Raw genomic sequence first — 57266 nt, 5'->3', positions numbered from 1 at the left:
GTCTTGGGTCGCCACGCCGGTCGGGCACTTGTTGGTGTGGCAGCTCTGCGACTGAATACAACCAATGGCAAACATGAAACCGCGTGCCGAATTGACCCAGTCAGCGCCGATGGCCAATACGCTGGCAATGTCGAAGGCGCTGACGATCTTGCCCGCCGCACCAATGCGGATGCTGGAGCGCAGGTTCAGGCCGACCAACGTGTTGTGCACGAACATCAGGCCTTCGCGCATTGGCACGCCCATGTTGTCGCTGAACTCGCGAGGTGCCGCGCCGGTGCCGCCTTCCTTGCCATCGACAACGATGAAGTCAGGGGTGATGCCGGTGGCGAGCATGGCCTTGGCAATGCCCATGAATTCCCAAGGGTGGCCCAGGCAGAACTTGAAGCCCACGGGTTTGCCGCCCGAAAGCTCGCGCAGGCCGGCTACGAACTGCAGCAGCTCGACCGGCGTGCGGAAGGCGCTGTGCGCCGCCGGCGAGATGCAGTCCTCGCCTACACGTACGCCACGGGTCTCGGCAATTTCGGGGCTGACCTTGTGCCCCGGTAAAATGCCGCCGTGGCCAGGCTTGGCGCCCTGGCTGAGCTTGATCTCGATCATCTTCACCTGTGCCGAGCGGGCCTGTTCGGCGAAGCGCTGTGGGTCGAAACGACCGTCCTCGGTGCGGCAGCCGAAGTAGCCGCTGCCAATTTCCCAGATCAGGTCGCCGCCGTGTTCACGGTGGTACGGGCTGATACTGCCTTCGCCGGTGTCATGGGCAAACCGGCCCATGCGCGCGCCGCGGTTGAGCGCAGCGATGGCGTTGGCGCTGAGGGCGCCGAAACTCATCGCCGAGATGTTGAAGATCGAGGCCGAGTAGGGCACTCGGCATTGCGGCCCGCCGATGGCAATGCGGAACGACGCAGGGTCTGGCGTGGCCACCGGTAGCATGGAATGGCTGATGAATTCGAAACCAGGTTTGTAGGCGTCGTTGAGTGTGCCGAACGCTTTCTCGGCGCTTTCGTTCTTGGCGCGGGCGTAGACCAGCGAGCGTTGCGAGCGGGAGAACGGCAGCTTGTCGTCGTCACCTTCGATCAGGTACTGGCGGATTTCCGGGCGGATGGTTTCGATCAGGTAACGGATATTGCCCAGGATCGGGTAGTTGCGTCGCACCGCATGGTGGCTTTGGCGCAGGTCATTCAGGCCGACCAGGCTGAGCAGCGCGGTGATCAGCGTTACCGGCCACAGCCAGGCATGCTGGGCCAGCAGGGGCAGGCTGGCGAAGGTGAAGGCAAGGCAGAGTACGAAGCAGGCGTAGCGGCTGGGAAGAGAGTGTTTCATGGGTCCATCGCAGGCAGGATGACCGGGCCTAGGATAGGCAAACGCAGGGGACGGAAAACCTGGGTAATCGGTAAAAGACTGTTACCTGATTGCGAACTCCCAGGTCTGCGCAGCCCTATTTTGTGGGAGCGGCCTTGTGTCGCGATGGGCTGCGCAGCAGCCCCAGATATTGGTGTCACGGCACTAATCGTCGGGGCTGCTGCGCAGCCCATCGCGACACAAGGCCGCTTCCACAGAAGATCGCGTTAGCCTGGCAGCAGTATGCTGACCCGCAACCCACCGCTCTCACGGTTCGACAGCATCAGCTCACCCCCATGGCTGGTGGCGATCCGCTGGGCAATGCTCAACCCCAACCCATATCCGCCGGACGCCTGGTTACGCGACCCGTCACCGCGCACGAAGGGGTCGGTAATGGTCGCCAGCAGGCCCGGGGCAATCCCTGGCCCGCAGTCGTCGATATGGATCAATACACCTGTGGTGGCCCGTTCCAACGTGACCGAAATGTTCTTGGCGTAGCGCAACGCGTTGACCAACAAGTTTTGCAGGCAGCGCTGCAACAGCAAGGCATCTACCCGCAAGTTGCCCGCCTTGCCGTGCACCGGAAGTGGTTCTGCGGCAGTGGCCAGGTCCGCACACTGGCGCGCGACCAATCGGTCCAGGTCCACCTGCTGCAGATTCCGCTGCTCCCCCGCACGCAGGTAGTCCAGAACCTGACCGATCATATCGTCCATCTGCGTGATGTTCTGCCGCAAGCGCTGGCGGTGTTCGTCATCGGGTAAGCGCTCCAGACGCAGGCGCATGCGGGTGAGTGGGGTGCGCAGGTCATGAGACACGGCTGCCAGGAAGTAGGCCTTGTCGTTGACCATGGCAATCAGCCGCTGCTGCATCGCGTTGAACGCCTGCGCCGCCTGGCGCACTTCCTCCGGGCCATCCAGTGCCAGGGGTGGCTGCTCGAGGTTGCTGCCCAGGCCGCGTGCGGCATCGGCCAGGCGCCGCAACGGGCGCAGGCACAGGCGCACGGCAACCAGGCATACCAGCAACACCGCGACGATGCGCAGCGCATACACCCGCAGCAGGTAATCGCTGATCAGCACCCAGGCCGACTCGCCGCTCCAGCCCTGCAGTTCCTGGCCCGCAACGGTCAGCCAGTGGCCATCGGCCAGCGGCACCGCGAACTGGATATGCGCCTGGGCTGTGCGCAGGCCGAACAGGCTGCGCCAGACGATCGGCTGGCCCAGTTCGTCGGTGAGTTGCACGTTCATCAGGCGCACGTCCTGGGCATGCCCCAGCTCGTACTTCAGGGCCTGCTGCAACAACAGCTCGACCCGCCTGTGTCCGCGGCGCTCGTCATGCTCTTGCGCAGGCAGGCTTTCGACGCAGTGAAGCTGGTAGTGGGCTGGCGCCTGCAGCGTACCGCCGTGGCAGTCGGCCTGGGCAATCAGGGGGGCGCTGCGTGCAGCAACCAGTCGCACGGGCACCTCTAGCGCCTGAGCGAAACGCACATCGAACCAGATGCTGCTCGACATCAACTGGATCACCAGCGTGCCACTGACCATGATCAGCAGCAGTTGACCAAACAAGGTGCGGGGCCATAGCCGGTGAAACCAGCGCATGTCAGACACCAGCCGCGAGGGGGGCGAGACTCAGCAGGTAGCCTTCGTTACGGATGGTCAGGATTTGCGCGGTCCCCGCCGGCGCCCGGCGCAGCTGCTGGCGCAGGCGGCTGACACACATGTCCACGGAACGGTCGTCGGGCAGGTGGTCGCGGCCGAACGCGCTGCGGGTCAGTTGGTCACGGGAGACCACACGGTTGTTGGCTTCCAGCAGTTCGCGCAGCACGCGGTAGTCGGAGCGCGGCAGGGTCAGGGTCTCGCCATCCGGGCGGGTGAGCAGGCGCTTGACGTGTTCCAGGCGAAAGCCTGCGAACAGCTGGGCGTCCACCATAGGTTCTTCGGCAGAGGTGCCCAGGCGTTGCGGACGACGCAGTACGGCTTTGATCCGGGCGATCAGTTCGCGTGGTTCGAAGGGCTTGGCCAGATAGTCGTCGGCGCCTACTTCCAGGCCGATGATGCGGTCCAGCGTGCTGCCCTTGGCTGACAGCATGATCACTGCCAACCCAGGTGTGGCCTGCAACTGCCTGCACAGGCTAAGGCCGTCCTCGCCCGGCAGCATCAGGTCGAGCACCACCAGCTCCACTTTGTGCCGGGCCAGCTGGTCACGCATCTGTTGACCGTCGGCTGCCGCCAGCACGCTGTAGCCGGCATCGGTCAGGTAATCACAAAGAAGTTCGCGGATCTCGTCGTCATCATCGACAACCAGCAGGGTCGTGCTCATGCAGAAAAACACCTGTTAGGTGAGGGCCGGCGGCGCTCGTTACGTTCAATTACATCCCCGTACATGTCGGGTCTGGAGCCCGGAGGGCTGATCCCTAGAATCCTAACAAAAAATCATCTGCAAATACGAAGCCTTCCCAAATGAATCCCCAAAGCATCACGCCAGTGTTCACCCCCTTCAGTCAAAGCGGCAATTGCCTCAAGCCGCTGGCCTTCTGCGTCGCCGTCGCCATCAGCGGTGGTGCAGTGGCTGCCGACGGCAAACCCCTTGAACTCGACGCCACACAGATCGAAGACAGCGCAGTACTGCCTGCCGACGATGCCGGCCAGTTGGGCTACACGGTCGAGAGCACCCGCAGCTCCACTGGCCTGGCACTGACGCCACGGCAGACACCGCAATCGGTTACCACCATCACCCGCCAGCAGATGGATGACCGCGACATCCATACCATCGAGCAGGCATTGGAAACCGCCCCAGGCGTAACGGCCAACAAGTCCGAGGTGGGTGGGCGCACCGACTACCGCGCGCGTGGTTACTCGATCAGCAACTGGAAGGTTGATGGCCTGCAGACCCAGGGCGGCTCCGATTTCAGTGGCAGCGGCAATGCGCTGAACATGGACCTGTACGAACGCATCGACATCGTGCGCGGCGCCAACGGCCTGCTGGGCGGCACCGGCGACCCCTCGGCCACCGTCAACCTGATCCGCAAGGCACCGACCAAAACCTTCGGCGGCAGCGCTTATGCCACTTATGGCAGCTGGGACAAGCGTCGTCTGGGGGCGGACTTGAACCTGCCGCTGTCCGAAGATGGCCGCCTGCGTTCGCGCTTCGTGATGACCCAGCAGGATGCCAACTCCTTCCGCGACAACCAGTCCGAACGTTCCCGCGCCGCGTTGGCCAATTTCGAGTTCGACCTGGACGACGCCACTACCTTGGGCGCCGGTTACCAGTATGAATACAACAAGGTCGTGGGTGGCGGCTGGGGCGCGAACATCCCGATCTGGTACCGCGACGGCAGCAAGACCGACTTGCCGCGCAGCACCAACGTGGTGCCCAGCTGGAGCTTTGGCGAGTACACCACCCGCACTGCGTTCGGTTCGCTTGAGCACCGCTTCGACAACGACTGGACCCTGGACCTGAAAGCCGCCCAAGCCACCACCGAAGCCCTGAACCATCGCGGCCTTGCCAAGGTGAACTCAGCTGGGCGCGGCAGCTACGGTGGCTATTGGGACCAGGACGGCAGCGGCGCCGTGCTGAACGGTTTGCACAGCTCCAGCGACACCACCCAGCAGTCGGCGCAGATCGACCTCTCCGGCCCGTTCCAGCTGTTTGGCCGCACCCACCAGGCCATGGTCGGCTACAACGACAGCCGCACCGTCGGCTGGTCGCCTCAGTACACCTGCACCATGGTCGGCGACGGCATGACCAGCGCGCCTGCACTGGGTTGCCAGTTCCGCGCCAACAACGGCTTCCCGGTGACCGACTGGCACAATGGCGTGGATGACGACTACGACCTCATCGCCTCGCGCACCGGCCTTCACAGCAAGACCACCACCCGTCTGCAGGGCATGTACGCCGCCACCCGCCTGAGCATCACCGACCCGCTATCGGTAATCGTGGGCGTGCGCACCAGCAACTATTCCTCGGTCACCCGCAGCGTGGCTGGCGAGCGCAGCAGCCAGGAAGAAAACGGCATCGTCACCCCCTACCTGGGCGCGGTGTATGACCTCAACGACAACTACTCGGTGTATGCCAGCTACACCGATATCTTCACGCCGCAAACGTCTGAAACCAGCAGCGGCAGCAAGGTCGAGCCGATTCGTGGGCAAAGCTACGAGACAGGTATCAAGGGTGAGTGGTTCGATGGCCGCCTGAACGCCTCGGCGGCGTACTTCCGCACCAAGCAGGAAAACAAGGCCGTGTTGGACGGCGACCTGACCACCCCGACTGGCGGCAGCGCCTACAAGGCCGGCTCCGGGCAGGAAACCGACGGTATCGACCTGGAAGTCGCAGGCGCCCTGACCCCCAACTGGAACGTCTACGCCGGCTACACCTATCTGCACTTCCGCCGCGTCGACAGCGACGGCCGCAGCGACCCGTCGCACCTGTTCAAGGCCTCCACCACCTACCGCCTGAGCGGCCCGCTCGACCGCCTGACCCTGGGCGCCGGCGTGACTGCGCAGACCAACATCCGCGCCATCTCCAGCCCGGCTGGCCAGCCTACGAACGGTGTGAGCAATGGTGCCACTGACGTGAACTGGTCCGGTTATGCCATCTGGAATGCCATGGCCAAGTATCAGCTCACCGACAACACCAGTGTCAGCCTCAACGCCAACAACCTGTTCGACAAGCACTACTACAGCCAGTACGGGTTCTATGCCGGGGCGATCTACGGCGACCCGCGTAACCTGTCGTTGACGGTAAGCACCGCGTTCTGATCAAGCCCTTCCACAAGGCCTGGCGCTGTACCTGTAGGAGCGGGTTCACCCGCGAACACCGGCGAAGCCGGTGCCTGCACGCGCATCGCCCGCTCCCACAGAACCAGCGCTGGGTTAAAGGCCTGCGCTGGGCCGCCAAGCGGCCCTTTCTTACCTGGGCTCTACCGCTTGCCCTGGATCAACCGGCTTCTCCAACTGGCCCTCGAAGCTATCCCAATCCTCGCCAAACAGCTCCACCGGATGCATGGTCCGGTCTGCGCCATTGCCACAGGCTAGCGCCTTGGCAGGGCAGTACAGGTCGCAACCCCAGCAGATACGCTCGGGGTGGCGAGGGTTTGTGGGGAATCTCTTGGCCATGCTCATCCTCCCTCAGGGCTGCCTGTTCTGAACGTAAACCCCTCGCCCAGCCCGCCGTTTGACCGCCATCAATCCATTGGCGATCCACTGAGGTGAATGTCTTACAATCTAGCGAGCCTCGCCTTGGCGGGGTATCGCAGGGTCGATGATGCACCTTGCTGTATCGCAAAAGGAGTTGCTCTGGTGCACCATTCAACCGGCAAGCGCGGCGTGAGTTACGATCCGTCGCAACGGCGGCAACGCAGGGACATTCCATCCATCGTGCGCCGGGTGACGCTGGGCGTTGTGGTCGTCTGGTTGGCACTTGTGGCAAGCCTGAGCGGGTGGGTAGCGCAGCGCCTTACGGCAGAAGAACTCGACAACCTGGCGGCAGGCGCCGAATACGAAGCCCAGATCACGGGGCGAGTCGTAGACCGCCTGTTCACCGAGATGGCCAGCGTGGCCAACATGGTGGCCCGTCAAAGCGAGGTGATCCAACTCGCTGCCCGATATCGCCATGATCCGCCTGGCTTCGCGGCACTCACGCGTGAGGAGCGCGCTTCGAAATTCACCCGTGACCCGCTGGTGCGAAGCGTGGGTGATTTCATGGATAGATTGGCCAGTGATCTTCACTATGCCCGTATCTACATGAACAACCTCTCAGACGATACGGTGACGGCCAGCAACTGGGCGGAGTCATTCAGCATCGTTGGCCAGATCTATACGGGCAGGGCCTACCTCCTCGACGCATTGCGCACCGGCAGTGGTGAAATGTTCGGCATTGCCCGCCTGAACAAAACCCCCTCCTATTTCGTAGCCAGCCGCATCGACGATGCTGACGGCAAGCCACTCGGCTCTGTCACGGTCAAGTTCGATGCCCCGGACATCGCCCTTTACCTGACAGGGCGTCACATTGCCTTGATTGTGAACCGTCAGGGGCGCGTGACCACCGCGTCCAGCGAACCCTTCATGCTGCGTAACGTGGCGGCACTGCTCCCGCCCGATATTCGCAGGCCTCTGGATGGCGACGAAGAGCCGGGCGAGCCCATGGATATCCGCGCAGTGGCAGCCGCGGCTCAGGCCGATCAATGGCTGATTGGCGGGCACCCTTATCTGGTGCATCGCCAGCCCCTGAACGACGCGCAATATCAGCTGCTGACGCTGGCAAAGCTTGATCACCTGCAGCCGATGCGTCAGCAGTACTACTGGACCGGAGCCTCTGTGGCAGCGCTCGGGTTGATCTTGATCTTGCTCTCCAGCCGTGTGGCCGGGCAGATGCTATTGCGCCGCCAGGAAGAACGCTATGCAGCCAACTATGACGCGCTGACCGGGTTGAAGAACCGGCGTGCGATCCTGGCTGCCTTGCATCGGCATTTCGCGTTGGCGAAGCGAACGGGGCAGGGGGTGCTGGTGGCATTTATCGACCTCGACGAATTCAAGGCGATCAACGACACCTACGGGCACGAGGTGGCGGACAAGTTCCTGATCGAAGGCAGCCGGCGCTTGCAGGGCGGGTTGCGGGCAACAGATGAACTTGGGCGCTGGGGTGGTGACGAGTTCGTTGTGATCGGCTTGACCGCTTCGGTCAACCCGGACGAAATGGCCAAAACTGCCGCAGCGATGCGCAGACGGCTGGTGCCGCTGCTGATTGGTAGCTACGAATTTGACGACTGTCGGTTTGATTATGCGGGTGCGAGTTTTGGTATTACGAGTGTTGATCCCGCTGCGACTTCGCTGCAGGCCGCGCTTAAAGCGGCGGATCAGTTGATGTATGCCGATAAAGAGGTGCGGCGGGGGTTGCGGAGGGTTTGAGAGGGGGAGGGCGGGCATAACGGCACTGAAAACAAAAAAGCTCATCTTTCGGTGAGCATTTTTGATACTGCGTATGGTGGCACCAGGAGTCAAATAAGTATTTAACTATATGATTTTCATGAGTTTTATAGTTCGACTCAAGATTTTGTATCTCTAAAAATACCCTTTAGAATTCGCGCCTTCACTCCTTTGTGTGCGGAAGCACGTATCGAACGGGTAGAGAGGGGTACTGCTGGAGCTTTACTCTAGGCGATAGCTAGTCAATCAAGCCTTGGACTGTCCACAGGCTCCTATCGGCTGGGAGTAGGTCATCAAAAAACGAGATAATCGAGCATCCTTCACTTTCCTGGTAGGCCTTAAGCTAAGAGGAAAGTGAAGGAGTCAAGACCGGAGAACTCACGAGGATTCAACGAGGCAAAGCTTTCGTGCATAGAACAACCTTGCCGTGATGCTGGTGTGTGCGACCGCAAACGGTCTTCTATGTGCGTGAAGCATCGGAATCAGTATACTTCCTGACTGACCTTAGCGTCTAGCTCCTTAGAGAAATCAAAATCGCCCCATTTTGTGAACCAGTACTCGCTATATTTTTGGATTCTTAGCAGATAATTTTTTGGCAAGCAATAGTGTTCCAAGACTTTGATTTTAGTTTCATTACTCACGAAAGGACACGCTATAAGGTCCAGCGCCATATGAACCATTTCAGAATCCCCGATCAACGAATCTTGCTTCAATCTGAATCTCTCTAGTATATGCTTTTCCAAAGCAGTCCTTAACAGCAAGTAACGGGTCTTTCTTTCTATGTAGAAAAAGAGAGTGACTATAGAGAAATAGTCAAGGCTGGATTTTGTTTGAAACTGCCCATTTGAAAAGTCAAAACCAAAGCTGTGTCCAAGAACTTTTTCATCTATGCGATAATTTTTTCCAAGTTGACGCATTAACACCAGCAAATACATTGTCTCGATTTTTGCGCTTTTTCCATCGGAGTTGTGATCCATTATGCTTCGGCATCTCTCATAAATTACCTGTGAGATTGATGCCTCATAACTTAAGCCGATTGGGTCAGACTTATAAAACGACAAAATACGTTGACAGATACGGCAAAGTTTAATGGTTGTGTTTACTTTTGGCGACACGGCATAGATAAAAAAGACAAAGCCTAGGAGGGCTTCTATTGACTTTGAAAAGCTCTTGTCGGTTCCGCTAAGATTTTCTATCTTCTTATAACCTTCAATTAAGGAGCCTACTTTGCGCTCTACCACGGAAAGAGAATAATTTAATATTTCCCCGTAATTAACACCTGAGGTCGTCAGAATTGACTTAAAGTCCGTGATTAATGAAGATCTTCCAATGTAAATTTCTCCCCTTGGAAGTTTCTCCCCATCCTTGATTTCTGAAGAAATTTCATAAGCTAACGTACGATCAAAAAGATCAGAGATACGCTTCTTTGCGATGGATATAGGCGTAATTATAGGGCGCTGTAGTGTTTCTTCTTTGCCCTTGTTTAATGATAGCTTGTATAGCTTCAGGCTTTCTTGCAATATCATTTTTATCTGATGGCAGACTTCTTCGTTATTGTAAAAGACAAAATAGTCATCTACATATCGATAAATCTTGAAGTCTGAATTGTGTACATATCCTTTTTCAAGTAGTTTTCCAGAGATTTCAGTATCAACAGCTTGGAGTATTATTTCCGCGAAAATCCTTGAAACTTCAGGGCCGATCAAAATTCCGTTTGTTTCGTTATGATTCAACTTTTGCATCAGCGAGTCAAATTTCCCCGCAAATGAGCCTAGTATGGTTTTAAGGTTTTGCTTTGCGAAGTCCTTTCCATATATTGCCCACGCTAGGGAGTGCGTGTAAATGCTATCAAAACAACCTGACACGTCAAACTTTGTAAGGTTCTTGAAGTCGCGCTCGCTACGCAGGTGTTCCCTCGATTCGTAAAACTTAAAAACATTGCTAAATCGTTCATATACAAAAAACGATTTTAAATTCTCATAGTTTTCGCCGTCTACTTCTACCAAAGCATCAGATTTATCTTGCCTCTCTATTTGCGAGCGATAATCTATATACGTACATCCAGCAACTCTCTTGGGTGATCGCAGGCTGAACTCACTTTTGCCAGTGTAATAAATCATCAGGTCTTTATATTGATCATAGAAATCTACTACGAGCACTTGACCTTTGGGGTGCATTAGCGACAATTGTCTTAACTGGTCCTGCTTATGTGTCGTCGAAAAAATGAAAGGGACAGTGTGGACGAAATCCGTTTTTTCCAGAATAATTAGAGATTTAGATTCGCTGTCCTCGGCGACATGCTTGATAACTTTACTTGGTTGAATGCCAAGAATCATTCTTACAAGATTGTCTAGCACTTCATCTTTTGTAGTCCATGAGATTGTATTTCCATTGATTTTTATGTTGTGTTCGCATAAGAATCTGTAGAAGTATCTATTTGAGAAAACTATAGGCACTTCGTATGGAAGTACATCTGATAATACAACTCGCTCTATTGGGAAATTTATGGATAGTGCTTTTTTTCTAGACATGCTTCCAACCTCGCGAAAGCTCTGAAAGCTGTTTTGGGTCAAAATTTCTAAACAATTTGTCTTTGAAACCTTGCGCGAAAGATAGTTTCGAGAGCTTTCTCGATAGTGATGGGCTGGTAATGCTCTTGATTTTATTGATGTAATAGTTATCAAGCCCAGAAAGCTGAGTGGTCTCAGTTATGAACTTGTTACTAAAGTAGACTCCAATGAATGCGTTGCTTTTTCTATTGAATAAGCGCATGTTTCCGGTTAAGAACAGACATCTGAGCATTAGTTCTTGCTCAGATTTCTTGGGGATAAATAAAGATTTTGAAGCATAGTCGGAAAATGCTTTGTCGATACGTGATTTATATTTGTCAAATTTTCTTTGGCTCAGTCTTACGCCTGGACTGCTCTTAGAAACATCAAATGTATATCCGAGGTAGTCAAATTTACCTTTTTGCTCAACCAGTAAATCAATAACTTTTGTTTTGGCGTTAAATTTCAGTCCCTTTGCATCAAGTATCTTACTGAGAGTAGGTAGGTACTGATCTGCGAGTTCTTTTCGCTGGGGGGCATACATGAGAACCATATCGTCAACGTATCTTGCATAATAAAATATATCTTCTTGTCGTTTGATTTCGGCATCAATGCTTGAGAGATATATCTCGGATAGATACGCACTTATACCTATGCCGCGCGGTAGTCCGTTCACGTCCCCAGATACAACGACATAATCTTTCATGAGTCGTGTTAGAATTCTTTTAATTAGCACCGATAGCTCAGGAGCTTGGTGAATTCCATCGAGCAGCTCCTTATGCCTTACAGACTCATAAAATGATTCTACATCTGATCTAATGATGTACTTGGGTACGCCATCTAAAGCCAGTGATTTTATTTGGCTGACTAGAATGTCACGCGGAGGCATACGAAGCTCATATAAAGTCTTTAGCGCTTGTTGAACAAACCTCATCGCGAGTATTTGATCTAAGCAATTCCCTGCGCCGTAAACATTTTTACCTCCAACCGGGGCCGGTAGAAGCGTGATGTTTATTCTGAAGTCTTTGCTGCTAACTGCTTTGCTAACCCTCTCCAACTCAGACTCAATCAAAGCTACATGCTGAGACTTGCGTTTTTCTATAACAGTAGTCAATCGTGACATGCGTTTTTCGTAGAATGCGAGAGTAGTTTTCCCCGTGCGTAAGCGGTAGCGTGCAAATGATCTTAGCTTGTTCAGCTTGTAGAGTTTTACTCTTATAGCGAAAGCGCTTGGGATATACCGCTCTTCTAAATCCCCACCCTTTTCTCTATCAGCCTTTAGTAGCTTATTAAGATTTTTTATCGAGAAGGACTGATCCATAGTTAAGGTTAACCTTCCATATTTTTCTATGGTGTGTGCTAAGTATGGCTAATAAGCGATTTTACCCGATTTTCGAGCAAGGCTACGCTCCAGTGACAGATTTTGCGTAAAGATGTTTTTTCTATTTCTACGAACGTTTTGTAATTCTTTATTGATCCAATGGCCGTTTTTAGTCGATCACTGTTCGTCCAGACCACTAGGACCATATCCCATTCAGCGCTTGAATGCCCATGACGTTTCTAAGCGCCGCGTGATCAGTCGGATTGTTAACACGTAATAGTACCGTGTCGCCTCACTCCGCCGGCTAATGCAATGTTCGAGAAACCAGTCCACGTGCTTTTTCTGCCAACCCCACGGTGTTTCTCTCTGCCAGCGTTCTGCAATTTCAGCTTGAATGATTTTGGCCTGGCGAAGGTGGCGTTGCCGCGTTGCGTGTGAGCCGGTCAGAACGCCAGCTAAAAACAGCTCCATATCGAATGGTTTACTCATCCCCGACCACCAATGTAGGCGGCGACCACGTCGATCCGCCCGTGCCCCAGTTCGCAGCTGATTTGCCACCGGGCATCAAGATCAAGGTTCCTATCTACCTGGCAACATTGGCCGCCGTTGATTGGCGCGGGGTATTGGGTGATCTGCTCATAGCGCTCACATGCGTACGCCGCTCGTAGCTCATGGAAGCCCTTGAGGTTGTGTGCATGAAGGATGACCCGCGCAGGGTGGATGATTTCTTGCAGAAATGTCAGGTAGCTTTCGTGTCGCGCAATCAGATTGCGGCTACCCATAGGCGATACCTGCCGTGCAAACTCAAGCGCCTCGCGAACATGATCGTCCACTGTAATCCATCGCGGCGCCGAGGCTCCGGAGCGACCGCCTTTGGTGCCATCCTGAATGTTGATCCTGCCAAATTCGTTAGCCTCACGGCTCAGCCGTGGCAGGTCAGCCAAGATGGTCTCACGCAAGCGCATGCCGGTGGCTTGCGCCAACAGAACGATCGCGGCGGCCCGCTGCTGATCATGGCGGCAAAGCGCATCAACGATTTTCTCAACCTGTTCGCGGTCCTGGCCTTGTGGGGCCAATTGACGAACCCCGCTACGCTGCATACCCAATGCCATGCTCGGACTAGGCAATTTCACGTACTGATCACCGCGAAGCGCTGCCATAGTTCTGTTAACGCTGGATAGGCGGTTTTGTGCGGTGCTGACGGCGAGATCACCGCGCCTAACCGTGTCGCGCAGATACGCCGCGTAGTCGGCCAACACCTTTCGATTAATCTGCCGCGCATCATTGATACCGGGCCCCTGTTCGGAGCGGCACCATTTCACGAATGCCTGCCACCGATCACAGTGTGCCTTGACCGTGCCGTAGTGGCCGCCGCCGAACATGTCTTTCAGCGCTTGCGGACCTGCGTAGCTCAGTTGCCTGCCGTAGCCGAAATTACGGCCATCGCGTTTACCCACCAATGCCATGTCGGTCACCTCATCGTCCGCTCTTCGATCCTCGCCCCACGTCATCCCGCCAAGAATGTTGAGTGTTATCAGGGATCAAGGCCCCTGCGACCTGTGGGGATGTCCTCTTACGCGGGACTGGCGGCTCCTTACGTCCGGGAGCAAGGGCATCTCATGATCTGGCCTCCTGAGCACCGTTACCGGTGGGCGGGTAGAGGCTGCATTGGCTGACGAGACCAGTGCCGCGAGATCCTGAGCCGGGTGAACGCAGCGATACGATGACCGGGGCATGCCTGACTGTCAGTCAGGTGCAGTCCATTCCTTGGTCTGCGGCACCATCATCTACATCGCTGTTGCTGGTGACATCGGCGTTTGTCACGCCGATTGTCACGAGTGAAGTTGCCGCAAAGCCAAATGCGATGAGGGCTGCAGCAGTGTTAGACGCGCCCGTCTCTTTCCAGTGAAAGAGACGGGCGCAGGTTGGCGCACGCGAAATGGCCAAGCGGATAGGTTGCTGCTGAGCAGATGGGTAGGGTGGTTGCCGCAGGGGCAACGATATTGAGTTGGCATCCATCACATGGGTAGTGACCGTACGAGCTGCCGGACGCGAATCGTACTTGCGGGTGAACCACCGCGGGAGCGGCGTGACCTCCAAGGTTCGGGTCACCTGGGGTGCTGTCATCGACAGCTCTTGCGACTCCCGGTCTACGCTTGTGGACAATATTCGTCAAGCAGCGCGATATCAGGGATTTAGCGCCTGTGGATAAAACTATCCCCCGGTGGACATCAGTGGTTTTCCACAGACGTCAGCTGTGCCAGCAGTTTTTTTCTTAGGTATGGTCCTTTCAAACGGGGCGGCTTTGCAGCCCCGTTTGAAAGGACCCGCGAGGAGGAGCTTCATGCGGTGCTGTGGGTAACTTCACAGGGAGTTGAGGTGGTGGTGCGGCGGGTTACTCGGTCCTCTTGGCACTGCGAAGCCGCGTGACGTTCTCGCCCGTTTGCTTGGCAAACTCATGCGGCGTCACATGGTCCTCGCGGTTCGCCTCCAGAAACCGGCTCCACCAGGTCATGATCATCCGGCGCTCTTCGAGGAACTCGGCCTTATGGGTATAAGCGGCCCGCACGTTGTTGCGTTCCTTGTGGCTCATCTGCCGCTCGATAGCCGTCTCCGACCAAAGCCCGGACTCGACCAGCGCACTACACGCCATGGCTCGGAATCCGTGGCCGCAGATATCCACCTTGGTGTCGTAGCCCATCGTCCTGAGTGCGGCATTCACCGTGTTCTCGGACATCGGTTTCCATGGCTTGGCATCTCCCGCGAACACCAGGTCGAACTTGCCGGTGATCGCGTGGATCTGCTCAAGCAAGGCCACTGCTTGCGGCGATAAGGGTACAACGTGAATGTCTCCGGCCATTTTCGTACCCCTTGTGGAAAACGGTACGCCGTCGAGCGCCGGGCGAGTGTCGGGGATCTCCCATATGCCGCGATTGAGGTCGAACTCGTTCCAGCGAGCGAAGCGCAGCTCACTAGAGCGTACGAACACATGCAGCGACAGCATCACGGTAAGGCGTGTGAGTGGACGACCTTTGTAGTCGTCGATGCGTGCTTGCAGCTCTGGCAGCCGCGATAAGGGTAGTGCGGGTCGATGTGTAACCCGTGGTGCTCTGATTGAGCCGTCGAGGTCGTGAGCCGGGTTCGCGGTAATCAGCCGCAGCCGTTTGGCTTCGCGCATGATGCTTTGAAGGTAGTTCTTGATCCTAAGCGCCACGTCGATGGTGCCGCGTTTCGTCACGGCTTCTAGAGGCTGCATGAGGTCGTGGGTATCGAGCTCGACGATTGCCCTGGCACCGAGCAAAGGGAATACATGAGTCTTCAACCGGCTGAGTACAGTCTTGGCGTGGCCCGGCGCCCACTTGGGCACCATCCCGGCATACCAATCGAGCGCAACGCTTTCGAAGGTACGGCCATTGATTACGGCTTGCACCTTGGCCTGCTGCTTGGATTGGATGGGGTCAATGCCGTTGGCGAGCTGCTGTTTGAGCTCGAAGCGCTTGTGGCGAGCGTCAGCCAGCCCGACCACCGGGTAATTGCCGAGCGAGGTCAGGCCCTCGCGACCATCGGGCTTCACGTACCTTAGCCGCCAGCCTTTGCGACCGTTGGGCTTCACGAGCAGGTAAAGGCCATCGCCGTCAAAAAGCTTGTACTCACGTTCGCGAGCCTTTGCAGTGCGGCAGGCGTTGTCGGTAAGGGGAGCCGTTGTGCGAGCCATAAGGGTACTTTCCAATGTCGAATTGGTAGGTATCCTTAAAAGTACCCTTATTAGCGCTGGCTACCCTCGGAATCCGACGGAACGCCAAAACGAAAAAACCCGCCAGAAGGCGGGTTTTTCGGGGGTTCCAGAGATTTTGAAAGCTTTCTATGGAACCTTGAATGGTGCCGGCACCAGGAATCGAACCCGGGACCTACTGATTACAAGTCAGTTGCTCTACCATCTGAGCTATACCGGCAATGGGGCGTCATTATAGCGATCGTTTGGCGCCTGTAAACCACTTCCTTGCGAATGTTCGCAAAAGACCTAAGTCACCGGCCCAAAAGAAGAATTTTCCTACCAGCCGCGGTGCATGGTGGTGACGCTAGGCTCGTTTTTACCCGGGTTGAAAAACAGCTTGTCGTTGTCGCAGCCGCGCTTGCGACATGGGGCTTCTGTGCGCAGGGGCAGGCCGTTGTCGCCGCCCAGCTGCATGCCGGGGTGGTTCCAGCCCAAGTTGCTGTTGGGTTGGGGCGGGGTGCCGCCGGCACAGCCGGTCAGGGCCAGGGCGAAGGTCAGCAGGGCGAGGGGGTTGGCTCGGGTCACGATGCTCAGGTCCGGTGGTCCATTGTCGGTTCTGGCGCAACGCCAGAAGGTCGCGGGGCTGGCGGGCAGCGCGCGACGTCACTTTTTAATGATTTGGGGGGCGGATGATACACCGTTGCGGGGGTGGAGCATTAGCCTTGTGTTGTCTGGTATGGCCTCTTCGCGGGTGAACCCGCTCCTACAAGGGGGCGGGTAAGCCGGGTTATCTGTGTAAGGGAATTCTGAACCATGGGGTCAAAAGCTTCAGGGTTTGGATGCTTCGGAAGTATCCTACGCGCGCCGCCGAAGTAACGCTGTTGTCGGGGAAGTGGCTCACGGATACCGTTTTCGGGTCGCTCTGGCGACTGGGTGTGAGAACCCGACTTGAATAAGCGCTACTCGCCATGGTGGTCGTACGTGGGCAGACCTCGGTCTGGCCGGGCTTCCTTATTCACTCGGTTTCTCACCCTGCGTACGGCTGCCGCCCCAAATCCGTGAGAAAGATTTTTGGCAGTCTCCTTCCGTGAATAAGGATTTGCCATGAAAAAAGATGTTTCTGAGCCAATCACAACCGCAGGCGTGGAAACCTTCCTCGCAGCCGGTAACCCATCCCTCAATCTGCTACGCGTAGAGCCCGGCGTCCCCGTCGACGCGGCCTACGAGCATGTCTCGATCCTGATGGGCTACATCAAGCACCTGGTGCGCGAGGGGGATATGGAGGACGACCATAAATTCCTGGGGGCAGCCGATTACCTGTGCGACATGGCCAAGGCGCTGATGAACGATATCGAGATTGCCAAGGGTAAGGCGCATTAGGCATTGACGCGGTCATTTGTGGGAGCGGCCTTGCGTCGCGAAAGGGCCGCAAAGCGGCCCCCGTTTTCGGCACAATCTCTGAAATCGCCGGGGCTGCTTTGCGGCCCTTTCGCGACGCAAGGCCGCTCCCACAAAAGCCGCTTGCGCTAACCACAAGAAATGTTTATGCACAAGTGGCATCGGCGACCTGAGCGAAAGGCATGCCGGATCGCTACGCCGCTGGTCTTTGCGCAAACGCCTGTTTTTACTGGGCTGCAGCCGCAAGCAGGAATAAGCCAAGCGCTTGAAATAGCGCTTGGATCCAACAGGTAATCACAAGCTTGTTCACAGACTTATCCACAGGTTGTGCTGCGGCTAACCGTCGCGTTCCGCGAGAATGAGCAGGTTGCGCGGGGTCAGTGGGTAATCGCAAAACAGGCCCAGGCGCACGTCATAGCCTTGTTCTTCGAGGAACAGAGCGCGATCGAGTACCAGCCACAGCTCCAGTGGCCGACGGAACAGGTTGCGTACGCGCTCCAGGTTCCGAACCTCGGCCAGGCGTTGCCAGCCCGCAGCTTCCAGCATTGCCCAGTCCGGGTCGCCGCTCACTGGCAATTGCTTCAGTTCAGCCAAGTCGCGGCAGTATTGCTCGAAGGGCTTCTCCAGCCAGGCCACCGGCAGGGAAGGCGTCGGCAGGTATTCATCGCTCTGGCGCTGCTGGCGTTGCAGCAGGTCGAAGCCCAGGCGCCGGGCCATCGAGGTGTCGCGCTGGCGCCGCACGCGGGCGCCGGCAGTGACGGTTTCGCTCAAGGGCAGGCCCAGGTCGTCCAGCGACAGCTGCAGGCTCGACGCCTGCGCGGCTGTGGACAACGCCTGGTACTGCTGCGCGGCGATGCGGTTGTAGCAGCACGGGGCTATGGCCAGTTGCCGGCAACCTTGCTGGCTGGCCAGTTGCATCAGGCGTACATGCAGATCGCCACAGGCATGCAGGGCAACCACGCTTTTATCGTCAGCCAGGTGGCGAGCGCTGTCGCTGGCCATCACATCCTGATGTACGTGCTGTGCTTGCAAGTGGTGGTGTGCACTCAGGGCCTGACCGGCAGCGACCAGGTCGGCGTCGTACTCCAGGCAGGTCAGGTGTTGCCCGGGTTGCAGCAGGCGACGGCCGAGGTGGCCTTTGCCAGAACACCAGTCCAGCCAGTGCCGGGGCTGCTCGCGGAAGGCCAGGTGGCTGGCGAAGGCTTCGATCTGTTGCCATTTGCGACCGGGGACGGCGACGTCCAGGCGGTGGGCGGCAGGCGGTAGATTGGTTTGCGCAAGGCTGCCGAGCGTGGCGAGCTGTCGGGCTTGTTCGGCCAGTTGCGGGAATGGGGCAGGCAAGCGGTCAGCGGCGCTGTCGGCTTCGGCGTCTGCCAGGGAACATTGGCGCAGGTGGGCGGCAAGCTCTGGGTGGGTGGTTTCCCAAGGCAGATGCAGGGTGGTGAAGGGGCGGGGTTTCCACAGCTGTTGGTGCTCGATCAGGAACTGGTCGAGGGCCTGGAAGCGGGTGCTTAGGTGGTGGCTGTGGAGGGGGCTGGGCATGGGGATGTGTGTTGGGGTTGAGGGCCTATTCGCGGGTAAACCCGCTCCTACGAAGGTTCAGCATAGGCCTGTTGTAGGAGCGGGCGTGCCCGCGAAGAAGGCTAGGAGATGTCAGCGGCCTTGGCAGGCATCCACGCGCAACCAGCGCTCCAGCAGCTTGAAGCCTTGCACCAGCATGAACGAGATCACCAGGTAGAACACGCCTGCGGCGAAGAAGATCTCCACCGGCAGGTAGGTGCGGGCGATGATGGTACGGGCCATGCCGGTCAGCTCCAGCAGGGTCACGGTACTGGCCAGGGCACTGGCCTTGAGCATCAGGATCACTTCGTTGCTGTACGCCGGCAGGCCGATGCGCGCAGCGCGTGGCAGCATGATGTAGAACAGCGCTTTGCCACGCGACATGCCCAGCGCCCGTGCCGCTTCGATCTCACCTTTAGGAATCGCCTGCAGCGCGCCACGCAGGATCTCGGCAATGTACGCGGCGGTGTGCAGGGTCATGGTCAGCACCGTGCACCAGAACGGATCGCGCAGGTACGGCCACAGCGAACTGGAGCGCACCGCATCGAACTGCGCCAGGCCGTAATAGACCAGGAACAACTGCACCAGCAGCGGCGTGCCACGGAAGAAGAAGATGTAGCTGAACGGCACCGCGCGCACGTACCAGTGGCGCGAGGAACGGGCGATGCCCAGCGGGATGGCCAGGATCAACCCTGCAACCACGGCAATGGCCACCAGCTCCAGGGTCAGGACCGCACCCTCGGCCAGGCGTGGCAGCCATTTGAAGATGACTTCCCAATTCATTATTCAGCCCTCGCAAAGCCGCGAGCGGCGCGTTTTTCCATGAAATGCATACCGGTCATGGCAAGCACGGTCAGGCCCAGGTAGATGCAGGCCGCGACCATGTAGAAGGTGAACGGCTCTTTGGTCACGGTCACGCCAATTTGCGAGTGGCGCATGATTTCTTCAAGGCCGATTACCGATACCAGGGCGGTGTCCTTCATCAGGATCATGAACAGGTTGCCAAGGCCGGGCAGGGCGATGCGCCACATCTGCGGCAGGATGATCCGCGAGAGGATGCGGCCCTTGGACAAGCCCAGCGCCAGGCCAGCTTCGCGGTGGCCTTTGGGGATCGCCAGGATAGCGCCACGGAACACTTCGGTGGCGTAGGCGCCAAAGCACAGGCCCAGGGCGATCACGCCCGCGGCGAAGGCGCTTAGCTCAAGGCCCGGCATGTTCAGGGCTTCGCCGAGGCTGTTCATGAGCCCGACGGTGCCGAAATAGATAAGCAGTACCCAAAGCAGTTCGGGCACGCCGCGAACCAGGGTCGAGTAGAAGCCGCCAAGCCATTGCAGGGGCTTGAGCGGTGAGGTTTTGGCCAGGGCGCCGAGCAGGCCCAGGACCAGCCCCAGCAGCAAGGCGCAAAGCGCCAGTTTTACGGTCATCAGGGTGCCGGCCATCATGGCCGGACCGAATCCGTGCAGGTCGATATTCATGGGCAGGTCATTTTAGGGACTGGCGCGCCGCAAGGGCGCGCCGGTCAGGGCGGATCATTCGATGCTGAACGGGAAGTACTTGTCGTTGATTTTCTTGTACGTACCGTCGGCTTTGATTTCTGCCAGGGCTTTGTTCAGGTCGTCGCGCAGCTTGGTGTCACCTTTGCGCACGGCAATGCCGATCTTGTCGCTGTCCATCACCGGCTCGCCCTTGAACTCGAAGTTCGAGCCGTCTTTGCTTTTCAGCCACTCGTACTGCACGTACTTGTCGGCCAGGATGCCGTCGATACGACCGGAGACCAGGTCGAGGTAGGCGTTTTCCTGGGTGTCGTACAGCTTGACGTCGACGCCCTTGAAGTTGTCTTCAAGGTAGGTGCCGGCCAGGGTGGCGCGCTGGGTGCCGATGACCTTGCCTTTCAGCGACTCTTTGTCAGTCTTGAAGTCGACGTTTTTCGGCGCGATGAACTGCAGCTTGTTGGAGTAGTACGGCTCGGTGAAGTCCACAGCCTGCTTGCGTTCGTCGGTGATCGACAGCGACGACACCAGGAAGTCGAACTTCTTGGCGTTCAGGGCCGGGATGATGCCGTCCCAGTCGGAGGTAACGACCGAGCACTCGACTTTCATCTTTGCGCACAGGGCGTCGCCGATGTCTTTGTCGAAGCCAACCACGTTACCGCTGGCATCCTTGTTGTTGAACGGTGGGTAGGCGGCTTCGATGCCCATGCGCAGTTTTTCTGCGGCCATGGCGTTTGCCGACATCACCAGCGTGGCAGCAGCTGCCAGGAGAAACTTCTTGTAGGTGTGCATGTATTGCTCCGTTAGCGGTGGCTGGACATGAATTGCTTGCAACGCGCCGAGGTCGGGTTTTCGAAGACCTGCTGCGGCGATCCCTGCTCTTCGACCAGGCCCTGGTGCAGGAAGACGACTTCACTGGACACATGGCGGGCAAAGCTCATCTCGTGCGTCACCAGCAGCATGGTACGGCCTTCTTCGGCCAATGCGCGGATAACGTTAAGCACTTCCTGGACCATTTCCGGATCGAGTGCCGATGTAGGCTCGTCGAACAGGATGACCTTGGGCTTCATGGCCAGGGTACGGGCAATGGCGGCGCGCTGTTGCTGGCCACCGGAAAGCTGGGCGGGGTAGCTGTGGCGTTTGTCGTAGATGCCGACCTTGTTCAGCAGCGCTTCGGCGGCTTCGATGGCCTCGGCCTTGCTTTGGCCGAGCACGCGGCGTGGCGCCTCGATGATGTTGTCGAGGATCGACATGTGCGGCCACAGGTTGAAATTCTGGAAGACAAAGCCGATTTCGCTGCGCAGGCGATTGATCTGGCGGTTGTCGGCTGCGATCAGGTCGCCATTCTTGGCGGCCTTGAGCTTGAGGGCTTCGCCGGCGACCAGGATTTCGCCCTGGTGCGGGTTCTCGAGCAGGTTGATGCAGCGCAGCAGGGTGGACTTGCCGGAGCCGGACGACCCCAGGATGGAGATCACGTCACCGTCGCGAGCGGTCAGCGAAATGCCCTTGAGAATTTCCTGCTCGCCGTAGCGTTTGTGCAAATTGCGGATTTCCAGCGCGGGCGTGGCCTGAGCCATGTGCGGTCCTCATGTGTTCGGGTGCGTTCCCAGCTGTTGGCGGCCTTCCTGGCGTGCGCCAAGCTAGCATAGCGGCATTATGACGGCCAACAGGGTCGCCGGGGACTGGGGGCGCTGGTGGGGCAGTTTGTCGCATCGCTACAGCGTAACGTCGCGCAGATGTCCGCGAAGGTGTCGCCCAGCACCAGAGCCTTGATGAAAAAAGGCGCGATGGTGCCAGCTTTGGCCGGCGCATGGAAGCTGTTTTGACCCATCGGAGGGGTAAACCCGACCTTTTGCCAGTGCAAACGGGTTCACCCACGAATGCCATGTTGATGTCACAAGGTTGTACCTATGGGTTGCACTTTTTGGCATTGCGGTGGTGCACAGGTGTTACCGAGGAGCACCTTTGGTGCATTTGTAAGTGGGTATTTCAGTAATCCGATGATTTGATGCCCTTTCGGTCATACAATGGCCGAAAGCCCTCCAAGCCGCATCCTAAAAGGCCTGCAGAATTTTCTGACGGGTGTATTCGGCATGTGGCGCGCTTATTGCCAGTTGGAAACCGCCGATTGCAGCGACGCCTGGGTCATCCCCTGGCGCGCTCTGTACCCGCAGTCGGCGTGGTCCACTCCTTACAAAGGTAGTTTCAATGAGCGGTAACAATTCCAATGACCTCGCTCAGGGGCTCAAACAACGGCATGTGACCATGCTGTCCATTGCTGGCGTCATCGGTGCCGGCCTGTTCGTAGGCTCCGGCCACGCCATCGCAGCTGCCGGCCCTGCCGTGCTGCTGGCATACGCTGCCGCCGGTACGCTGGTCGTGCTGGTCATGCGTATGCTGGGTGAAATGGCAGTCGCCTCGCCTGACACCGGTTCGTTCTCTACGTATGCCGACCGTGCCATCGGGCGCTGGGCCGGTTTCACCATTGGCTGGCTGTACTGGTGGTTCTGGGTGTTGGTAATTCCGCTGGAGGCCAACGCCGCCGCGGCCATTCTGCATGCCTGGTTCCCGGCGGTTGACCTGTGGGCGTTCTCCCTCATCATTACCCTGGCACTGACACTTACCAACCTGTGCAGCGTGAAGAACTACGGTGAGTTCGAGTTCTGGTTTGCCCTGCTCAAAGTGCTGGCGATCATCGGCTTCATCGCCGTGGGCTGTGCTGCCTTGTTCGGCTTTGTACCGAGCAGCCAAGTGAGCGGTGCCAGCCACCTGTTCGATACCCAAGGCTTCATGCCCAACGGCCTGGGCGCAGTGCTGGCAGCCATGCTGACCACCATGTTCTCGTTCATGGGTACCGAAATCGTCACCATCGCCGCTGCCGAGTCGAAGGACCCGGGCAAGCAAATCAGTCGTGCCACCAACTCGGTAATCTGGCGTATCTGCCTGTTCTACCTGGTGTCGATCTTCCTGGTCGTGGCCCTGGTGCCGTGGAACGACCCGGCCCTGGCCGAGACGGGCTCCTACCAGACCGTGCTGAGCCGTATTGGTGTGCCGAATGCCAAGCTGATCGTCGACATTGTTATGCTGATTGCCGTGACCAGCTGCCTGAACTCGGCGCTGTACACTTCTTCGCGCATGTTGTTCTCGCTGAGCAAGCGTGGCGACGCCCCGGCCATCGCCCAGCGCACCACCAAGGCGGCGACCCCGCACGTGGCGGTACTGCTGTCCACCGCGGCTGCGTTTCTCTGCGTGTTCGCCAACTTTGTGGCACCGGCCCAGGTGTTCGAGTTCCTGCTGGCCAGCTCTGGCGCCATCGCGCTGCTGGTGTACCTGGTGATTGCTGTGTCGCAGCTGCGCATGCGCGCCCAGCGTGAAGCCCGCGGCGAGAAGATCACCTTCAAGATGTGGCTGTTCCCGGGCCTGACCTGGGCGACCATTGCCTTCATCGTTGCCATTCTGGTGGTGATGGCGCTGCGTGAGGATCACCGTGCGGAGATCATTGCGACTGCGTTGCTGAGTATTGGTGTGGTGGCGGCTGGCTTGCTGGTGCACCGCAAGCGCGAGGCTGCCGGGCGGGCGGCGCTGGACAGCTGATCCGCGCTGGCTGAAATGAGAAGGCCGCGCCCTGTGAAGGGTGCGGCCTTTTTTTGTTGCCTGTGATGGCCCTTTCGTGGGCAAGCCCGCAGGTTCGCCACAGGCCCGTAGGCGCGGGTTTACCCGCGAAAGGGCCGGGTCTGCTGGCCAATTTCCCTGGCTAATCACCTTCGCAGCCGCCATCGTATTCGCGGGTAAACCCGCTCCTACAGGGGCCGCGCGGAGGCCACAACGGGTTACATGGCCCTGTCAGCCAAACTGCTTCTGCTGTTGCTTGGCCACGAGTTCGGAAGCAGCGATATAGGCGTCCTGGAACTCATCACTCTCCAGCCAGGCCATGGTGGTCTCTTCGTCAGCGCCGTCCAGCCATTTGCGGTAGGCGTTGAACACCAGCACGATGTAGTCGGTGGCGTGTTCTTCCTTGTGCCCCTTGAGCACCAGGGCGAGCAGCGGATCCACCAGGAACACCGAGATCATTGGCACCAGGCCGCCTTCCTGGGCTTCCTTCATCTTGTTGAACATCGCGTCGTAGCTGCCCGACTCCATGGCCTTGTTGTACACCTGCTCGACGCTGGCGCTGTCGCCGGCGCTGGCCTTGACCGCTTGGCCGCTGCGTACCATGCGGTTCTGCTTGGCCTTGCTGGCGGCGCGCTTGGCGCGTTTCTGTTGCTTGGTAGGGGTGGCCATGGGGAAATCCTTGGGTGTGTCTGAAAGTGCGCGTATTGAAGCGCAATTGCCCGATAAACCCAAGCCGTGCGCCTGGGCGCTGCAGCTTGAGATGTCTGTGGGATACATATCCAGATTATGCGAACCGTGGGCCCTGCGTAGCTTCTCTCCTGCTGCCAGCCATGCTGGCTGGCAGCCTGTCACTGCGCCAATTCGGCGTCTGTGAGTGATGCGCACGTTTGCGCTACAAAGGAGGAGTCATGAAGCACTTTTATCTGGTCACCCTGTACGGCTACACGGACGATGGCAGGGTTTACTATCCAACCGGTTTCGCCGATTGCGACGAGCAAAGGATTACAAAGGCTGACATCGCCGCCATTATCGAAAAAGGCAAGCAACACGGCCACCTTCAGTTGCACAGCATCTCCTACATGGGGCACATGACCGAGGACGCATTCAATCATCTTCGTTCCATGTCGGACGAGTAAGGTTTGGCCCGCAGTCTGCTTATGGCTGCGGGTTTCTCGATTGCATGGCGAGCCTTCAGGTTGCGTTGTGAAATCTGGTGTTCTTCGAAGCCGCTGAAGTTAAAAATCACAGGCAACAAAAAACCCGCACTAGGCGGGTTTCTTGTTGTCGCTTCGGGTAACTTTGCAACCACCAGAAGCTTGAAGGTGGTGCCCAGAGACGGAGTCGAACCGCCGACACGAGGATTTTCAATCCTCTGCTCTACCGACTGAGCTATCTGGGCGACGAGGTGAATTAAATAGATTTCCGGACCGCTCGTCAACGACTTTTTGAAAAAATTTTAAATTAATTCCGTCGCTTACGATTTTTGGGGTCATTCGGCCGGTGGAACGTAGCCTTCGGCCTGGGCGTATTCTTCGCCGGCGAAAAACTTGTCCATCTCAGCCTGGAGGAATTTGCGGTCCTCGGCGTTCATCATGTTCAGGCGCTTCTCGTTGATCAGCATGGTCTGGTGCTTCTGCCAGTCGGCCCAGGCTTTCTGCGAGATGTGTTCGAAGATGTCCTGGCCCTTGGCACCGGGATAAGGCGGGCGTTCCAGGCCTGGCAGTTCTTCTTGGTATTTGCGGCACATCACGGTGCGGGTCATCGGGCGTCTCCTGCAATCAGTTCGTCGGTCGCGCGTTCAAGCAGCTTTTTCACCGGAGCGGCGAGGCCCAGGCGCGGCGGGGTGGCGAGGTTATACCAGAGCCAGTCGGCCTCGGCCACGTGCTCGCCGACCGGGTCGACGCGCACGAGCCAAGGCTCGATCGCCAGCTGGAAGTGGCTGAAGGTGTGGGTCAGGCCGTCCATGGCGTGGCGGCCAGCCAGGCGCAGGCCGTGCTGGTAGGCCAGGTCGTCGAGCTGGGCGATGTCGTCCAGCTCCGGGAGGCTCCACAAACCACCCCACAGGCCGCTGGAGGGGCGGCGGTAAAGCAGGATGGCGCCTTCGTGGTTGGCCAGCAGTGGCATCAGTGTGCGCCGTTGCGGCAGCGCCTTGCGCGGTTTGGGCTCTGGGTAGCGGGTTTCTTCGCCGTGCAGGTGCGCTTCGCAGCCGCGCTGCAACGGGCAGATCAGGCAACTGGGCTTGCTGCGCGTGCACAGCGTGGCGCCCATGTCCATCATCGCCTGGGTGTAGTGGTTGGCGCGTTGTTGCGGGGTAAAGCGCTCGGCAGTGGCCCATAGCTGGTTGGCAACCTTGGGTTCGCCGGGGTAGCCAGCCTGGGCGGTGTAGCGTGCCAGCACGCGCTTGACGTTGCCGTCGAGGATCGGTGCGCGGATGCCCATGCTGATGCTGGCGATGGCGCCGGCAGTGGAGCGGCCAATGCCGGGCAGCTCGGTAAGCTGCTCGACGCTGCGCGGGAATTCGCCGCCATGTTGCTCGACGACGACCTTGGCGGCCTTTTGCAGGTTGCGTGCGCGGGTGTAGTAACCCAGGCCCGTCCACAGGTGCAGCACTTCGTCCTCCGGTGCCTCGGCCAGGGCTTGCACGGTTGGCAGGGCCTGCATGAAGCGGTCGAAGTAGTTGAGTACGGTGCTGACCTGGGTCTGCTGCAACATGATTTCCGACACCCACACCCGGTACGGCGTGATGCCCTGTTGCCAGGGCAGGTCGTGCCGGCCGTGCTCGTCATACCAGTCCAGCACTGCGCTGGAGAACTGCTCGGGGCTCATCGCTTGAACAGCCCCTTGAGCGCGTCTTTCAGTTCCGGGCTCACTTTGTCTCCAAGTTTTTCATCAAGCTTTTCATCGATCTTGTCCTTCAGGCGGTTGCCGGCCAGTTTGGCGGCAACCTTGCCCAGGCCGTTCTGGTCCAGGCGGCAGGCCTTTGCGCCGAGTTCCAGCGGACCACGGCAGCGCAGGGGTACTTCAACACCTACATAACGTTCGTTGACCTGGCAGGCCGGGTCCGGCATGGCACGCTGGTCGCCTTCGACGACTACACCGACGTTGTAGTCCATGCCCAGCACGCGCAGGTCGAGGTCACCATGGCCATTGACGGTGAGGCCCGGGATGCGCGCCTTGAGGTCCGGGTTGCTGGCGACGCCATTGCGTACTACCAGGCTGCCGCGCAGTTCCTGGAACGGGGTGTCCTTGCCGCGTGGTTCGCTGCTCAGCGTCTTGCGATTGAGCGTGGCGATGGCCTGGCACAGCTGCTGTTCCAGGTTGGCATTGACCAGCACGCCATCGTTGATGGCGAAGTTTGCGCTGCCGTTCAGGGTGTCGACCAGTGCTTTCTGGCTGTTACCGGTGGCTGTCAGATCACTGGTCAGGGTCAGCAGGCCCTTGACCGGCGGCGTCTGTTCCTTGCCTTCGGTCTTGATGAAGTGTTCCACCGGCACCCGCTGGATATTGGTGTTCACACCCAGCTGTGGCACGGCAGGGCGCACGTCGACAGTGCCCTTGGCTTCGAAGGTGCCGTTGTACAGCTCTCCGCGCAGGGTTTGCAGGGTCAGCAGGCCGCCTTGGCCAACGGCCTTGAGCTGGGCGCTCTCGATCGGCAGCTTATCCAGGGTCAACGAGCCGAAGGCCAGGTCGGCCTGCAGGTCGAGGGCGCGCAGACGGTCGACCGGCAGCAGCTTGTCGTCGCTCCATGCCACGTGTGTTGGGGCGTTGGGCAGTGGTGTGGTGCCAGCACCGGCTACGGCGCTGGCCTCTTGTTGCTTGACCTCGGCCTGGCGCGCAGCGGTGGCGCCCTTGGCTTCTTCGCTCTTGGCCGGCAGGTAGCGGTCGGCGTCGAAGGTGTCGCCCTTAAGCTGCAGGCGCAGGGCTTGTTTGGCGAAATCTTCGACGGCCACGCGGCCGCTGAAGGTGCTGTCGTCCAGCTTCACCGCCAGGTCTTCCAGGGCCAGGCTGCTGGGCGTGCCCTGCAGGCGAGTCACCAGCTCCAGCTTGGCGAAGGCGGCCGGGTCGTTGGTGGCCGGCAGCGGGTGGCCAATGCTTTCAAGGAAGGCGCGCAGGTTGAACTGGGCGATGGACAGGCCGCCGCTCAGCTGGGGTGCTTTGTCCAGATCACGCAGGTTCAGCTCACCGAGGGCGCGCAGTTGGTTGGCCGAGACTTTCAGGCCGTTCCACGAGGCGACATTGGCGGCCAGGTCGACCAGCAGTTGTCCTTGGGCGGCGAAGGTCACGGTCTTGCCGCCGGTAGGCTCACCCGAGGTCTCGCCCGACAGGCGCATGTCTTCGAAGTTGTAGCGCTTGAGCTTGCGGTCGAAGCGCAATTCGCCGGCCAGCTCGGTACGGGCTTTGATGCTCGGCTGGCTGGCGCTGACGAAGGCGCTGGCCTTGAGCGGGATGTTTGCGCCTTCATGGACCGGGCCGGTGCTCAGCTGGATGCTCTCGGCGCTGTAATTTTGGCCGGTCTTGGCATCGGTGTACTGCACGCGGGCGTTGTTCACGGTCAGGCTGTCGATGTCCAGCTTGATGGCGCGGTCGTTGCTGTCGGTGGTCGCAGGCGCCTGCTCGGCAGGTGCCTGTGCCTGTGCATCGGTGCCTGCGCCATTCTGCGCGGGTAGCGGCTTGCCGATGTCCTCCCAGTTGCCATGGCCCTGTTCGTCACGCGCCAGGGTCAGGTTCAGGCCCTCGACACGTACGTCGCTCATTTGCACTTCGCGGCGCAGCAGCGGCAGCACACGGACTGAAAGGCCAAGCATCTGCAGGTCGGCGAACGGTTCCTTGGGTTTGTTCAAGGTAGCGATGCTGGCTTCGTGCAGCTCCAGACCCAGCCACGGGAACAGGCTCCAGCCGATGTCACCATTGAGGGTCAGTTCGACGTGGGCCTTGTCGCGTGCCAGCTGGCGAATCTCGTCTTTGTAGTCGTTGGGATCAAAGAGGTGGGTCAGGGCGAAGCCCAGCGCCACGATGATCAGCAGTAACCCGAGAAGCCCCAGTCCCAGGATTTTGCCGAACGCTTTCATGGGCGAGTCCTTTTAGTCCGTTAGTGAGTTCAGGCGGCAGAGTATAACGCTGTAGCGGTTACCCCTGCTTGTACGACTAGAGATGTAGAAAATTCCTACGCCTGCATCAGAGGGTACGGCTTTCGACAGCTTAATACTGAGCTTTTGCCGGGGACATGACCGATTCAGTTAGGCAAAAATGGACGATGGCAGATTGCTTTCATGCTGCTTGATGCTGCTACCCTTGCGCCGCTTCGCGAGCACCCTCCCTATAACAAGGATCAGATTCATGACCAGTACCGTCGCGACGGGAAGCTCGGCCAGTGAGCCAGGCTTCCTGTCGAAGGAACGCATAATCGCCCGCCCGGGCTTCAACCGCTGGCTGGTCCCGCCAGCTGCCTTGGCCATTCACCTGTGCATCGGTATGGCCTACGGCTTCTCGGTATTCTGGCTGCCCTTGTCGCAAGCCCTGGGGATCACCGCCCCCGTCGCCTGTGCGGCAGACATGGGCTTCATGGCCCGGATGTTCAGCGCCGAATGCGACTGGCCAATCTCGATGCTGAGCTGGATCTACACCCTGTTCTTCGTCTTCCTCGGTTGCTCGGCGGCGGTGCTGGGCGGCTGGCTGGAGCACGCCGGCCCGCGCAAGGCTGGCCTGGTGTCGGCCTTGTGCTGGTGCGGTGGCATGCTGCTTTCGGCGATAGGTGTGAAAACCCATCAATTGTGGCTGATGTGGCTTGGCTCCGGCGTGATTGGCGGTATCGGCCTGGGCCTGGGCTACATCTCACCCGTGTCGACCTTGATCAAGTGGTTCCCGGACAAACGTGGCATGGCCACCGGTATGGCGATCATGGGCTTCGGCGGCGGGGCCATGGTCGGGGCGCCGCTGGCCACCGCGCTTATGGGGCATTTTGGCAATGAGCACGAAGTTGGCGTATGGCAGAGCTTTGTCGCCATGGCGGCGATCTACTTTGTGTTCATGACCGCTGGCGCCCTGGCGTATCGCGTACCACCGACCGGCTGGAAGCCTGAAGGCTGGGCTGCGCCGTTGAAGAATGCCAGTAACGCCATGGTCACCGACCGCCACGTGCACGTCAGTGTGGCCTGGAAGACCCCGCAGTTCGCGCTGATCTGGCTGGTGCTGTGCCTGAACGTGTCGGCGGGCATCGGCATTTTGGGCATGGCGTCACCGCTGCTGCAGGAAGTGTTCGCCGGTAAGTTACTGGGCAACGAACTGACCTTCAGCCAGCTGAGCACTGCGCAGTCGGCGCAGATTGCCGCGATCGCCGCCGGCTTTACCGGCCTGCTGAGCCTGTTCAACATTGGCGGCCGGTTCTTCTGGGCATCGTTCTCCGACTACATCGGCCGCAAGAACACCTACTTTGCCTTCTTCGCCTTGGGCGTGGGCTTGTACAGCCTGGTGCCGAACATGGGGCACCTGGGCAACGTGGCGCTTTTCGTGGCAGCGTTCTGCATCATCCTGTCGATGTATGGCGGTGGTTTTGCAACGGTGCCGGCCTACCTGGCCGACCTGTTCGGCACGCAGATGGTGGGTGCCATCCATGGCCGCCTGCTGACCGCCTGGGCGGCAGCGGGGGTGCTGGGGCCGGTGCTGATCACCTACCTGCGCGAGTATCAACTGGCAGCGGGCGTGGAGCGGGCGGCGGCTTATGACATGACCTTGTACATTCTCGCGGGTCTGCTGGTGCTGGGCTTTATCTGCAACATGCTGGTGCGCCCGGTGGCCGACAAGCACTTCATGAGTGATGCCGAACTGGCGGCCGAGCGCGCGTTGAGCCATGACAAGGGCGCCGATGGGGCGCGGTCGCTGGAGTGGAAGGCGGCGCCAGGCAGCCTGCCACTGGTGCTGCTGGCCTGGGCGGTGGTGGTTGTGCCGTTGGCCTGGGGTGTTTGGGTGACCTTGCAAAAGACCGCTGTGCTGTTCTATTGATCAGGGGGGGGCGCGTGTTGCGCCCCTTTCGCCGCTGCAGGAGCGGGCTGCTGTGGTTGTATAGACCTGTAGCAGCATCCAGCCCGCGTAAAACCTGGCTTTGCCATATGTCATCCGCGTTTCAAGCTGGCGCGTTCTGGGCCTATAATGAAACCCTTTTCGCCCAATGATTTTGCGGAGCTGGTGATGGTCGAACGTAAGGCTTCCGTCGAGCGCAATACCCTGGAAACCCAGGTCAAGTGCTCGATCAACCTCGATGGCAGTGGCAAGGCCCGATTCGATATCGGTGTGCCTTTCCTTGAACACATGCTGGACCAGATCGCCCGCCATGGGCTGATCGATCTGGATATCGAGTGCAAGGGTGACACGCATATCGACGATCACCATACCGTCGAAGACGTCGGCATCACCCTGGGCATGGCATTCGCCCAAGCTATCGGTGACAAGAAAGGTATCTTCCGCTACGGCCACGCCTACGTGCCGCTGGACGAAGCGCTGTCACGCGTGGTCATCGACTTCTCTGGCCGCCCAGGCCTGCAGATGCACGTGCCGTATACCCGTGCAAGCGTTGGCGGTTTCGATGTCGACCTGTTTCAGGAGTTTTTCCAGGGCTTCGTCAACCACGCCCTGGTAACCCTGCACATCGACAACCTGCGTGGCCACAACACCCACCACCAGATCGAAACCGTATTCAAGGCTTTCGGCCGTGCCCTGCGCATGGCCATCACCCTCGACGAGCGTATGGCCGGGCAGATGCCTTCCACCAAAGGGTGCCTGTAAATGCAAACGGTAGCCGTAATCGACTATGGCATGGGTAACCTGCACTCGGTGGCCAAGGCGCTTGAGCACGTAGGTGCCGGTAAAGTGCTGGTGACCAGCGATGCCTCAGTGATCCGCGAGGCCGACCGTGTGGTGTTCCCGGGCGTGGGCGCGATTCGCGACTGCATGGCCGAAATCCGCCGCCTGGGCTTCGACAGCCTGGTGCGCGAAGTCAGCCAGGACCGCCCGTTCCTCGGCATCTGCGTCGGTATGCAGGCGCTGCTCGAGCACAGTGAGGAAAACAACGGCGTCGACTGCATTGGCCTGTTCCCTGGCCAGGTGCGCTTTTTCGGCAAAGACCTGCAAGAAGAGGGCGAGCACCTGAAGGTGCCGCACATGGGCTGGAACGAAGTCAGCCAGACCATCGACCACCCGCTGTGGCACGACATCCCTGACCGCGCACGTTTCTACTTCGTGCACAGCTACTACATCAATGCCGGCAAGCCGGGCCAAGTGGTGGGACGCGGTCACTATGGCGTCGACTTCGCCGCAGCGCTGGCCGACGGTTCGCGTTTTGCCGTGCAGTTCCACCCGGAGAAGAGCCATACCCATGGCCTGCAGTTGCTGCAGAACTTCATCGCCTGGGACGGGCGCTGGTAAATGAGCAGGTCGAAGACCAAGGCCCCGACCATCACCCTGGCCCCCGAGCAGGAGCGCGAAGCGCTCGACACCTTGAAGCGTTTTCTCGAAGACCGCTTCGAGCTGCAGTTGGGGTCGTTCGAGGTGGCCGAGGTCCTCGAGCTGTTCAGCAAAGAGATTGCACCCCATTACTACAACAGGGCGATTGCCGATGTTCAGCTGCACCTCAAGGAGCGGTTCGAGAGCATCGAAAGCGACCTGTGGGCACTCGAGAAGCCCTGAAACCCAACAAATAGACAGGTTCCCAAGATGCTGATTATCCCCGCTATCGATCTGAAGGACGGTGCTTGCGTGCGCCTGCGCCAGGGCCGCATGGAAGACTCTACGGTATTTTCCGACGACCCGGTGAGCATGGCCGCCAAGTGGGTCGAGGGTGGCTGCCGCCGCCTGCACCTGGTCGACCTCAACGGCGCCTTCGAAGGCCAGCCGGTCAATGGTGAAGTGGTTACCGCCATCGCCAAGCGCTACCCGAACCTGCCGATCCAGATCGGCGGCGGTATCCGTTCGCTGGAAACCATCGAACACTACGTCAAGGCTGGCGTCAGCTACGTGATCATTGGCACCAAGGCCGTCAAGCAGCCCGAGTTCGTCGCTGAAGCGTGCAAAGCCTTCCCGGGCAAGGTCATCGTCGGCCTGGACGCCAAGGACGGTTTCGTCGCCACCGACGGTTGGGCCGAAGTGAGCTCGGTGCAGGTCATCGACCTGGCCAAGCGTTTCGAGGCCGATGGCGTCTCGGCGATCGTCTACACCGACATCGCAAAGGACGGCATGATGCAGGGCTGCAATGTGCCCTTCACCAAGGCACTGGCTGAAGCCACCCGTATCCCGGTGATCGCCTCGGGCGGCATTCACAACCTGGGCGACATCAAGGCGCTGCTGGACGCCAAGGCCCCGGGCATCATCGGCGCCATCACCGGCCGTGCCATCTACGAAGGCACCCTGGATGTTGCTGAAGCCCAGGCCTTCTGTGACAACTACCAAGGCTGAGGACTGAACCATGGCACTGGCCAAGCGCATTATCCCTTGCCTGGACGTGGACAACGGCCGGGTGGTCAAGGGCGTCAAGTTCGAGAACATCCGTGATGCCGGCGACCCGGTGGAAATCGCCCGTCGCTACGACGAGCAAGGTGCTGACGAAATCACCTTTCTCGACATCACCGCCAGCGTCGATGGCCGCGACACCACTTTGCATACCGTCGAGCGCATGGCCAGCCAGGTGTTCATCCCGCTGACGGTAGGGGGTGGCGTGCGGACCGTGCAGGACATCCGCAACCTGCTCAACGCCGGTGCCGACAAGGTCTCGATCAACACCGCCGCGGTGTTCAACCCAGAGTTTGTTGGCGAGGCGGCGGACCGTTTCGGTTCGCAGTGCATCGTTGTCGCCATCGATGCCAAGAAAGTGTCCGGGCCAGGTGAAGCGCCGCGCTGGGAGATTTTCACTCACGGCGGGCGCAAACCGACGGGGCTGGATGCAGTCGAGTGGGCGAAGAAGATGGAAGGCCTGGGCGCTGGCGAGATCCTGCTGACCAGCATGGACCAGGACGGCATGAAGAACGGCTTCGACCTGGGCGTTACCCGCGCTATCAGTGATGCGCTGGGGATTCCGGTGATTGCCTCGGGGGGTGTGGGTAACCTGCAGCACTTGGCTGACGGCATTCTGGAAGGGCATGCCAGCGCGGTGCTGGCGGCCAGCATCTTCCACTTTGGCGAGTACACAGTGCCTGAAGCCAAGGCTTACATGGCTTCGCGCGGTATCGTCGTTCGCTGACAGATGGCCGGGAGGGCTTTGCCCTCCGTTCGCGACACAAGGCCGTTCCCACCCGTACAGCGCTGAGCCTGAGGCTGATGCGGTACGTGTGTGTGCGGCCTTGTGTCGCGAAAGGGCCGCGAAGCGGCCCCAAAGGCCTCACCCGTGGTTCTTGCCGAGCAGCGCGTGGTAAAGCTCGGTATCCCCGAGTATCCCCACCACCCTGTCGTTATCCTGCAGCACCAGCTTGTTGCCGGTTTGATAGCGAATCTGCAGTGCCTCACGCATGCCGATGTCAGCGTGCACCACGGTCGGCCTGCGCTCCAGCAGCTCCACATCTTGCCCCGGTGCCCATCTCTGCATATCCAGCCCGTTCTGGCCCTGGCGTGCACGCTTGAGCGCGCCGCCTTCGCCAAGGTCCAGCCACGAATCGATACCTGGGTCCAGGCACACCGAGCCATTGACCCGTTTGCAATTGTCCAGGCTGCGCATCAGGCTGCGCCCGCACAGCACGTTCAGCGGGTTGGTATGGGCGACGAAAGTGCGCACGTATTCGTCGGCCGGGTTCAGCACGATCTCCTCCGGCTTGCTGTACTGGATGATCCGACCGTCTTTCATGATCGCAATGCGGGTACCCAGTTTCAGCGCCTCGTCCAGGTCGTGGCTGACGAACACGATGGTTTTGCTCAACTTGGCCTGCAGGCCAAGCAGCTCATCTTGCAGGCCCTGGCGGATCAGTGGATCCAGTGCCGAGAACGGTTCGTCCATCAGCAAGATGTCGGCATCCATCGCCAGCGCCCGGGCCAGGCCCACGCGCTGCTGCATGCCGCCAGACAGCTCATCCGGCTTCTTGTTGCGCCACTGGGTCAGGCCCACCAGCTCAAGCTTCTCGTCGACCAGCTTGCGCCGTTCCTTTTCCGGGCGACCCTGCATTTCCAGGCCAAAGCTGATGTTCTCGCGCACCGTCAGCCAAGGCATCAGGGCAAACTTCTGGAACACCATGGCAATGCGCTTGGTGCGCATCATCTTCAGTTCGGCCGCGGAGCAATTGGCAATGTCGATGTGCTTGCCTTCGTGCTCGACGAACAACTTGCCACGGCTGACGGTGTTGAGGCCGTTGATGCAGCGCAGCAGGCTCGACTTGCCCGAGCCAGACAAGCCCATCAGCACGCAGATCTCGCCTTTGTTGATATCGAGGTTGGCCTTTTCGACACCCACCACCAGGCCGGTCTGCTTGAGGATCTGCTCGCGGGTCTGGCCTTGGTCCAGCAGCGCCAGTGCCTCGCGCGGCTTGTTGGAGAAGATGACGTCGACGTCTTCGAAACGAATGATGCTCATGCCTCACCCCTTACCGGCAGTTCCGGTTGCTTGCAGATACGGTCGAGCATGATTGCCAGCAGCACGATCGCCAGGCCCGCTTCGAAGCCCAGGGAGATATCGGCGGTGTTCAGTGCGTTGACCACAGGTTTGCCCAGGCCGTCAGCGCCAACCAGGGCGGCAATGACCACCATCGACAGCGACAGCATGATGCATTGAGTGACACCGGCGGCGATGCTTGGCATCGCGTGCGGCAGTTCGATACGAGTAAGCAGTTGACGACGCGAGCAGCCAAAGGCCTTGCCGGCGTCCATCAACTCTTGCGGCACGTCGCAGATGCCCAGGTAGGTCAGGCGAATGGGCGCGGCAATGGCGAACACCACGGTGGAAATCAGCCCCGGCACCACGCCCAGGCCGAACAGGGTCAGGGTAGGGATCAGGTAGACGAAGGTGGGCACCGTCTGCATCAGGTCGAGCACCGGGCGCATGGCGGTATAGAACATCGGCTTGTGCGCGGCGAGGATGCCCAGTGGCACGCCGATCACCACACATACCACCGTGGCGAAGGTGACCTGCGCCAGGGTTTCCATGGTTTCCTGCCAGTATCCCAGGTTGAGGATCAGCAGGAACGACAGGGCGACAAATGCGGTCAGGGCCCACTTGCGCTGGATGAAGTGCGCCAGGGCGGCGAACAGGGCGATAAGCACGAACGGGTTGAAGAAAGTCAGGGCGCTGGTGACGCCATGGATCATGAACTCCAGGCCTTGCGCGATGGCGTCGAAGTAATTCGCGCCGTTCTGGGTCAGCCATTCGACGAACGACGCGATGTACTGGCCCAGAGGTATTTTCTGATCGATAAGCATGATAGCGAGCTTCCACCTGCATAGATTGAAATCAACCCGGGGCAGGCACGGTCCTGCCCCGAGGTAGCGCTACTGCGTAGTTCGTTATTGCGTAAGCTTGGCCTTGACCGCCTCCAGGCCAGGCTTGCCATCAACGGTGGTAACGCCGGCCAGCCAGGCATCCAGCTTGCCTGGGTTGTCCTTGATCCATTTCTTGGCGGCGGCCTCGGGTTTCATCTTGTCGTCCAGGACATAGCCCATCATGGTGCTTTCATCCTTGAGCTCGAACGACAGGTTCTTAAGCAGTTGGCCAACGTTGCTGCATTCCTGCGTGTATCCTTTGCGGGTGTTTGTCAGCACGGTCGCCTTGCCGAAGTCGGGGCCGAAGAAGTCGTCCCCGCCGGTCAGGTACTGCATCTTGAAGCGGGTGTTCATCGGGTGTGGCTCCCAGCCCAGGAACACCAATGCCTCGCCGCGTTTCTGCGCGCGGTCAACTTGCGACAGCATGCCCGCCTCGCTGGACTGCACGATCTTGAAACCGGCGTCCTTCAAGCCAAAGGCGTTTTTGTCGATCATGCTCTGGATGGTGCGGTTACCGTCGTTACCCGGTTCGATGCCGTAGATCTTGCCGTCCAGTTCCTTCTCGAACTTGGGTATGTCGCTGAAATCCTTCAGGCCCTTGTCGTACAGCGCCTGGGGGACTGCCAGGGTGTACTTGGCGTTCTCCAGGTTGGCGCGCACGGTTTCTACCGTGCCGGCGTCGCGGTACTGCTTGATGTCGTTCTCCATGGTCGGCATCCAGTTGCCGAGAAACACGTCCAGGTCCTTGCCGGTGGCCAGCGACTTGTAGGTCACCGGTACCGAGATCATGGTGGTGTGGGTCTTGTAACCCAGTGCTTCGAGCACAACGCTGGTGGTCGCGGTCGTGACTGTGATGTCGGTCCAGCCGACATCGGAGAAGCGTACAGTCTGACATTGCTCGGGTTCGGCTGCTTGGGCCAGCAATGGCGCGGACAGCAACGCAACCAGTAACAGCGAGGGTGAACCTTTCATGGATGGACTCCTGAGATATTGTCTTCGGGTTCGCGTGGGTCGCCGGGCTTTCTGAGGGTCCGGTCGACCAGGCCTGCAGAGGGCAGGATGCGTGGCCGTGCTTTACGAGTCGCTTTCGATAATCCTCCAGCTCCGGGCAATCGCCTACTGGTTGGGTCGTATCCAGTACGGAACGGGTCGTATCCAGTATGGGCGATGTCGCTTATGGATTTTTCCACCCCCTCGCGCGCATTTTTGCGTCACCAGGCCGCTGGAAAACGGCGCGGTGGGCGCAGTTTCTGGTTGAGAACAGCGCGGCGCTGCTGGACAAAAGTACGTCGGTTGCAGACGGCGAGGTGGGCGGTAAAAGCCCGATGATGCTGGCATTCAAGGCGGCCCGCTGTTTGAGCCTAGCAGCTACCCCGCCCTGCGCATGGCGCGCAGAGACAAGCCCAGCAAGAGGTGATTCGACAATGGCCATCAGCGTGTTCGACCTGTTCAAGATCGGTGTCGGGCCCTCCAGCTCCCACACCGTCGGCCCCATGCGTGCTGGCGCCCTGTTCGTTCAGGGCCTGCGCGAACGCGGTGAGCTGGAGCGTGTAAAACGGATCGAAGTGCGCCTGTATGGCTCGCTGTCGGCCACCGGTATTGGTCATGGCACCGACAACGCCACCATCATGGGCCTGATGGGCGAGTGGCCGGACGCCATTGACCCGACCCAGATCGTGCCGCGTATCGCTGACCTGCGCGAAACCAACACCCTGCAGCTGGATAGCCGCTTGCCTGTCGAGTTCGTCTGGGCCCGCGACATGCTGCTGCTGGACGAGAACTTGCCGTATCACCCCAACGCCATGACCCTGATTGCCGAAGGCGAGCAGGGTGAGTTGCACCGCGACACCTATTACTCGGTGGGCGGCGGCTTTGTGGTCGATGCAGCCCAAGCCGCCAGCGGTGTGCTGGATGCTGACCAGACAGTGTTGCCGTACGACTTCAACAGCGCCGCCGAACTGCTGCGCCTGTGCAAGCAAAACGACCTCAGCGTGTCGCAATTGATGATGGCCAACGAGAAGGTCTGGCGCAGCGAGGAAGACATCCGCGCTGGCCTGCACAAGCTCTGGGAAGCCATGCAGGAATGCGTCAACAACGGCCTCAAGTACGAGGGCACGCTACCCGGCGGGCTGAACGTGCGCCGCCGTGCCGCCAAGCTGCACCGCAGCCTGCAGGAAATCGGCAAGCCCAACGTGATCGGCTCGACCATGAGTGCCATGGAATGGGTCAACCTGTTCGCCTTGGCGGTCAATGAAGAAAACGCCGCCGGCGGGCGCATGGTGACCGCGCCTACCAACGGCGCGGCAGGCATCATCCCGGCGGTGCTGCATTACTACATGCGATTCAGCGATGCGGTGGATGAGTCCAGCGTTGTCGATTACTTCCTGGCTGCCGCCGCTGTGGGCATCCTGTGCAAGAAGAACGCTTCGATCTCCGGTGCCGAAGTGGGTTGCCAGGGGGAAGTCGGCTCGGCCTGCGCGATGGCCGCAGCGGGGCTTGCCGAAGTGCTCGGCGCCACCCCGCCACAGGTTGAGAACGCCGCTGAAATTGCCCTGGAACACAACCTTGGCCTGACCTGCGACCCGGTTGGCGGGTTGGTGCAAGTGCCCTGCATCGAGCGCAACGCGATTGCTGCGGTGAAGGCCATCAACGCGGTGCAGATGGCGTTGCGCGGCGATGGTGAGCACTTCATTTCCCTCGACCAGGTAATCCGCACCATGCGCGATACCGGGGCCGATATGCACGACAAGTACAAAGAGACCTCGCGCGGCGGCCTGGCGGTCAGCGCTATCGAGTGCTGATTTCCTGAACTGACCTTCTGGGCCTCTTCGCGGGCAAGCCCGCTCCTACAGGAACTGTGCAATCCCTGTAGGAGCGGGCTTGCCCGCGAAGAGGCCCTTGAGGCTGATGCAGGTGCAACACAACCGCCAATGCCTCTTTATGGTGCGGCGCCACGCTACCGATCGTCGGATGTCGCGATCAGTGTGAGGGTTGTCGGTGACACTTAAAGGTGTCGCTTCTGGGAAACCCACGCGGCGCGTGTCACTAAACTGCTCAACCGTTACAGGCAACGCGCTAGCTCGCCTGTTCTGGACGACTGGCCAACACGATGCAAGCACTTGAATTGCCCCATAAAGGCGTCGTTTTCAGGTTTTTTTGGATGGCCGTTCAAGTTTAGGCACGGCGTTTGCGTTGAGATTGGCAAGCCTACCCCCGGAAAATGACCGAGGGGTCATAACAAGAAGTAAGTGCCCGCCTGAGGCACACCCTGCATTTGTGTGAGGAGAAATCGCGATGACGTCGTACACCTCCGGGAATCCAACCCAGAACCGCACAGCACCCCAGTCCATCGGGTTTCTTCTATTGGACAATTTCACCCTGATTTCCCTGGCATCGGCGGTCGAGCCGCTGCGCATGGCCAACCAGCTGTCTGGTCGTGAGCTGTATCGCTGGCACACGCTGACCATCGATGGCGGCCAGGTGTGGGCCAGCGATGGTCTGCAAATCACACCGGATGCTGCCATCAGCAATGCTCCGCCTATCGACACCGTGATTGTCTGTGGTGGTGTTGGCATCCAGCGTTCCGTCACCCGTGAACACGTCACCTGGCTGCAAGCCCAGGCCCGTCAGTCGCGCAGGCTGGGCGCCGTGTGCACCGGCAGTTGGGCACTGGCCTGCGCTGGCCTGCTCGACGGCTTCGATTGCAGCGTGCACTGGGAATGCCTGGCCGCGATGCAGGAAGCCTTCCCGCGGGTGAACATGAGTACCCGCCTGTTCACCCTTGACCGCAACCGCTTCACCAGCTCCGGTGGCACCGCGCCGCTGGACATGATGCTGCACCTGATCAGCCGTGATCACGGCCGCGAGTTGTCGGCGGCGATCTCCGAGATGTTCGTCTACGAGCGTATTCGCAACGAGCAGGACCACCAGCGTGTGCCGCTCAAACATATGCTTGGCACCAACCAGCCGAAGTTGCAGGAAATCGTCGCGTTGATGGAGGCCAATCTGGAGGAACCGATCGACCTGGACGAACTGGCGGTCTATGTGGCGGTTTCGCGGCGTCAGTTGGAGCGCCTGTTCCAGAAGTACCTGCACTGCTCACCTTCGCGCTACTACCTGAAGTTGCGCCTGATCCGTGCGCGGCAGTTGCTGAAGCAGACGCCGATGTCGATCATCGAAGTGGCATCGGTGTGCGGCTTCGTGTCGACCCCGCACTTCTCCAAGTGCTATCGCGAGTACTTTGGCATTCCGCCGCGTGACGAGCGCGTGGGCTCCAACACCGCGCAGCAGGTGGCCATGATGCCGATTCCTCAGGCCATGACCCTGTCGCCGCACAGCGGGCCGATGGCGGCCCTGAGCCAGGCACGCAACGAGTCGACATTTGCCAGTGTAAGGCTCTGATACCGAGTCGACTTTTTCGCGGGACAAGCCCGCTCCCACAGGTCACCCGCTGAACTGAGTCAGCGGTGACCTGTGGGAGTGGGCTTGTCCCGCGAAGGGGTCGGTCCTGGGTAAGAGAATTACGCGCGTTTGTTGAACTGCGCCAATGCCGGCAACAGTTGCTTGTCGATGGCCTGGCGCACTGCCGGCAGGATCGTCGCACTGCCGGTGTACATCTGCTCCACCATCCCCTTCAGCGCCCGCGCATTGGGCTCGGTCAGCCCACGAACCACCGCTTCACACGCCTGTTCGGCGCTGGCCCCGGCCGGAATATCGAAACCGCGCGCGCGCAAATGGCCGGCGAGGTCGTCCTGATCAATCAAATCCGCATGCATCATGGCTGTTGTCCCTTTTATCGCTAAGAGAGTGCTGCTGTGATTTACGACCGATTCTGTGACGTGTGCGACAGCCTCGCAAGGACAGAATGCCGCCATGGCTGCTTTGGCTAAGAACAGGTCGTTTACGACTAAATCCCCTGCCAGGCAAGCACGCACACTGAAGCCATTCACGGTACAGAGGGTTTGGTCACCCTCGCTCACGCACAGTGGATGTTGCTCGCTCTTGGCCCCGGTAGCTCACGGCTTTCCGGGGTTATTTTTATTCCGCCAGACTCCCCTATACATACATACACCTAGCATTTATGTCAGGTGACGCACTGCAGAAGTCTGTGCTCTTTTGTGGAAGATGGATTCCACAGGAGCGGGAAATGTGAAAAAGAATATCTGCATGATCATTGTCCTAGGCGCGACCTTGATAATGGCTTCATGTTCGTCATCTACCCCGTCAATGAGCACTGTTGGCAGTGTTGTTCCGCAGCTGTTTACACTGCAGCCTACTCAAAACCGCCAGATGCTTCAGAAAACAGCAAAAGGCTATCTGAAAACGTTGTTGGCCGACCCCGCTAATGAAGAATTCACGCTAGTGAAGGTTGAGGCGTCATTGATTGAGGGGGATGCTGAAAACATCGCTATAACACTACCGGATCGAAAGGCTGAAAAGTTTAATCGGAGAAACTTCAATGCCTTGGCTGATGGGTATGAAGGATGGGTTGGCTATCAGCCTTCACAGTGGAAAGCAGGCCACTCAGGGTCGGAAGGAGAAATTGATTTCGATCCTAATTACTATATATCAATCGTCCGTCATGATAATCAGCTGGCAGGCAATTTTTTGGTGGGTGGCCAGCGGTACCGATTGGTTTATATCGGTTCAGGTATGCACGTGCTGATCAAGGTTGACGAGTCAAAGCTGCCCTCTGAAGATGCACGGGGCGTAGAAGTTGAGAATACGGTATATCCTGCTCTAGAAGAACCGCAGCAGGTCTCGTCTGCCTACAGTATAATAAGACTGCTATTTGTAAGTACCGTTCAGTCTCGCGCGAAAAATCCAAACTATCGTGCTGATCTGATGTTAGGGTTGCAGGATGTAAATCAAATTGCAAAAAACAGCGAGGTGAATATTACTTACGAGTTTGCGGGATTTATAGATTCTGCTATTGACGAAGAAGGGAAAGACTTTGGAACGCTGCTCAATGAGGTTCAATATAATAATCCCGCTGTCAATGCCAAAAGGGTGGAGCTCAGGGCAGATCTAGTTTCGATGTACGTTGCCAATAATGAGCTCTGCGGCGCGGGTAAGCCGTCGACTAATAAGACGCAAGGCTTTTCGGCGATTAGTTGCATTGCCTCGTTAGGTCACGAGATTGGCCACAACTTTGGCATGGTTCATAACTGGGATGGGCAAACGGATACTTATATTCATGGGTATCGCTACGGTCCGGATGGGGGGAGCCTCAGGTTCCGAACTCAGATGTCTTATGACTGTAGCCCGACATGTCCGAAAGTACCGTTTTACTCCAATCCGCGGCTGAGTTATCAAGGACAACCTCTGGGAACTGTCGCACATCATGATGTCGCCCGCGCGATCAACGAGCGCAGGGCAAGTATAGAGAGTTTCTACCCTCCCATGCCGGGCGTGCTTAAAAATAAAGGTCGGCTGGAGCAAGGTTCCCCTCACCCCTGCTTGCAGGATTTTGCCGGGTCAAATATCCAGTTCGTCGCGTGCTCTCCTGGCCCGCAGCAGAAGTGGACTTTAGAGCCGTGGGGCGATGCGGGTACGTTCAGGATTGTGGCGCCGGGCGGTAATTGTATGGTCGCGCGCGCTGACAATTATGTTTTGGCTGAACCATGCCCCGCAACAGTCAAAGATGGTCTTCTCTGGATGGTATCAGCGCAGCCCGATCACACCTTGAAAATACAGAGTTATAACCGCAACCTTTGCCTAGGCTCTCAGCCCAGCTTGAGGCCGGGGCCTGAGTTACTGGCATGTGATAACGGTAGGTACCAAAGTTGGATAAATCTCGATATCCCACGGCGGTTGCAGGAGCTGAGTGCAACACGGTTATTGAATTGAAACCGGAGCATCATGCCGCATTGCCATGGCATTTTGCATGACCTCTCCCATCACCTCGATGGGGCATTTGAAGTCGAAGCGCTTGCGCGGTCGCATGTTCAGTTGCAGCGCAATGGCGTCCAGCTCCTCCTGGCTATGTACCGACAGGTCTGTGCCCTTGGGCAAGTACTGGCGAATCAGGCCGTTGATGTTTTCGTTGCTGCCGCGCTGCCAGGGGCTGTGCGGGTCGCAGAAGTAGATCGCCACGCCGGTTCTTTGGGTGATCTCGGCGTGTCGCGCCATCTCCCGGCCCTGGTCGTAAGTCATGCTCTTGCGCATCTCCAGCGGCATGCTATTGAGCGCGGCGCTGAAGCCTTCCAGCGCCGAAGTCGCCGTTGCGTCGTTCATCTTCACCAACATCAGGTAGCCACTGGTGCGTTCCACCAGCGTACCGACGGACGAGGCGTTGGCCTTACCCTTGATGAGGTCGCCTTCCCAATGCCCCGGCATCAGCCTGTCTTCAATCTCCGGCGGGCGCACATGAATACTGACCATCTCGGGGATCTGGCCGCGCCGATCCACGCCACCAGAGCGCGGCCGGCGCGTCGTCTTGCCTTGGCGCAGACAGATGATCAGCTCCTTACGCAGCTCACCCACTGGCAGGGCATAGATCGCGTTGTAGATCGTCTCGCGACAGACGTAGGCATCTCGCAGGTTGGGTATGTTCATGCTGCGCAGCTTGCCGGCAATCTGCTCGGGAGACAAACGCTCACGCAGCATATGGGTCACCAGTTCGAAGCGCTCGCTACCCGGCAACAGTTTTCGCATCGGTCGACAAACCTGGCGGCGGGCCTGCATTTGCTGCTGAGCCAGACGGGCCGAGTAGCCACCGCAAGCACCTCGGTTACGGCGCAGCTCACGGCTGATGGTCGAAGGGGATCGGTTGATCAAGCAGGCAATCCTGCGCAGGCTGAAGCCTTGGGTACGACCGATTTGAATGGTGGCGCGCTCTTCAACGCTGAGTTCGGTATAAGACATAGGGGCAGCACCGTACCGGAAAGGTCAGGTGTTGCACTCAGTTTTTGCCGCCGCCCACAATAACCGAGGCCTAGTGTGGTGTTTCACAAATAACGACCATAACGCGCGGCGCTTTTTGCGCTCATGCGGCGTTGTCGCTCCTCGCCGTAGCTGGGCTACGACTCGTCGCGACGCCTTGCCTGAGCGCAAAAATCGCTCGCGAGTTATTGGCCGTATTTGCAAAACACCACACTAGCGAGCAGCCATGGTCTGACTGCTCTCGTTAGCGTCAAATGGGGAGCTTTATCACACGGCCTGTAAAGGCTGGCGTTGGTAAATCCCGTTGGCTATCGACCACGCTTTGTAGTTGATTGGTGCTGAATTCTCCAAAAGGCTTGGCCTTTGGCCCCGCCAGGTCCACATGTAAAAGCAATTGCTCACTGGCGGCTAACGCCTCGTCAAAACCTGATCGATGCAAGCTGTGATACAAGTGCAGTCGCTTTTTATCGAAGCCGATGATCTGCGTCTGCACCCACACCTCGGTGCCCAGCTTCACCTCGTGCAGATAATTGATGTGCGCCTCCAGCGTGAACAGCGAATTACCGCTTTGCCCGCGGCTGTCGGCGTCCAGGCCAATGCGCTCCATCAGGGCATCGGTCGCGTAGCTGAAGATCAGCAGGTAGAAGGCATCGCGAAGGTGCCCGTTGTAATCGACCCAGTCCTCCTGGACCGTGGTGCGGTAGGTGATCAGAGCAGGCATCTTGGTCTCCTTAATCGCTGAACGACATGCCGTGGCTGGCCTTGCTGGACTTCACCGCTTCCAGTACCGCCAGCAGGGTGTCGTCACGATAGCGCTCCAGTGCAGCGATGCTGCGCTCGCCCTGTTGCTCGGAAGTGCCGCTCACCACATCGTCGATCAGCTTGTCGGTCAGTTCCGGTGCTGGCAGGTAAGTCCAGGGCAGCTTCAGGGCAGGGCCGAACTGTGACATGAAGTGGCGCATGCCGGCATCGCCACCGGCCAGGGTATAGGTAAGGAATGTGCCCATGAACGACCAGCGCAAGCCTGCGCCGAAGCGGATCGCGTCGTCGATTTCGCCCGTGGTGGCAACGCCGTCGTTGACCAGGTGCAAGGCCTCGCGCCAGAGCGCTTCTAGCAGGCGGTCGGCGATGAAGCCTGGCACTTCCTTGCGCACATGCAGTGGGCGCATGCCGAGTGTGGTGTAGATGGTTTTGGCAGCTTCAATGGCCTCGGGTGAGGTGCGGCTGCCGCCGACGATCTCGACCAGCGGCAGCAGGTACACCGGGTTGAACGGGTGGCCGACGACGCAGCGCTCAGGGTGAGTGGACGACTCGTAGAACTCGCTGGGCAGCAGGCCCGAAGTGCTTGAGCCGATGATTGCGTCAGGCTTGGCTGCGGCGCTGATTTTGGCGTGCAGGCCGAGCTTGAGGTCCAGGCGCTCTGGTGCGCTTTCCTGGATGAAATCGGCGTTGCGCACGCATTCCTCGATGGTTGTCACGAACTTCAGGCGGTCTTGCGATGCGCCAGGGGCCAGGCCTTGTTTTTCCAGTGCCGGCCAGGCGTTGGCGACACGTTTGCGCAGTGCCTGTTCGGCGCCGGGCGCGGGATCCCAGGCCACCACGTCCATGCCATGGGCCAGGGCGCGGGCGACCCAGCCGCTGCCGATCACGCCGCTACCCAGGGCGGCGAAGGTCTTGATCTCGGTAATGAAGGGCATATCGGTCTCCTGAAAGGATCAGCGGCGCTTGAGGTTCATTTTTTCCCGGCCTTCTGCCGGGCTGAGCACGCGGCCACCCATGCGGGTGATGATCTCGCTTGCGCGTTCCACCAGTTGGCCATTGCTGGCCAGCACGCCACGGTCCAGATACAAGTTGTCTTCCAGGCCCACCCGCACATTCCCGCCGAGCAAAACGGCCTGCGCGGCCATGGGCATCTGCATGCGGCCGATGCCGAAGCCGGCCCAGGTGACGTTGGCAGGCAGGTTGTCGACCATGGCCTTCATGGTGGTGGTGTCGGCCGGTGCGCCCCACGGGATGCCCAGGCACAGCTGGAACAACGGGTCTTCAAGCAGGCCTTCCTTCATCATTTGCTTGGCGAACCACAGGTGGCCGGTGTCGAAGATTTCCAGCTCGGCCTTCACCCCCAGTTCGGTAATGCGTTTGGCACCGGCGCGCAGTTGGGCCGGGGTGGACACGTAGATCGAGTTGCCATCGCCGAAGTTGAGGGTGCCGCAGTCGAGGGTGCAGATTTCCGGCAACAGTGCTTCGACATGGGCCAGGCGCTCCAGCGGGCCGATCAGGTCGGTACCCGGGCCGAACGCCAGCGGCGTTTCACCCGGGCCGATTTCCAGGTCGCCGCCCATGCCGGCGGTGAGGTTGACGATGATGTCCACGTCAGCTTCGCGGATACGCTCCATGACTTCGCGATAGAGGTTTACATCACGGCTGAAACGGCCGGTCTGCGGGTCGCGGACGTGGCAGTGGACCACGGTGGCGCCTGCTTTGGCAGCTTCCACGGCGGATTCGGCGATCTGTTTGGGGGTGACCGGGACCAAGTGGCTTTTCGAGGCGGTGTCGCCGGCGCCGGTGAGGGCGCAGGTGATGATGACGTCGTGGTTCATGGCGGGTTCCTTGTTTGGTCAATGCTGGCCTCTTCGCGGGCAAGCCCGCTCCTACAGGGAGCCGTGATGGCCCTGGCGAGCGCGTTACCTGTGGGAGCGGGCGTGCCCGCGAAAGGGCCCTGTCAGTTGGCGGTAAGCTTGAGGTTGTCCGCAGCCGGCTTGCCATCGAAGGTGGTCACACCCTCAAGCCAGCGCGCCTTGTCCTCGGGGTGGTCCTTGAGCCACTGGCGGGCCGATTCCAGCGCGTCTTTGTGGTCAAGCAGTGGCTGCATCATGCGGCTCTCGTCCTCGGCGCTGAACTTCAGGTTGGCCAGCAGGCGGTGGGCATTGGGGCAGCGTTCGGCGTAGTCCGGCGCCGTCACCGTCCACACCGTCGCACGGCCTTCGTCAGGGCCGAGTGCATCCTGGCTGTCACCCAGGTAGGCCATGTCGATGTTCACGTTCATCGGGTGTGGCGCCCAGCCGAAGAACACCACGGCCTCCTTGCGCCGCACGGCGCGGTCGACGGCGGCGAGCATGCCGGCCTCGCTGGACTCGACCAGCTGGAACTTGCCCAGGTCGAACTGGTTCTTGGTGATCATTGCCTTGATCTGCGTATTGGCGCCGGAACCCGGTTCGATGCCATAGATCTTGCCGCCCAGCTCTTTCTCGAACTTGTGGATGTCGGCGAACGTCTTCAGGCCCTTGTCGTAGAGGTATTTCGGCACGGCCAAGGTGGCGCGCGCGTCCTCCAGGCTTGGCTTGTCCAGCACCTTGACCTGGTTGGCATCGACGAACGGGGTAATGGTCTGGGTCATGATCGGGTTCCAGTAACCCAGGAACATGTCCAGGCGTTTGTCGCGTATGCCGGCGAAGATGATCTGTTGCGAGGCACTGGTCTGTTTGGTCTGGTACCCCAGGCCGTCGAGCAGTACCTGGGCCATGGCGCTGGTGGCAATGACGTCGGTCCAGTTGACCACGCCAAGGCGCACGTTTTTGCAGGCGGCGGGCTCGGCGGCGAAAAGCGGGGTGGCAACGATGCTGCTCAGGGCAAGGGACAACAGGCTGCGGCGGATCAAGCTGTGCATGGTGGCTCTCCATCGGCAGTGCATATTGTTATTGAGGGCGGCCTCTGCGGACCGTGTGAATACGCTACGCTGGCGCTACCTTGCCCAAGCGCACGCTAGCGACAGGAATTAGCACCTGGGCGACCAGTTTCTGTGGAGGAGGGGATGATGGAGACGATTGCCTTTCTGTTGGTGCCCGGCTTTTCCGCCATGGGGTTCATTTCGGCGGTGGAGCCGCTGCGGGTGGCCAATCGTTTTGGCGGGCTGTTGTACCGGTGGCAGGTGCTTAGCCTGGACGGTGAGGCGGTGCTGGCGAGCAATGGCATGTCGATCAATGCCGATGCCGCCCTGGGGGAAGGAGAGCCGGCCAACATCCTGCTGGTGGTTGCGGGCTTTGAGCCACTGGCCAATGTCGCACCCAAACTGCTGCATGCGCTGCGCCGGCTCAACCACGAAGCTGTCATGCTCGGTGGCATCGACACGGGCGCAATGGTGCTGGCCGAGGCAGGGCTGCTCGAGGGCTACCGGGCGACATTGCATTGGGAGGCGCTTGAGGCATTCAAGGAACGCTATCCAGGCCTTCAAGCCACCCAGGAGCTGTTCGAGATTGACCGCAGCCGTATCACCTGTGCCGGCGGAACCGCCTCGATCGATTTGATGCTGCACCTGATTGCCCAGTCTCACGGCAGCGAACTGGCGGTCAAGGTGTCGGAGCAGTTCGTGCTGGGTCGTATCCGTCAGCGCCAGGACCACCAGCGCATGCAGATCGGTGCGCGTTATGGCATCAGCAACAAGAAGCTGGTCCATGCCATTGGCGAAATGGAAAAACACATCGAGCCACCGTTGAGTACGCTGGAACTGGCTGCCGCGATCAAGGTGACACGGCGTCAACTGGAGCGTTTGTTTCGCATGCACCTTGATGCAACCCCGAGCGGTTTCTATCTCGGGTTACGGCTGGACAAGGCGCGCCAGCTGTTGGCCCAGACCGACATGTCGGTGACTGAAGTCAGCCTTGCGTGCGGGTTTGAACTGCCATCCTATTTCACGCGGCGCTACAAGCTGAGGTTTGGACGGTGCCCGCGGGAGGAGCGACGGCCCAGCGGTACAAAGTGAGCTTCAATCCAGTTCACGCTCGAGAATGGCCCTTAGCTTTTCGCGATTCCTAGCTTGCAGATCTTTGCGAAGCGGGGCGAAATCCGCTGCATTGAAGCGTGCACCCAGATGGTCAAATATCAGGTTCAACTTTCTGGTGGGCTCGACCGGGTCGGTAACGCAGTAGGCATAAAACAGGATCGCAACCGGGACCTGGTCCCCTTCATGGTCCATTTCGATACTGAGATGTGAAGAGGCGTTCATGACGGTGAAGGTACGCGTACCGGCCGACTGCAGAGCGGCTTGAACATTTTCTTCGAGGCTCTTGAACCAAGGTCCTTTCTCGCGGGGCGGGGGTAGATAGCCACTGTAAACATCGCTTAATGCAAGCAAGTGCGGCTCATACACGATGGTTTTATGAGTGTGTTCGAACAGGGTGAATTTCAATGATTGCAAGGTGGCGAGAGCGACAGTGAACCATTGCTGAGGCTGGGTCTCCATCGAGAATTTTTCATTGGCCACTGCTTGTGAATAACGCAGGCATAGCTGCAAGTCTTCCCATGTCTCAAGTGTCAGCCAGGGCGCAGGCTTGATGCTTAGCCGCTCCTCGAATACACGGGTATCCAGGTTCGTATCGCCCATGTGGCATTGCTCCTTGATGGATGCAGATGACCAGAACCGGGTACCAGAGAGCTGGTACCCGGTCTCGCTAATCAGATAGCGAGAAACGCGGCGATGTCGCCTTTTATCTTCTCATTCACAAGATCACGTGCAGCGTCGAAGTGACGAACGCTGAACGTGCCTTGTTGCGAAGCGCGATAAACGCGGGTAGAGGTTTTGTCGACCTTGCGGGTCAGGGCGCCTTCACGCTCGACTTTCGAGTCGTAGCTGGCCTGGAAGCTGGTCATGTGCATCGCCGGCAGGCCTTGTGGCGTCATTTCGCACTGGGCGACCACGAAGTTGCTCGATTTGCCGGATTCACTATGGCTGTGCTTTTCCAGGTGCGCCTTGACTTCCGGCTTCTGCACGACAATTTGCAGAACACGCCTGGCGCAGGCGGCGCGACGAGGGTCCGCGGAGACGCTGATGGTGACGGACTTGGTAATCAGCTCTGCCAGGGTCAGGTTGTCCTCATCAATGGCATCTTCGGCATGTGCTGCGCCCGTCATGGTCCAGCCAAACTTGATCAGGCCATCGTTGTAGAAGTTGTACCACTCGCGCTGCTGGGTCTCCTTGTCGAACTTCTTGTTGGCCAGTTCGGTCATCAAACGCATGCCGGCCAGGATGTCTTCTGCAATGTTGGCAGGGACATTGTCAGCGAAGACGCAGATGGTCTGGCCGGTAGCGGCTACGCGCTCTTGACCCTCTTTGCGGATTTTTTCCATTTCAACTTTGATGTCAGCCACTTTGTAATTCCTTGATAGTTGTGAGTTCCAAGACACACATGGTGAGCACGTGGTCTGGGGGCACTATCGAGCAATTACGCAGGGGGCATCAGCGGCACGTTGTTCCTCTGGAGTTGATCCTTCACTCGCACGTGCTGATCAATCTTCGGGTGCTGGCTCGTCACTGTTTTGCGCGCCCAGGCTGCGCAAATACTCGGCTCGCTCATCGCTGCGCTGTGCAATGCAGCTGTTCCAGGCGATCTGGTAGGCCCTGCTGCCGGGTTGTTCAGCATGGGTTTCGACCTTGCAGTCTGCATCGCGCAGTTGGCTCCAGACTTTCTCGGCTGCCTCTATTCGCGACATCAGGCCTGCCTCGTCGCCGAACTGATCACGCATGCGCGCGACCAGGTCGTCGTAGGCCGACTGCAGCTCACGCTCGGCGACCTGCTTGTTGAATGCTGCACAGGCGAAGGTTTGCTGGTCGGTCTCCACATTGTCGCAAGGTGTGCTTTCGTCCTCACTGGCCTGGGCCCCGCTCACGATGGCCAGCAGCACCAGCCATGCCATTGATTTCATCCGTTTTCTCCTCAACAGGCTGTCGAATCGCAAGGATTCTCGCTCAGCCAGAGGCCAGGTGGTAGCTCCCTGACCAAATGTTCATGTACCGGCCGCAAATGTCGTTATCGAGACTGTCTCGCATCCCCGGAACACGCGCCAGACGCGCTCTTGTCGCGCATTGACGCTTTCGGCAAACCCCCTGTCGTTTTTGCACCGGGGCGCCTCGGGGCACAGGCATATGCTGGCCTCAAAGCGCCGGCAGAAGGTTTGGCGCGACCCAACTCTATAAAAGGGGACAGCCTGATGAGCCCAGCCGAACTACACGCCGACAGCATCGTCATCGATGGCCTGATCATCGCCAAATGGAACCGCGAGCTGTTCGAAGACATGCGCAAAGGCGGCCTCACTGCGGCCAACTGCACGGTGTCGGTCTGGGAAGGGTTCAAGGCTACCGTCGACAACATCGCGTCCAGCCAGAAGCTGATCCGCGACAACAGCGACCTGGTGATGCCGGTGCGCACCACCGCCGACATCCGCAAGGCCAAGGAACTGGGCAAGACCGGCATCCTCTTCGGTTTCCAGAACGCCCATGCGTTCGAGGACCAGATCGCTTATGTGGACGTGTTCAAGCAGCTGGGCGTGGGCATCGTGCAGATGTGCTACAACACCCAGAACCTGGTGGGCACCGGCTGCTACGAGCGTGACGGCGGGCTGTCCGGCTTCGGTCGCGAGATCGTTGCCGAGATGAACCGTGTCGGCATCATGTGCGACCTGTCCCACGTTGGCTCCAAGACTTCCGAAGAAGTCATCCTCGAATCGAAAAAGCCGGTGTGCTACTCGCACTGCCTGCCCTCGGGCCTGAAAGAGCACCCGCGCAACAAGTCGGACGAAGAGCTGAAGTTCATCGCTGATCACGGCGGTTTCGTTGGCGTCACCATGTTCGCGCCGTTCCTGGCCAAAGGCATTGACTCGACCATCGATGACTACGCCGAGGCCATCGAGTACACCATGAATATCGTCGGTGAAGACGCCATCGGTATCGGTACCGACTTCACCCAGGGTCACGGCCAGGACTTCTTCGAATACCTGACCCATGACAAGGGCTACGCCCGCCGCCTGACCAACTTCGGCAAGATCATCAACCCGCTGGGCATTCGCACTGTCGGCGAATTCCCCAACCTCACCGAGACCTTGCTGAAACGCGGCCACTCCGAGCGTGTGGTGCGCAAGATCATGGGCGAGAACTGGGTCAACGTCCTCAAGGATGTCTGGGGCGAGTAAGCCGCTCTCCAAGCCTGATAGCCCCTGCCAGCAACGCCGGGGCACCCACAAAAAAATTTTATGGAGTTGAGTTTCCATGGCCAAAATCGCCCCGCAATTGCCAATCGAAGTCGACAGCGAGACCGGTGTCTGGACCAGCGACGCCTTGCCGATGCTGTATGTGCCGCGGCATTTCTTCGTCAATAACCATATGGGCATCGAGGAAGTGCTGGGCGCCGACGCCTATGCCGAAATCCTCTACAAGGCTGGCTACAAGTCTGCCTGGCACTGGTGTGAAAAAGAGGCCGAGTGCCATGGCCTGGAAGGCGTGGCGGTGTTCGAGCACTACATGAAGCGCCTGAGCCAGCGTGGCTGGGGCCTGTTCGAGATCCAGGATATCGACCTGGATAAAGGTACCTGCAGCGTCAAGCTCAAGCACTCTGCGTTCGTGTACGTCTATGGCAAGTGCGGCCGCAAGGTCGACTACATGTTCACCGGCTGGTTCGCTGGCGCGATGGACCAGATTCTCGCTGCCCGCGGCAGCAAGATCCGCACCGTGGCCGAACAGGTCTATGGCGGGTCGGAAGAAGGCCACGAAGATGGCCTGTTCGTTACAAAGCCGTTGTAAGCCGGAGATAGCGTCATGGCATTCGAAGCAATGTTCCAGCCGATCCAGATCGGCAAACTGACCATCCGCAACCGTGTGCTCAGCACCGCGCACGCCGAGGTCTACGCCACTGACGGCGGCATGACGACCGACCGCTATGTGAAGTACTACGAAGAGAAGGCCAAGGGCGGCATCGGCCTGGCCATCTGTGGCGGCTCGTCGGTGGTTGCCATCGACAGCCCGCAGGAATGGTGGGCATCGGTCAACTTGTCGACCGACCGCATCATCCCGCACTTCCAGAACCTTGCCGACGCCATGCACAAGCATGGCGCCAAGATCATGATCCAGATTACCCACATGGGCCGCCGCTCGCGCTGGGACGGCTTCAACTGGCCGACGCTGATGTCGCCATCGGGCATTCGCGAACCTGTGCACCGCGCCACCTGCAAAACCATCGAGGTGGAAGAGATCTGGCGGGTAATCGGCAACTACGCGCAGGCTGCGCGTCGCGCCAAAGAGGGCGGCCTGGACGGCGTGGAATTGTCGGCGGTGCACCAGCACATGATCGACCAGTTCTGGAGCCCACGGGTCAACAAACGTACCGACGAATGGGGCGGTACCTTTGAAGGCCGCATGAAATTCGGCCTGGAAGTACTGAAAGCTGTGCGCGCCGAAGTGGGTGACGACTTCTGCGTGGGCATGCGTATCTGTGGTGACGAGTTCCACCCTGATGGCCTCAGCCACGAGGACATGAAGCAGATCGCTGCCTACTACGACGCCACCGGCATGCTCGACTTCATCGGCGTGGTCGGCTCGGGTTGCGATACCCACAACACCCTGGCCAACGTCATCCCCAACATGAGCTACCCGCCGGAGCCGTTCCTGCACCTGGCAGCCGGTATCAAGGAAGTGGTCAAGGTCCCGGTGCTGCACGCGCAGAACATCAAAGACCCGAACCAGGCCACGCGCATCCTTGAAGGCGGCTACGTGGACATGGTCGGCATGACCCGTGCGCACATGGCCGACCCGCACCTGATCGCCAAGATCAAGATGGGCCAGATCGACCAGATCAAGCAGTGCGTCGGTGCCAACTACTGCATCGACCGCCAGTACCAAGGCCTGGATGTGCTGTGCATCCAGAACGCCGCGACCTCCCGTGAGTACATGGGTGTGCCGCACATCATCGAGAAGACCACCGGCGTCAAGCGCAAGGTGGTGGTGGTTGGCGCAGGCCCTGCCGGCATGGAAGCGGCCCGCGTGGCTGCTGAACGCGGCCACGACGTGACCCTGTTCGAGAAGAGGGACCAGATTGGCGGGCAGATCACCATTGCCGCCAAGGCCCCGCAGCGTGACCAGATTGCCGGTATCACCCGCTGGTACCAGCTTGAGCTGGCTCGCCTGAAAGTCGACTTGCGCCTGGGCACTGCCGCTGATGTGGCCGCCATTCAGGACCTGCGCCCGGACGTCATCGTGCTGGCCGTAGGTGGGCACTCGTTCCTGGAGCAGAACGAGCACTGGGGCGCCGCTGAAGGGCTGGTGGTCAGCAGCTGGGATGTGCTCGATGGCAAGGTAGCGCCGGGCAAGAACGTGCTGGTGTACGACACCATCTGCGAATTCACCGGTATGTCGGTCGCCGACTTCATCGCTGACAAGGGCAGCCAGGTCGAGATCGTCACCGACGACATCAAGCCAGGCGTGGCCATGGGGGGGACCACCTTCCCCACCTACTACCGCAGCATGTACCCCAAAGAAGTGATCATGACCGGCGACATGATGCTGGAAAAGGTCTACCGCGAAGGCGACAAGCTGGTGGCGGTACTGGAGAACGAATACACCGGCGCCAAGGAAGAGCGCGTGGTCGATCAAGTCGTGGTTGAAAACGGCGTGCGCCCTGACGAAGAGCTGTACTACGCGCTCAAGGAAGGTTCGCGCAACAAGGGCCAGATCGACGTGGAGGCGCTGTTCGCCATCAAGCCACAGCCGATCCTCAGCCAGCCGGGCGAAGGCTACCTGCTGTACCGCATCGGTGACTGCGTGGCCCAGCGCAACGTGCATGCGGCGATCTACGACGCCTTGCGCCTGTGCAAGGACTTCTGATCGTTAACAGTCGCCGCCATCGGGCGCGATCCCTGTAGGAGCGGGTTTACCCGCGAATGCGTCAGCACTGACAACACTGTTGCCTGACCGAACGCATTCGCGGGTAAACCCGCTCCTACATGGGGCCAGTCTCGCCCTCTGGTCGGCGCAAGAATCCAGCTGTTTGTGGGAGTCTCCCATGTTGAACACCCTTCTACCCATCCTGCTGTTCGCTGCCCTTGGCCTGGCAGTGCTCGGTGCTTTGCGCCGGGTGCGCATGTGGCGCCGTGGCCGGCCGTCCAAGGTCAACCTGATCGGCGGCCTGCTGGCCATGCCGCGGCGCTACCTGGTGGACCTGCACCACGTGGTTGAGCGCGACAAATACATGTCCAAGACCCACGTGGCCACTGCGGGCGGCTTTGTGCTGTCTGCTGTGCTGGCCATTCTGGTGCATGGTTTTGGCCTGCAGAGCAAGATCCTCGGCTATGCACTGCTGGTAGCCACGGTGATCATGTTCACCGGTGCCATCTTTGTCTTCAAACGCCGCCTGAACCCGCCCTCTCGTCTGTCCAAGGGCCCGTGGATGCGCCTGCCGAAGAGTTTGCTGGCGTTCGCCGTGAGCTTCTTCATTGCCACCCTGCCGGTCGCCGGTATCCTGCCGGCCAACACGGGTGGTTGGGTGATGGTCGCCGTTCTGGGCCTGGGCGTGCTGTGGGGTGTGTCGGAGCTGTTCTTTGGCATGACCTGGGGCGGCCCGATGAAGCACGCCTTCGCCGGTGCCTTGCACCTGGCCTGGCACCGCCGTGCCGATCGCTTCGGCGGCGGCCGCTCCACCGGCCTCAAGCCGTTGGACCTGGAAGACCCGAACGCACCCCTTGGCGTGGAAAAGCCGGTGGACTTCACCTGGAACCAGCTGCTGGGCTTCGATGCCTGCGTGCAGTGCGGTAAATGTGAAGCCATGTGCCCGGCCTTTGCCGCTGGCCAGCCGCTGAACCCGAAAAAACTCATCCAGGACATGGTCATCGGCCTTGCCGGTGGCACTGACGCGCAATTTGCCGGTAGCCCATACCCTGGCAAACCAATCGGCGAACACGGTGGCAATCCACACCAGCCGATCGTCAATGGCCTGGTCGACGCCGAAACGCTGTGGTCCTGCACCACCTGCCGTGCCTGCGTCGAGGAGTGCCCGATGATGATCGAGCACGTCGATGCCATCGTCGACATGCGCCGCCACCTCACTCTGGAAAAGGGCGCTACCCCGAACAAGGGCGCCGAGGTGCTGGACAACCTGATCGCCACCGACAACCCCGGCGGCTTCGCCCCCGGCGGGCGCATGAACTGGGCTGCCGACCTTAACCTGCGGCTGCTGTCTGAAGTGAAAGCGACCGAAGTGTTGTTCTGGGTCGGTGATGGTGCCTTCGACATGCGTAACCAACGCACTTTGCGTTCGTTTGTCAAAGTATTGAAAGCCTCGGGTGTGGATTTTGCCGTACTCGGCCTGGAAGAGCGCGACAGCGGCGACGTGGCGCGCCGCCTGGGCGATGAGGCGACCTTCCAGCAACTGGCCAAGCGCAACATCCAGACCTTGGCCAAGTACAAGTTCCAGCGCATCGTCACCTGCGACCCGCACAGCTTCCATGTGCTGAAGAACGAATACGGCGCCCTGGGCGGTGACTACCAGGTGCAGCACCACAGCACCTACATCGCCGAACTGATCGCGGCCAAGAAGCTCAACCTGGGCCAGCACAAGGGCGGCAGCGTCACCTACCACGATCCGTGCTACCTGGGCCGCTACAACGGCGAGTACGAAGCCCCGCGCGAAGTGCTCAAGGCGCTGGGTATCGAGGTGCGCGAGATGCAGCGTTCGGGCTTCCGTTCCCGTTGCTGCGGTGGTGGTGGCGGTGCGCCGATCACTGACATCCCTGGCAAGCAGCGTATTCCCGATATGCGCATGGACGACATTCGTGAGACCGAGGCCGAGCTGGTAGCCGTGGGTTGCCCGCAGTGCACCGCCATGCTTGAAGGCGTGGTCGAGCCGCGCCCACAGATCAAGGACTTGGCCGAACTGGTGGCCGACGTGCTGATCGAGGAGGACGCATCCACTGTCCCAAAGCCGCAAACGGCTAAACGTGAACCTGCGGAGGTGCACTGATGAGCGACATTATCCGCCGCGACCCACGCGCCGAGTGGATCGCCCGTAACCGTCTGCACCCGCTGCATGCCGCGATGCAGACGCAACAGACCAGCTGGATGGGGCCTAACGGCATCATCCGCAAGAACCCACATGCGATTGCCGCGGGCTTTGTCGGCCCGGCCGGCATCAAGCGTATCGACCGCAGCGGCGCCCAGCAGGGCACCGGCGCGGGCGGGCGGCGCACGGCAGCAGTCGAGGTCAAGTTGCCACTGCACCAGGT

At 59.4% G+C, this 57266-nt stretch carries 51 protein-coding genes and 2 tRNA genes (2 of these 53 running past the window's edge); 20 read left to right on the top strand and 33 right to left on the bottom strand.

The annotated features are described in order from the left end of the window. The 3 genes from AA098_RS26285 to AA098_RS26275 form a co-directional block, all read right to left on the bottom strand. On the bottom strand, positions 1-1317 hold the 5' portion of the coding sequence (locus AA098_RS26285) for an FMN-binding glutamate synthase family protein (protein ID WP_064615110.1). 351 nt of this gene lie to the left of the window's left edge; only the first 1317 of its 1668 coding nucleotides appear in the window; its start codon is at positions 1315-1317; its stop codon lies off the left edge, out of view. Between the two features lie 245 nt (positions 1318-1562). Then, complete coding sequence (locus AA098_RS26280) at positions 1563-2930, bottom strand: ATP-binding protein (RefSeq protein ID WP_064615109.1); 1368 nt, start codon at positions 2928-2930, stop codon at positions 1563-1565. A gap of 1 nt (position 2931) precedes the next feature. Beyond that, a complete protein-coding gene (locus AA098_RS26275) occupies positions 2932-3651 on the bottom strand; it encodes a response regulator (protein ID WP_064615108.1) in 720 nt (239 codons plus the stop codon). Between the two features lie 140 nt (positions 3652-3791). Here AA098_RS26275 and AA098_RS26270 point away from each other — a divergent pair, with 140 nt between their 5' ends. Beyond that, on the top strand, positions 3792-6089 hold the full coding sequence (locus AA098_RS26270; protein ID WP_003255779.1) for a TonB-dependent siderophore receptor: 2298 nt from the start codon (positions 3792-3794) through the stop codon (positions 6087-6089). A 150-nt stretch (positions 6090-6239) separates the two neighbouring features. On the opposite strand, the gene AA098_RS26265 is transcribed toward AA098_RS26270, so the two are convergent. Next, positions 6240-6446, bottom strand: coding sequence for a DUF3079 domain-containing protein (locus AA098_RS26265; RefSeq protein ID WP_014860378.1), 207 nt, complete (start codon positions 6444-6446; stop codon positions 6240-6242). Between the two features lie 180 nt (positions 6447-6626). Between AA098_RS26265 and AA098_RS26260 the strand changes: the two genes are divergently transcribed. Further along, positions 6627-8237 (top strand): diguanylate cyclase, encoded by a 1611-nt coding sequence (locus AA098_RS26260; RefSeq protein WP_064615273.1) that lies wholly within the window; start codon positions 6627-6629, stop codon positions 8235-8237. A 500-nt stretch (positions 8238-8737) separates the two neighbouring features. Here the strand turns inward: AA098_RS26260 and drt3b are convergent, their stop codons facing one another. The 7 genes from drt3b to AA098_RS26225 all read right to left on the bottom strand — a co-directional run bounded on the left by drt3b (position 8738) and on the right by AA098_RS26225 (position 16425). Beyond that, positions 8738-10786 (bottom strand): antiviral reverse transcriptase Drt3b, encoded by a 2049-nt coding sequence (gene drt3b / locus AA098_RS26255; protein ID WP_064615107.1) that lies wholly within the window; start codon positions 10784-10786, stop codon positions 8738-8740. Further along, positions 10779-12125 carry an antiviral reverse transcriptase Drt3a gene (gene drt3a / locus AA098_RS26250; protein WP_064615106.1) on the bottom strand — a complete coding sequence of 449 codons (1347 nt, stop codon included), beginning with the start codon at positions 12123-12125 and terminating at the stop codon, positions 10779-10781. The genes drt3b and drt3a overlap by 8 nt, the downstream gene beginning before the upstream one ends. A 213-nt stretch (positions 12126-12338) precedes the next feature. Further along, positions 12339-12614, bottom strand: coding sequence for a hypothetical protein (locus AA098_RS29005; protein WP_082916932.1), 276 nt, complete (start codon positions 12612-12614; stop codon positions 12339-12341). Beyond that, positions 12611-13591, bottom strand: a complete 981-nt coding sequence (locus AA098_RS26245; protein WP_064615271.1) for an integrase domain-containing protein — start codon at positions 13589-13591, stop codon at positions 12611-12613. The genes AA098_RS29005 and AA098_RS26245 overlap by 4 nt, the downstream gene beginning before the upstream one ends. A 929-nt stretch (positions 13592-14520) precedes the next feature. Further along, complete coding sequence (locus AA098_RS26235; RefSeq protein ID WP_064615105.1) at positions 14521-15840, bottom strand: integrase arm-type DNA-binding domain-containing protein; 1320 nt, start codon at positions 15838-15840, stop codon at positions 14521-14523. 162 nt (positions 15841-16002) lie between these two features. Then, positions 16003-16078, bottom strand: a tRNA-Thr gene (locus AA098_RS26230). A gap of 98 nt (positions 16079-16176) precedes the next feature. Then, positions 16177-16425 carry a hypothetical protein gene (locus tag AA098_RS26225; protein WP_003255757.1) on the bottom strand — a complete coding sequence of 83 codons (249 nt, stop codon included), beginning with the start codon at positions 16423-16425 and terminating at the stop codon, positions 16177-16179. A 519-nt stretch (positions 16426-16944) separates the two neighbouring features. Between AA098_RS26225 and AA098_RS26220 the strand changes: the two genes are divergently transcribed. Then, positions 16945-17220 (top strand): DUF3077 domain-containing protein, encoded by a 276-nt coding sequence (locus tag AA098_RS26220; RefSeq protein ID WP_019439071.1) that lies wholly within the window; start codon positions 16945-16947, stop codon positions 17218-17220. A gap of 354 nt (positions 17221-17574) precedes the next feature. On the opposite strand, the gene AA098_RS26215 is transcribed toward AA098_RS26220, so the two are convergent. From AA098_RS26215 to AA098_RS26195, 5 genes are all read right to left on the bottom strand, one after another. Beyond that, positions 17575-18780 carry an adenovirus L4-33K/L4-22K family protein gene (locus AA098_RS26215; protein WP_064615104.1) on the bottom strand — a complete coding sequence of 402 codons (1206 nt, stop codon included), beginning with the start codon at positions 18778-18780 and terminating at the stop codon, positions 17575-17577. Positions 18781-18891: 111 nt separating this feature from the next. Then, entirely contained in the window at positions 18892-19581 is a 690-nt protein-coding gene (locus AA098_RS26210) for an ABC transporter permease (protein ID WP_019439073.1), read from the bottom strand. Next, on the bottom strand, positions 19581-20273 hold the full coding sequence (locus AA098_RS26205; protein WP_003255749.1) for an ABC transporter permease: 693 nt from the start codon (positions 20271-20273) through the stop codon (positions 19581-19583). The genes AA098_RS26210 and AA098_RS26205 overlap by 1 nt, the downstream gene beginning before the upstream one ends. 54 nt (positions 20274-20327) lie before the next feature. Continuing rightward, entirely contained in the window at positions 20328-21080 is a 753-nt protein-coding gene (locus AA098_RS26200) for an ABC transporter substrate-binding protein (protein WP_003255747.1), read from the bottom strand. Between the two features lie 11 nt (positions 21081-21091). After that, positions 21092-21865, bottom strand: a complete 774-nt coding sequence (locus AA098_RS26195; protein ID WP_003255746.1) for an ABC transporter ATP-binding protein — start codon at positions 21863-21865, stop codon at positions 21092-21094. A 631-nt stretch (positions 21866-22496) separates the two neighbouring features. Between AA098_RS26195 and gabP the strand changes: the two genes are divergently transcribed. Further along, on the top strand, positions 22497-23882 hold the full coding sequence (gabP, locus tag AA098_RS26190; RefSeq protein ID WP_064615103.1) for a GABA permease: 1386 nt from the start codon (positions 22497-22499) through the stop codon (positions 23880-23882). Positions 23883-24131: 249 nt separating this feature from the next. Here gabP and AA098_RS26185 read toward each other — a convergent pair whose 3' ends face one another. Beyond that, on the bottom strand, positions 24132-24569 hold the full coding sequence (locus AA098_RS26185; RefSeq protein ID WP_003255744.1) for a hypothetical protein: 438 nt from the start codon (positions 24567-24569) through the stop codon (positions 24132-24134). 239 nt (positions 24570-24808) lie between these two features. Here AA098_RS26185 and AA098_RS26180 point away from each other — a divergent pair, with 239 nt between their 5' ends. Further along, positions 24809-25036 (top strand): hypothetical protein, encoded by a 228-nt coding sequence (locus tag AA098_RS26180; protein ID WP_003255743.1) that lies wholly within the window; start codon positions 24809-24811, stop codon positions 25034-25036. A gap of 187 nt (positions 25037-25223) precedes the next feature. Here AA098_RS26180 and AA098_RS26175 read toward each other — a convergent pair. The 4 genes from AA098_RS26175 to AA098_RS26160 form a co-directional block, all read right to left on the bottom strand. Then, positions 25224-25299 (bottom strand) — tRNA-Phe (locus AA098_RS26175). 90 nt (positions 25300-25389) lie between these two features. Continuing rightward, positions 25390-25662 (bottom strand): oxidative damage protection protein, encoded by a 273-nt coding sequence (locus AA098_RS26170; RefSeq protein ID WP_003255742.1) that lies wholly within the window; start codon positions 25660-25662, stop codon positions 25390-25392. Then, positions 25659-26726 (bottom strand): A/G-specific adenine glycosylase, encoded by a 1068-nt coding sequence (gene mutY, locus AA098_RS26165; protein WP_064615102.1) that lies wholly within the window; start codon positions 26724-26726, stop codon positions 25659-25661. Before mutY ends, AA098_RS26170 begins: the two co-directional genes overlap by 4 nt. Continuing rightward, a complete protein-coding gene (locus tag AA098_RS26160) occupies positions 26723-28969 on the bottom strand; it encodes an AsmA family protein (RefSeq protein ID WP_064615101.1) in 2247 nt (748 codons plus the stop codon). Before AA098_RS26160 ends, mutY begins: the two co-directional genes overlap by 4 nt. Positions 28970-29237: 268 nt before the next feature. On the opposite strand from AA098_RS26160, the gene AA098_RS26155 reads away from it, so the two are divergent. From AA098_RS26155 to hisF, 6 genes are all read left to right on the top strand, one after another. After that, a complete protein-coding gene (locus AA098_RS26155) occupies positions 29238-30899 on the top strand; it encodes an OFA family MFS transporter (RefSeq protein ID WP_064615100.1) in 1662 nt (553 codons plus the stop codon). 186 nt (positions 30900-31085) lie between these two features. Then, positions 31086-31679: an imidazoleglycerol-phosphate dehydratase HisB gene (gene hisB / locus AA098_RS26150; RefSeq protein WP_003255736.1), complete on the top strand. Its 594-nt coding sequence runs from the start codon at positions 31086-31088 to the stop codon at positions 31677-31679. Next, positions 31680-32318: an imidazole glycerol phosphate synthase subunit HisH gene (gene hisH, locus AA098_RS26145; RefSeq protein WP_003255735.1), complete on the top strand. Its 639-nt coding sequence runs from the start codon at positions 31680-31682 to the stop codon at positions 32316-32318. Beyond that, positions 32319-32579: a DUF2164 domain-containing protein gene (locus AA098_RS26140; RefSeq protein ID WP_003255734.1), complete on the top strand. Its 261-nt coding sequence runs from the start codon at positions 32319-32321 to the stop codon at positions 32577-32579. It begins immediately after the preceding gene. Positions 32580-32606: 27 nt separating this feature from the next. Continuing rightward, positions 32607-33344: a 1-(5-phosphoribosyl)-5-[(5-phosphoribosylamino)methylideneamino]imidazole-4-carboxamide isomerase gene (gene hisA / locus AA098_RS26135; RefSeq protein ID WP_003255731.1), complete on the top strand. Its 738-nt coding sequence runs from the start codon at positions 32607-32609 to the stop codon at positions 33342-33344. Positions 33345-33354: 10 nt separating this feature from the next. Then, the gene (gene hisF, locus AA098_RS26130) at positions 33355-34125 is read left to right on the top strand and encodes an imidazole glycerol phosphate synthase subunit HisF (protein WP_003255729.1); all 771 of its coding nucleotides are present in this window, start codon (positions 33355-33357) and stop codon (positions 34123-34125) included. A gap of 138 nt (positions 34126-34263) precedes the next feature. Here hisF and choV read toward each other — a convergent pair whose 3' ends face one another. The 3 genes from choV to AA098_RS26115 form a co-directional block, all read right to left on the bottom strand. Continuing rightward, positions 34264-35442: a choline ABC transporter ATP-binding protein gene (gene choV, locus AA098_RS26125; RefSeq protein ID WP_003255727.1), complete on the bottom strand. Its 1179-nt coding sequence runs from the start codon at positions 35440-35442 to the stop codon at positions 34264-34266. Beyond that, entirely contained in the window at positions 35439-36287 is an 849-nt protein-coding gene (gene choW / locus AA098_RS26120) for a choline ABC transporter permease subunit (protein WP_172830946.1), read from the bottom strand. Before choW ends, choV begins: the two co-directional genes overlap by 4 nt. Positions 36288-36368: 81 nt before the next feature. Further along, positions 36369-37316, bottom strand: a complete 948-nt coding sequence (locus AA098_RS26115) for a choline ABC transporter substrate-binding protein (RefSeq protein ID WP_003255724.1) — start codon at positions 37314-37316, stop codon at positions 36369-36371. A gap of 452 nt (positions 37317-37768) precedes the next feature. On the opposite strand from AA098_RS26115, the gene AA098_RS26110 reads away from it, so the two are divergent. Together AA098_RS26110 and AA098_RS26105 are read left to right on the top strand one after the other, a co-directional pair. Then, positions 37769-39145 (top strand): L-serine ammonia-lyase, encoded by a 1377-nt coding sequence (locus AA098_RS26110; protein ID WP_003255722.1) that lies wholly within the window; start codon positions 37769-37771, stop codon positions 39143-39145. Positions 39146-39638: 493 nt separating this feature from the next. Continuing rightward, positions 39639-40745 (top strand): GlxA family transcriptional regulator, encoded by a 1107-nt coding sequence (locus AA098_RS26105; protein WP_003255719.1) that lies wholly within the window; start codon positions 39639-39641, stop codon positions 40743-40745. Positions 40746-40864: 119 nt separating this feature from the next. Here AA098_RS26105 and AA098_RS26100 read toward each other — a convergent pair whose 3' ends face one another. Further along, entirely contained in the window at positions 40865-41122 is a 258-nt protein-coding gene (locus AA098_RS26100; RefSeq protein ID WP_003255717.1) for a hypothetical protein, read from the bottom strand. A 370-nt stretch (positions 41123-41492) separates the two neighbouring features. Here AA098_RS26100 and AA098_RS26095 point away from each other — a divergent pair, with 370 nt between their 5' ends. Then, positions 41493-43193 carry a reprolysin-like metallopeptidase gene (locus AA098_RS26095; RefSeq protein ID WP_256545075.1) on the top strand — a complete coding sequence of 567 codons (1701 nt, stop codon included), beginning with the start codon at positions 41493-41495 and terminating at the stop codon, positions 43191-43193. Here the strand turns inward: AA098_RS26095 and AA098_RS26090 are convergent. From AA098_RS26090 to choX, 5 genes are all read right to left on the bottom strand, one after another. Continuing rightward, a complete protein-coding gene (locus tag AA098_RS26090) occupies positions 43182-44210 on the bottom strand; it encodes an IS30-like element ISPsp7 family transposase (protein WP_011911495.1) in 1029 nt (342 codons plus the stop codon). The two genes, AA098_RS26095 and AA098_RS26090, sit on opposite strands and share 12 nt — an antisense overlap. Before the next feature lie 268 nt (positions 44211-44478). After that, a complete protein-coding gene (locus AA098_RS26085; RefSeq protein ID WP_003255713.1) occupies positions 44479-44949 on the bottom strand; it encodes a thioesterase family protein in 471 nt (156 codons plus the stop codon). Positions 44950-44959: 10 nt separating this feature from the next. Further along, a complete protein-coding gene (locus AA098_RS26080; RefSeq protein WP_064615098.1) occupies positions 44960-45925 on the bottom strand; it encodes an L-carnitine dehydrogenase in 966 nt (321 codons plus the stop codon). Between the two features lie 18 nt (positions 45926-45943). Next, positions 45944-46828, bottom strand: a complete 885-nt coding sequence (locus tag AA098_RS26075; protein ID WP_003255710.1) for a 3-keto-5-aminohexanoate cleavage protein — start codon at positions 46826-46828, stop codon at positions 45944-45946. Between the two features lie 122 nt (positions 46829-46950). After that, complete coding sequence (gene choX, locus AA098_RS26070) at positions 46951-47895, bottom strand: choline ABC transporter substrate-binding protein (RefSeq protein ID WP_003255708.1); 945 nt, start codon at positions 47893-47895, stop codon at positions 46951-46953. 144 nt (positions 47896-48039) lie between these two features. Between choX and AA098_RS26065 the strand changes: the two genes are divergently transcribed. Continuing rightward, the gene (locus AA098_RS26065) at positions 48040-48987 is read left to right on the top strand and encodes a GlxA family transcriptional regulator (RefSeq protein WP_033726540.1); all 948 of its coding nucleotides are present in this window, start codon (positions 48040-48042) and stop codon (positions 48985-48987) included. A 3-nt stretch (positions 48988-48990) separates the two neighbouring features. Here the strand turns inward: AA098_RS26065 and AA098_RS26060 are convergent, their stop codons facing one another. From AA098_RS26060 to AA098_RS26050, 3 genes are all read right to left on the bottom strand, one after another. Continuing rightward, the gene (locus AA098_RS26060; RefSeq protein WP_003255706.1) at positions 48991-49608 is read right to left on the bottom strand and encodes a hypothetical protein; all 618 of its coding nucleotides are present in this window, start codon (positions 49606-49608) and stop codon (positions 48991-48993) included. 71 nt (positions 49609-49679) lie between these two features. Then, entirely contained in the window at positions 49680-50372 is a 693-nt protein-coding gene (locus tag AA098_RS26055) for a hypothetical protein (RefSeq protein ID WP_003255705.1), read from the bottom strand. Between the two features lie 138 nt (positions 50373-50510). Beyond that, a complete protein-coding gene (locus tag AA098_RS26050) occupies positions 50511-50927 on the bottom strand; it encodes a lysozyme inhibitor LprI family protein (RefSeq protein WP_003255702.1) in 417 nt (138 codons plus the stop codon). Positions 50928-51212: 285 nt separating this feature from the next. Here AA098_RS26050 and AA098_RS26045 point away from each other — a divergent pair, with 285 nt between their 5' ends. From AA098_RS26045 to AA098_RS26025, 5 genes are all read left to right on the top strand, one after another. Then, positions 51213-52190, top strand: a complete 978-nt coding sequence (locus AA098_RS26045; RefSeq protein ID WP_003255700.1) for a dipeptidase — start codon at positions 51213-51215, stop codon at positions 52188-52190. A gap of 76 nt (positions 52191-52266) precedes the next feature. Continuing rightward, complete coding sequence (locus AA098_RS26040) at positions 52267-52797, top strand: DUF5943 domain-containing protein (RefSeq protein WP_003255698.1); 531 nt, start codon at positions 52267-52269, stop codon at positions 52795-52797. Positions 52798-52812: 15 nt separating this feature from the next. Beyond that, positions 52813-54873: a dimethylglycine demethylation protein DgcA gene (dgcA, locus tag AA098_RS26035; RefSeq protein WP_003255697.1), complete on the top strand. Its 2061-nt coding sequence runs from the start codon at positions 52813-52815 to the stop codon at positions 54871-54873. Positions 54874-55051: 178 nt separating this feature from the next. After that, positions 55052-57004: a dimethylglycine demethylation protein DgcB gene (gene dgcB / locus AA098_RS26030; RefSeq protein WP_004575952.1), complete on the top strand. Its 1953-nt coding sequence runs from the start codon at positions 55052-55054 to the stop codon at positions 57002-57004. Further along, positions 57004-57266, top strand: partial view of an electron transfer flavoprotein subunit alpha/FixB family protein gene (locus AA098_RS26025; RefSeq protein ID WP_004575951.1) — the 5' portion only. The gene runs 970 nt beyond the window's last position; 263 of the gene's 1233 nt are visible here — the first part of the coding sequence; its start codon is at positions 57004-57006; its stop codon lies beyond the right edge, outside the window. Before dgcB ends, AA098_RS26025 begins: the two co-directional genes overlap by 1 nt.

This window comes from Pseudomonas sp. JY-Q (genome assembly GCF_001655295.1).
GTDB classification, from domain to species: Bacteria; Pseudomonadota; Gammaproteobacteria; order Pseudomonadales; family Pseudomonadaceae; genus Aquipseudomonas; species Aquipseudomonas alloputida.
This window is presented reverse-complemented; position numbering and strand designations above follow the sequence as displayed.

Excerpts from the sequence above, each read along its gene's own strand:
- AA098_RS26280 (WP_064615109.1), bottom strand. The coding sequence starts at position 2,930 with ATGCGCTGGTTTCACCGGCTATGGCCCCGCACCTTGTTTGGTCAACTG.
- AA098_RS26275 (WP_064615108.1), bottom strand. The coding sequence starts at position 3,651 with ATGAGCACGACCCTGCTGGTTGTCGATGATGACGACGAGATCCGCGAA.
- AA098_RS26270 (WP_003255779.1), top strand. The coding sequence starts at position 3,792 with ATGAATCCCCAAAGCATCACGCCAGTGTTCACCCCCTTCAGTCAAAGC.
- AA098_RS26265 (WP_014860378.1), bottom strand. The coding sequence starts at position 6,446 with ATGGCCAAGAGATTCCCCACAAACCCTCGCCACCCCGAGCGTATCTGC.
- drt3b (WP_064615107.1), bottom strand. The coding sequence starts at position 10,786 with ATGTCTAGAAAAAAAGCACTATCCATAAATTTCCCAATAGAGCGAGTT.
- drt3a (WP_064615106.1), bottom strand. The coding sequence starts at position 12,125 with ATGGATCAGTCCTTCTCGATAAAAAATCTTAATAAGCTACTAAAGGCT.
- AA098_RS29005 (WP_082916932.1), bottom strand. The coding sequence starts at position 12,614 with ATGAGTAAACCATTCGATATGGAGCTGTTTTTAGCTGGCGTTCTGACC.
- AA098_RS26245 (WP_064615271.1), bottom strand. The coding sequence starts at position 13,591 with ATGGCATTGGTGGGTAAACGCGATGGCCGTAATTTCGGCTACGGCAGG.
- AA098_RS26235 (WP_064615105.1), bottom strand. The coding sequence starts at position 15,840 with ATGGCTCGCACAACGGCTCCCCTTACCGACAACGCCTGCCGCACTGCA.
- AA098_RS26220 (WP_019439071.1), top strand. The coding sequence starts at position 16,945 with ATGAAAAAAGATGTTTCTGAGCCAATCACAACCGCAGGCGTGGAAACC.
- AA098_RS26215 (WP_064615104.1), bottom strand. The coding sequence starts at position 18,780 with ATGCCCAGCCCCCTCCACAGCCACCACCTAAGCACCCGCTTCCAGGCC.
- AA098_RS26210 (WP_019439073.1), bottom strand. The coding sequence starts at position 19,581 with ATGAATTGGGAAGTCATCTTCAAATGGCTGCCACGCCTGGCCGAGGGT.
- AA098_RS26205 (WP_003255749.1), bottom strand. The coding sequence starts at position 20,273 with ATGAATATCGACCTGCACGGATTCGGTCCGGCCATGATGGCCGGCACC.
- AA098_RS26200 (WP_003255747.1), bottom strand. The coding sequence starts at position 21,080 with ATGCACACCTACAAGAAGTTTCTCCTGGCAGCTGCTGCCACGCTGGTG.
- AA098_RS26195 (WP_003255746.1), bottom strand. The coding sequence starts at position 21,865 with ATGGCTCAGGCCACGCCCGCGCTGGAAATCCGCAATTTGCACAAACGC.
- gabP (WP_064615103.1), top strand. The coding sequence starts at position 22,497 with ATGAGCGGTAACAATTCCAATGACCTCGCTCAGGGGCTCAAACAACGG.
- AA098_RS26185 (WP_003255744.1), bottom strand. The coding sequence starts at position 24,569 with ATGGCCACCCCTACCAAGCAACAGAAACGCGCCAAGCGCGCCGCCAGC.
- AA098_RS26180 (WP_003255743.1), top strand. The coding sequence starts at position 24,809 with ATGAAGCACTTTTATCTGGTCACCCTGTACGGCTACACGGACGATGGC.
- AA098_RS26170 (WP_003255742.1), bottom strand. The coding sequence starts at position 25,662 with ATGACCCGCACCGTGATGTGCCGCAAATACCAAGAAGAACTGCCAGGC.
- mutY (WP_064615102.1), bottom strand. The coding sequence starts at position 26,726 with ATGAGCCCCGAGCAGTTCTCCAGCGCAGTGCTGGACTGGTATGACGAG.
- AA098_RS26160 (WP_064615101.1), bottom strand. The coding sequence starts at position 28,969 with ATGAAAGCGTTCGGCAAAATCCTGGGACTGGGGCTTCTCGGGTTACTG.
- AA098_RS26155 (WP_064615100.1), top strand. The coding sequence starts at position 29,238 with ATGACCAGTACCGTCGCGACGGGAAGCTCGGCCAGTGAGCCAGGCTTC.
- hisB (WP_003255736.1), top strand. The coding sequence starts at position 31,086 with ATGGTCGAACGTAAGGCTTCCGTCGAGCGCAATACCCTGGAAACCCAG.
- hisH (WP_003255735.1), top strand. The coding sequence starts at position 31,680 with ATGCAAACGGTAGCCGTAATCGACTATGGCATGGGTAACCTGCACTCG.
- AA098_RS26140 (WP_003255734.1), top strand. The coding sequence starts at position 32,319 with ATGAGCAGGTCGAAGACCAAGGCCCCGACCATCACCCTGGCCCCCGAG.
- hisA (WP_003255731.1), top strand. The coding sequence starts at position 32,607 with ATGCTGATTATCCCCGCTATCGATCTGAAGGACGGTGCTTGCGTGCGC.
- hisF (WP_003255729.1), top strand. The coding sequence starts at position 33,355 with ATGGCACTGGCCAAGCGCATTATCCCTTGCCTGGACGTGGACAACGGC.
- choV (WP_003255727.1), bottom strand. The coding sequence starts at position 35,442 with ATGAGCATCATTCGTTTCGAAGACGTCGACGTCATCTTCTCCAACAAG.
- AA098_RS26115 (WP_003255724.1), bottom strand. The coding sequence starts at position 37,316 with ATGAAAGGTTCACCCTCGCTGTTACTGGTTGCGTTGCTGTCCGCGCCA.
- AA098_RS26110 (WP_003255722.1), top strand. The coding sequence starts at position 37,769 with ATGGCCATCAGCGTGTTCGACCTGTTCAAGATCGGTGTCGGGCCCTCC.
- AA098_RS26105 (WP_003255719.1), top strand. The coding sequence starts at position 39,639 with ATGACGTCGTACACCTCCGGGAATCCAACCCAGAACCGCACAGCACCC.
- AA098_RS26100 (WP_003255717.1), bottom strand. The coding sequence starts at position 41,122 with ATGATGCATGCGGATTTGATTGATCAGGACGACCTCGCCGGCCATTTG.
- AA098_RS26090 (WP_011911495.1), bottom strand. The coding sequence starts at position 44,210 with ATGTCTTATACCGAACTCAGCGTTGAAGAGCGCGCCACCATTCAAATC.
- AA098_RS26085 (WP_003255713.1), bottom strand. The coding sequence starts at position 44,949 with ATGCCTGCTCTGATCACCTACCGCACCACGGTCCAGGAGGACTGGGTC.
- AA098_RS26080 (WP_064615098.1), bottom strand. The coding sequence starts at position 45,925 with ATGCCCTTCATTACCGAGATCAAGACCTTCGCCGCCCTGGGTAGCGGC.
- AA098_RS26075 (WP_003255710.1), bottom strand. The coding sequence starts at position 46,828 with ATGAACCACGACGTCATCATCACCTGCGCCCTCACCGGCGCCGGCGAC.
- choX (WP_003255708.1), bottom strand. The coding sequence starts at position 47,895 with ATGCACAGCTTGATCCGCCGCAGCCTGTTGTCCCTTGCCCTGAGCAGC.
- AA098_RS26065 (WP_033726540.1), top strand. The coding sequence starts at position 48,040 with ATGATGGAGACGATTGCCTTTCTGTTGGTGCCCGGCTTTTCCGCCATG.
- AA098_RS26060 (WP_003255706.1), bottom strand. The coding sequence starts at position 49,608 with ATGGGCGATACGAACCTGGATACCCGTGTATTCGAGGAGCGGCTAAGC.
- AA098_RS26050 (WP_003255702.1), bottom strand. The coding sequence starts at position 50,927 with ATGAAATCAATGGCATGGCTGGTGCTGCTGGCCATCGTGAGCGGGGCC.
- AA098_RS26045 (WP_003255700.1), top strand. The coding sequence starts at position 51,213 with ATGAGCCCAGCCGAACTACACGCCGACAGCATCGTCATCGATGGCCTG.
- AA098_RS26040 (WP_003255698.1), top strand. The coding sequence starts at position 52,267 with ATGGCCAAAATCGCCCCGCAATTGCCAATCGAAGTCGACAGCGAGACC.
- dgcA (WP_003255697.1), top strand. The coding sequence starts at position 52,813 with ATGGCATTCGAAGCAATGTTCCAGCCGATCCAGATCGGCAAACTGACC.
- dgcB (WP_004575952.1), top strand. The coding sequence starts at position 55,052 with ATGTTGAACACCCTTCTACCCATCCTGCTGTTCGCTGCCCTTGGCCTG.